The 56182-nt window shown below is 71.9% G+C and carries 53 protein-coding genes and 1 pseudogene (2 of these 54 cut by a window edge); 38 read left to right on the plus strand and 16 right to left on the minus strand.

The features are described from left to right. Window positions 1–262, minus strand: partial view of an SDR family oxidoreductase gene (locus AB0I06_RS03565; protein WP_363117079.1) — the start only. It extends 1328 nt beyond the left edge of the window; the window shows 262 of its 1590 coding nt (coding positions 1–262); the start codon lies at window positions 260–262; its stop codon lies off the left edge, out of view. Window positions 263–375: 113 nt separating this feature from the next. Further along, window positions 376–2487, minus strand: a pseudogene (locus AB0I06_RS03570) (MMPL family transporter). A 109-nt stretch (window positions 2488–2596) separates the two neighbouring features. Here AB0I06_RS03570 and AB0I06_RS03575 point away from each other — a divergent pair. After that, the gene (locus AB0I06_RS03575) at window positions 2597–3085 is read left to right on the plus strand and encodes a MarR family winged helix-turn-helix transcriptional regulator (protein ID WP_363117080.1); all 489 of its coding nucleotides are present in this window, start codon (window positions 2597–2599) and stop codon (window positions 3083–3085) included. A 9-nt stretch (window positions 3086–3094) separates the two neighbouring features. On the opposite strand, the gene AB0I06_RS03580 is transcribed toward AB0I06_RS03575, so the two are convergent. Then, a complete protein-coding gene (locus AB0I06_RS03580; RefSeq protein WP_363117081.1) occupies window positions 3095–3925 on the minus strand; it encodes an oxidoreductase in 831 nt (276 codons plus the stop codon). A gap of 83 nt (window positions 3926–4008) precedes the next feature. Here AB0I06_RS03580 and AB0I06_RS03585 point away from each other — a divergent pair, with 83 nt between their 5' ends. From AB0I06_RS03585 to AB0I06_RS03620, 8 genes are all read left to right on the plus strand, one after another. Further along, window positions 4009–4920 (plus strand): LysR family transcriptional regulator, encoded by a 912-nt coding sequence (locus AB0I06_RS03585; RefSeq protein WP_363117082.1) that lies wholly within the window; start codon window positions 4009–4011, stop codon window positions 4918–4920. After that, window positions 4917–5075: a hypothetical protein gene (locus AB0I06_RS03590; RefSeq protein WP_363117083.1), complete on the plus strand. Its 159-nt coding sequence runs from the start codon at window positions 4917–4919 to the stop codon at window positions 5073–5075. The genes AB0I06_RS03585 and AB0I06_RS03590 overlap by 4 nt, the downstream gene beginning before the upstream one ends. 147 nt (window positions 5076–5222) lie before the next feature. Beyond that, window positions 5223–5975, plus strand: coding sequence for a GntR family transcriptional regulator (locus tag AB0I06_RS03595; RefSeq protein WP_363117084.1), 753 nt, complete (start codon window positions 5223–5225; stop codon window positions 5973–5975). A 341-nt stretch (window positions 5976–6316) separates the two neighbouring features. After that, window positions 6317–6511 carry an SPOR domain-containing protein gene (locus tag AB0I06_RS03600; RefSeq protein WP_363117085.1) on the plus strand — a complete coding sequence of 65 codons (195 nt, stop codon included), beginning with the start codon at window positions 6317–6319 and terminating at the stop codon, window positions 6509–6511. Window positions 6512–6574: 63 nt separating this feature from the next. Then, complete coding sequence (locus AB0I06_RS03605; protein ID WP_363117086.1) at window positions 6575–7030, plus strand: (deoxy)nucleoside triphosphate pyrophosphohydrolase; 456 nt, start codon at window positions 6575–6577, stop codon at window positions 7028–7030. A gap of 135 nt (window positions 7031–7165) precedes the next feature. After that, window positions 7166–7597 (plus strand): ATP-binding protein, encoded by a 432-nt coding sequence (locus AB0I06_RS03610; protein ID WP_363117087.1) that lies wholly within the window; start codon window positions 7166–7168, stop codon window positions 7595–7597. A 252-nt stretch (window positions 7598–7849) separates the two neighbouring features. Continuing rightward, window positions 7850–10486 (plus strand): SpoIIE family protein phosphatase, encoded by a 2637-nt coding sequence (locus tag AB0I06_RS03615; RefSeq protein WP_363117088.1) that lies wholly within the window; start codon window positions 7850–7852, stop codon window positions 10484–10486. Window positions 10487–10503: 17 nt separating this feature from the next. Beyond that, window positions 10504–11640, plus strand: a complete 1137-nt coding sequence (locus tag AB0I06_RS03620; protein ID WP_363117089.1) for a hypothetical protein — start codon at window positions 10504–10506, stop codon at window positions 11638–11640. A 19-nt stretch (window positions 11641–11659) separates the two neighbouring features. Here the strand turns inward: AB0I06_RS03620 and AB0I06_RS03625 are convergent, their stop codons facing one another. From AB0I06_RS03625 to AB0I06_RS03640, 4 genes are read right to left on the minus strand one after another with little or no spacing between them, the layout of a single operon-like run. Further along, window positions 11660–12436 carry a succinate dehydrogenase/fumarate reductase iron-sulfur subunit gene (locus AB0I06_RS03625; RefSeq protein ID WP_363117090.1) on the minus strand — a complete coding sequence of 259 codons (777 nt, stop codon included), beginning with the start codon at window positions 12434–12436 and terminating at the stop codon, window positions 11660–11662. After that, on the minus strand, window positions 12433–14373 hold the full coding sequence (locus AB0I06_RS03630) for a fumarate reductase/succinate dehydrogenase flavoprotein subunit (RefSeq protein WP_363117091.1): 1941 nt from the start codon (window positions 14371–14373) through the stop codon (window positions 12433–12435). Before AB0I06_RS03630 ends, AB0I06_RS03625 begins: the two co-directional genes overlap by 4 nt. Further along, on the minus strand, window positions 14373–15209 hold the full coding sequence (locus AB0I06_RS03635) for a hypothetical protein (protein WP_363117092.1): 837 nt from the start codon (window positions 15207–15209) through the stop codon (window positions 14373–14375). The genes AB0I06_RS03630 and AB0I06_RS03635 overlap by 1 nt, the downstream gene beginning before the upstream one ends. Before the next feature lie 58 nt (window positions 15210–15267). Further along, window positions 15268–15558, minus strand: coding sequence for a hypothetical protein (locus AB0I06_RS03640; protein ID WP_363117093.1), 291 nt, complete (start codon window positions 15556–15558; stop codon window positions 15268–15270). A 289-nt stretch (window positions 15559–15847) separates the two neighbouring features. Here AB0I06_RS03640 and AB0I06_RS03645 point away from each other — a divergent pair, with 289 nt between their 5' ends. The 8 genes from AB0I06_RS03645 (at window position 15848) to AB0I06_RS03680 (ending at window position 27454) form a co-directional block, all read left to right on the plus strand. Further along, entirely contained in the window at window positions 15848–18025 is a 2178-nt protein-coding gene (locus AB0I06_RS03645) for an ABC transporter family substrate-binding protein (protein WP_363117094.1), read from the plus strand. Between the two features lie 113 nt (window positions 18026–18138). After that, window positions 18139–18819 (plus strand): hypothetical protein, encoded by a 681-nt coding sequence (locus tag AB0I06_RS03650; RefSeq protein ID WP_363117095.1) that lies wholly within the window; start codon window positions 18139–18141, stop codon window positions 18817–18819. A 238-nt stretch (window positions 18820–19057) separates the two neighbouring features. Then, window positions 19058–20965, plus strand: coding sequence for a translational GTPase TypA (gene typA / locus AB0I06_RS03655; protein WP_363117096.1), 1908 nt, complete (start codon window positions 19058–19060; stop codon window positions 20963–20965). Between the two features lie 605 nt (window positions 20966–21570). Further along, a complete protein-coding gene (locus AB0I06_RS03660) occupies window positions 21571–23211 on the plus strand; it encodes an ABC transporter substrate-binding protein (RefSeq protein ID WP_363117097.1) in 1641 nt (546 codons plus the stop codon). Window positions 23212–23355: 144 nt separating this feature from the next. Further along, on the plus strand, window positions 23356–24282 hold the full coding sequence (locus AB0I06_RS03665) for an ABC transporter permease (RefSeq protein ID WP_363117098.1): 927 nt from the start codon (window positions 23356–23358) through the stop codon (window positions 24280–24282). After that, window positions 24275–25243: an ABC transporter permease gene (locus AB0I06_RS03670; RefSeq protein WP_363117099.1), complete on the plus strand. Its 969-nt coding sequence runs from the start codon at window positions 24275–24277 to the stop codon at window positions 25241–25243. The genes AB0I06_RS03665 and AB0I06_RS03670 overlap by 8 nt, the downstream gene beginning before the upstream one ends. An 11-nt stretch (window positions 25244–25254) precedes the next feature. Next, complete coding sequence (locus AB0I06_RS03675; RefSeq protein ID WP_363117100.1) at window positions 25255–26313, plus strand: ABC transporter ATP-binding protein; 1059 nt, start codon at window positions 25255–25257, stop codon at window positions 26311–26313. Next, complete coding sequence (locus tag AB0I06_RS03680; protein WP_363117101.1) at window positions 26306–27454, plus strand: dipeptide ABC transporter ATP-binding protein; 1149 nt, start codon at window positions 26306–26308, stop codon at window positions 27452–27454. Before AB0I06_RS03675 ends, AB0I06_RS03680 begins: the two co-directional genes overlap by 8 nt. Window positions 27455–27673: 219 nt before the next feature. Here AB0I06_RS03680 and AB0I06_RS03685 read toward each other — a convergent pair whose 3' ends face one another. Beyond that, window positions 27674–29797, minus strand: coding sequence for a prolyl oligopeptidase family serine peptidase (locus AB0I06_RS03685; protein WP_363117102.1), 2124 nt, complete (start codon window positions 29795–29797; stop codon window positions 27674–27676). A gap of 177 nt (window positions 29798–29974) precedes the next feature. On the opposite strand from AB0I06_RS03685, the gene AB0I06_RS03690 reads away from it, so the two are divergent. The 8 genes from AB0I06_RS03690 to AB0I06_RS03725 all read left to right on the plus strand — a co-directional run bounded on the left by AB0I06_RS03690 (window position 29975) and on the right by AB0I06_RS03725 (window position 37686). Next, entirely contained in the window at window positions 29975–30169 is a 195-nt protein-coding gene (locus tag AB0I06_RS03690) for a hypothetical protein (RefSeq protein WP_031103282.1), read from the plus strand. 28 nt (window positions 30170–30197) lie between these two features. Beyond that, window positions 30198–31058: an N-acetyl-1-D-myo-inositol-2-amino-2-deoxy-alpha-D-glucopyranoside deacetylase gene (mshB, locus tag AB0I06_RS03695; protein ID WP_363117103.1), complete on the plus strand. Its 861-nt coding sequence runs from the start codon at window positions 30198–30200 to the stop codon at window positions 31056–31058. Next, window positions 31055–31465 carry a DUF6113 family protein gene (locus tag AB0I06_RS03700; RefSeq protein ID WP_363117104.1) on the plus strand — a complete coding sequence of 137 codons (411 nt, stop codon included), beginning with the start codon at window positions 31055–31057 and terminating at the stop codon, window positions 31463–31465. Before mshB ends, AB0I06_RS03700 begins: the two co-directional genes overlap by 4 nt. 156 nt (window positions 31466–31621) lie before the next feature. After that, entirely contained in the window at window positions 31622–34126 is a 2505-nt protein-coding gene (locus AB0I06_RS03705; protein ID WP_363117105.1) for a hypothetical protein, read from the plus strand. A gap of 143 nt (window positions 34127–34269) precedes the next feature. Beyond that, window positions 34270–35175 (plus strand): ABC transporter ATP-binding protein, encoded by a 906-nt coding sequence (locus AB0I06_RS03710; protein WP_363117106.1) that lies wholly within the window; start codon window positions 34270–34272, stop codon window positions 35173–35175. Further along, window positions 35172–35912, plus strand: a complete 741-nt coding sequence (locus AB0I06_RS03715; RefSeq protein WP_363117107.1) for an ABC transporter permease — start codon at window positions 35172–35174, stop codon at window positions 35910–35912. Before AB0I06_RS03710 ends, AB0I06_RS03715 begins: the two co-directional genes overlap by 4 nt. Next, complete coding sequence (locus AB0I06_RS03720) at window positions 35909–37075, plus strand: histidine kinase (protein WP_363117108.1); 1167 nt, start codon at window positions 35909–35911, stop codon at window positions 37073–37075. The genes AB0I06_RS03715 and AB0I06_RS03720 overlap by 4 nt, the downstream gene beginning before the upstream one ends. Continuing rightward, window positions 37072–37686, plus strand: coding sequence for a response regulator transcription factor (locus tag AB0I06_RS03725; RefSeq protein ID WP_363117109.1), 615 nt, complete (start codon window positions 37072–37074; stop codon window positions 37684–37686). The genes AB0I06_RS03720 and AB0I06_RS03725 overlap by 4 nt, the downstream gene beginning before the upstream one ends. Before the next feature lie 91 nt (window positions 37687–37777). On the opposite strand, the gene AB0I06_RS03730 is transcribed toward AB0I06_RS03725, so the two are convergent. Then, window positions 37778–38629 (minus strand): transglutaminase-like domain-containing protein, encoded by an 852-nt coding sequence (locus AB0I06_RS03730; protein WP_363117110.1) that lies wholly within the window; start codon window positions 38627–38629, stop codon window positions 37778–37780. Window positions 38630–38659: 30 nt separating this feature from the next. Further along, the gene (locus AB0I06_RS03735) at window positions 38660–39667 is read right to left on the minus strand and encodes a GNAT family N-acetyltransferase (RefSeq protein ID WP_363117111.1); all 1008 of its coding nucleotides are present in this window, start codon (window positions 39665–39667) and stop codon (window positions 38660–38662) included. Window positions 39668–39807: 140 nt separating this feature from the next. Between AB0I06_RS03735 and fdxA the strand changes: the two genes are divergently transcribed. Beyond that, entirely contained in the window at window positions 39808–40128 is a 321-nt protein-coding gene (gene fdxA, locus AB0I06_RS03740; RefSeq protein WP_003973842.1) for a ferredoxin, read from the plus strand. Window positions 40129–40248: 120 nt separating this feature from the next. Beyond that, window positions 40249–41340: a bifunctional succinyldiaminopimelate transaminase/glutamate-prephenate aminotransferase gene (locus AB0I06_RS03745; RefSeq protein ID WP_363117112.1), complete on the plus strand. Its 1092-nt coding sequence runs from the start codon at window positions 40249–40251 to the stop codon at window positions 41338–41340. A gap of 71 nt (window positions 41341–41411) precedes the next feature. Here the strand turns inward: AB0I06_RS03745 and AB0I06_RS03750 are convergent, their stop codons facing one another. Next, the gene (locus AB0I06_RS03750) at window positions 41412–41858 is read right to left on the minus strand and encodes an ATP-binding protein (protein ID WP_363117113.1); all 447 of its coding nucleotides are present in this window, start codon (window positions 41856–41858) and stop codon (window positions 41412–41414) included. Window positions 41859–42205: 347 nt separating this feature from the next. Next, window positions 42206–43186 (minus strand): heavy metal transporter, encoded by a 981-nt coding sequence (locus tag AB0I06_RS03755; RefSeq protein ID WP_363117114.1) that lies wholly within the window; start codon window positions 43184–43186, stop codon window positions 42206–42208. Window positions 43187–43272: 86 nt separating this feature from the next. Between AB0I06_RS03755 and dapE the strand changes: the two genes are divergently transcribed. After that, complete coding sequence (gene dapE / locus AB0I06_RS03760) at window positions 43273–44352, plus strand: succinyl-diaminopimelate desuccinylase (RefSeq protein ID WP_363117115.1); 1080 nt, start codon at window positions 43273–43275, stop codon at window positions 44350–44352. A 119-nt stretch (window positions 44353–44471) separates the two neighbouring features. Continuing rightward, complete coding sequence (locus AB0I06_RS03765) at window positions 44472–45230, plus strand: TIGR00730 family Rossman fold protein (protein ID WP_363117116.1); 759 nt, start codon at window positions 44472–44474, stop codon at window positions 45228–45230. A gap of 94 nt (window positions 45231–45324) precedes the next feature. On the opposite strand, the gene folP is transcribed toward AB0I06_RS03765, so the two are convergent. Beyond that, window positions 45325–46185: a dihydropteroate synthase gene (gene folP / locus AB0I06_RS03770; protein ID WP_363117117.1), complete on the minus strand. Its 861-nt coding sequence runs from the start codon at window positions 46183–46185 to the stop codon at window positions 45325–45327. 144 nt (window positions 46186–46329) lie between these two features. On the opposite strand from folP, the gene AB0I06_RS03775 reads away from it, so the two are divergent. Next, entirely contained in the window at window positions 46330–46719 is a 390-nt protein-coding gene (locus AB0I06_RS03775; RefSeq protein WP_363117118.1) for a DivIVA domain-containing protein, read from the plus strand. Continuing rightward, entirely contained in the window at window positions 46716–47303 is a 588-nt protein-coding gene (locus AB0I06_RS03780; RefSeq protein WP_363117119.1) for a DNA-3-methyladenine glycosylase I, read from the plus strand. The genes AB0I06_RS03775 and AB0I06_RS03780 overlap by 4 nt, the downstream gene beginning before the upstream one ends. A 64-nt stretch (window positions 47304–47367) precedes the next feature. Here the strand turns inward: AB0I06_RS03780 and AB0I06_RS03785 are convergent, their stop codons facing one another. Further along, the gene (locus AB0I06_RS03785; protein ID WP_363117120.1) at window positions 47368–48171 is read right to left on the minus strand and encodes an enoyl-CoA hydratase-related protein; all 804 of its coding nucleotides are present in this window, start codon (window positions 48169–48171) and stop codon (window positions 47368–47370) included. Between the two features lie 66 nt (window positions 48172–48237). On the opposite strand from AB0I06_RS03785, the gene AB0I06_RS03790 reads away from it, so the two are divergent. Together AB0I06_RS03790 and AB0I06_RS03795 are read left to right on the plus strand one after the other, a co-directional pair. Next, window positions 48238–48402 carry a hypothetical protein gene (locus AB0I06_RS03790; RefSeq protein ID WP_363117121.1) on the plus strand — a complete coding sequence of 55 codons (165 nt, stop codon included), beginning with the start codon at window positions 48238–48240 and terminating at the stop codon, window positions 48400–48402. Between the two features lie 155 nt (window positions 48403–48557). Then, entirely contained in the window at window positions 48558–48725 is a 168-nt protein-coding gene (locus tag AB0I06_RS03795; protein ID WP_003966491.1) for a DUF3117 domain-containing protein, read from the plus strand. A gap of 118 nt (window positions 48726–48843) precedes the next feature. On the opposite strand, the gene AB0I06_RS03800 is transcribed toward AB0I06_RS03795, so the two are convergent. Next, a complete protein-coding gene (locus AB0I06_RS03800) occupies window positions 48844–49542 on the minus strand; it encodes an O-methyltransferase (protein WP_269465895.1) in 699 nt (232 codons plus the stop codon). Between the two features lie 234 nt (window positions 49543–49776). Between AB0I06_RS03800 and sigE the strand changes: the two genes are divergently transcribed. From sigE to AB0I06_RS03825, 5 genes are all read left to right on the plus strand, one after another. Next, on the plus strand, window positions 49777–50478 hold the full coding sequence (gene sigE / locus AB0I06_RS03805) for an RNA polymerase sigma factor SigE (protein ID WP_363117675.1): 702 nt from the start codon (window positions 49777–49779) through the stop codon (window positions 50476–50478). Then, window positions 50475–51515 (plus strand): zf-HC2 domain-containing protein, encoded by a 1041-nt coding sequence (locus tag AB0I06_RS03810; RefSeq protein WP_363117122.1) that lies wholly within the window; start codon window positions 50475–50477, stop codon window positions 51513–51515. Before sigE ends, AB0I06_RS03810 begins: the two co-directional genes overlap by 4 nt. 130 nt (window positions 51516–51645) lie before the next feature. Then, the gene (locus AB0I06_RS03815; RefSeq protein ID WP_363117123.1) at window positions 51646–53598 is read left to right on the plus strand and encodes a trypsin-like peptidase domain-containing protein; all 1953 of its coding nucleotides are present in this window, start codon (window positions 51646–51648) and stop codon (window positions 53596–53598) included. Between the two features lie 215 nt (window positions 53599–53813). Continuing rightward, on the plus strand, window positions 53814–54263 hold the full coding sequence (locus AB0I06_RS03820) for a sec-independent translocase (RefSeq protein ID WP_363117124.1): 450 nt from the start codon (window positions 53814–53816) through the stop codon (window positions 54261–54263). Between the two features lie 226 nt (window positions 54264–54489). Beyond that, window positions 54490–55161, plus strand: a complete 672-nt coding sequence (locus AB0I06_RS03825; RefSeq protein ID WP_363117125.1) for a hypothetical protein — start codon at window positions 54490–54492, stop codon at window positions 55159–55161. Between the two features lie 112 nt (window positions 55162–55273). Here AB0I06_RS03825 and AB0I06_RS03830 read toward each other — a convergent pair whose 3' ends face one another. After that, window positions 55274–56182, minus strand: partial view of an Mrp/NBP35 family ATP-binding protein gene (locus AB0I06_RS03830; RefSeq protein ID WP_363117126.1) — the 3' portion only. Its footprint extends 225 nt past the window's final position; 909 of the gene's 1134 nt are visible here — the last part of the coding sequence; its start codon lies off the right edge, out of view; its stop codon occupies window positions 55274–55276.

Raw genomic sequence — 56182 nt, forward strand, 5'->3', positions numbered from 1 at the left:
GGGGGCCGGATCCGAGGGCGTGCACCAGGTAGTAGGCGACGTCGACACCGCGCATCGCGCGGCCGACCGACTCCGCGTCGGTGACGTCCCCCTGGACGGTTTCGGCGTGCGCTGCCCACGGGTGGTCGCGGAGTTTGCCGGGCGAGCGGGCGAGACAGCGGACGCGGTGGCCCTCTTGCAGCAGCTCCGGCACCAGGCGCCCGCCGATGTAGCCGGACGCCCCGGTGACCAGGCAGTGCAACCGCCGCCCGTCCGTCGTCATGGTCGTGCCTCCGTCTCCGGTGCCGTCGACGTGCCGCCGGATCACGGCCGCGACGCGAACACTTCCGGTCCGGCGCCCCCGGCGGATGCACGGCACGGGCGGCTGCGACGGGTTCAGCCGGAGAGCGTGCCGCCGTCGGTCCGTCGCGGGGTCCGGCGGGCCAGGGCGCTCGGCCACCACGCCCGCGGCCCGATGTCGATCATCAGCGCGGGGACCAGCAGCGAGCGCACCACGAGCGTGTCGAGCAGCACCCCGAAGGCGACGATGAACGCGATCTGCACAGGAACGCCAGGGGGATCACCATCAGCGCCGCGAACGTGGCCGCGAGCACCACACCGGCCGAGGTGATCACACCGCCGGTGGTGGTCAGCCCGCGCAGCACCCCCTGCCGGTGGCCGTGCGCGAGCGCCTCCTCCCGGACCCGGGACATCAGGAAGAGTGTTGTAGTCGACGCCCAGTGCCACCAGGAACACGAAGCCGTACAGCGGCACCGACGCGTCCGTGCCGCCGGACCCGAGCAGGTGCGGGAAGACCAGCGCCGACACGCCCAGCGTCGCCAGGAAGTTGAGCCCCACGGTCGCGACCAGCAGCACCGGCACCAGCAGGGAACGCAGCAGCAGCATCAGGATCAGCAGGATGACGGCGAGCACGATCGGCACGATGACCGTCCGGTCCCGGGCGGCGGTCCGCTGGGTGTCGTACTGCTGCGCGGTGTACCCGCCGACCAGCGCGTCGGCCCCGGGCACCGCGTGCACCCGCGCGCGCAGCCGCTCGACCGTCTCCTTGGCGGCGTCGCTGTCCGCGGCCGCCGTCAGGGTGGCGTCGATGCGCACCCGCCCGTCGACGACGAGCGGTGTGCCCGCCCCGGGCCGCCCGGAGGCGGAGACGGCCCCGGCGAAGGCCACGCCCTCGGTGGCGCGCGCGGCGGCCGTCACCTCTGCCGTCCGGCCGGCGTCGGCGATGATGACGGCGGGGTTGCCGGACCCGCCGGGGAAGTGGGCGCCGAGCGTCTGCTGCGCGGCCACCGAGGGCGCGTCGTTCACGAAGATCTCGTCGAGCGGCACGCCCTTGGAGGACAGCGAGGGCGAGAAGGCCGCGCAGAGGGCCAGGACGAGTGCCGTCACCGCCCAGGTCCGCCGCGGACGGCGGCTCACCGTGCCGGCGACCCGGCGCCACACGCCTGTTCCCTCCGCGGAGGTCTGCGGGGGCCTGGGCCGGGAGGGCCAGTAGGCGGTGCGGCCCAGCAGGGCCAGCGCGGCCGGCAGGAAGGTGAGCGTGGTGAGCACCGCGCAGCCGATGCCGATGGCGCCCACCGGCCCGAGGGCGCGGTTGTTGGTGAGGTCGCTCGCGAGCAGGGCCAGCAGGCCGAGCGCCACGGTGGCGGCGCTGGCGGTGATCGCCCCGGACGACCGGCGCACGGCGGCCACCGCGGCCCCGAACCGGTCCTCGCGCAGGGCCAGTTCCTCGCGGAAGCGCGCCGCGAGCAGCAGGGCGTAGTCGGTGGCGGCGCCGATCACCAGGATCGACAGGATGCCCTGCACCTGCCCGTCGACCCGGACCACGTCCCGCTCGGCCAGCGCGTAGACCAGGGCGCAGGCGAGGCCCAGCGCGAAGACCGACCCGAGGATGATCAGGAGCGGCAGCAGGACGCTGCGGTACACCAGCAGCAGGATCAGCAGGACCGCGCCGAGGGCCACGGCCAGCAGCAGTCCGTCGATGCCCGCGAACGCGTCCGACAGATCGGCCTGGCTCGCCGCCGGTCCGGCGATCCGCACCGTGGTGCCCGGCACGGCCCGGGCCGCGTCGCGCACCGCGTCGAGGGCGGTGGGCAGTTCGTCGCCCAGGCCGGGCTCCAGGGGGACGACGGCCTGTATCGCCTGCCGGTCGTCGGAGAGCAGGGCGGGCGAGGGGCGGCCGACGACACCGGGCTTCCCGGCGAGCGCGCCGACGGCCCGGGCGGCCTCGGCCCGCCGCTCCTCGGAGAACCGTTCCCCGTCCGCCGTCCACACCACGATGGCCGGCACCGTCTCGGCCCGGTCGAACGCCTCACGGGCATCGAGCACGCGGGTGGACTCGGCGCTGCGGGGCAGGAAGGCGGCCTGGTCGTTGGTGGCGACCTCGCCGAGTCTGCCCGCGTAGGGACCGAGTGTGCCGCCGACCCCCAGCCAGACGAGGAGCAGGGCGAGCGGAACGAGCCATCGGGCCCGACGCTGTGCGGTTCTCATGCGCATCCCAAGCCGTAGAAAGTGAGCCACGGAAGGAGTAACTCACTCATAAAGTATCTCAATGATTGAGAGATACTAGGCTGGGGGGATGAACGGCTCCGGTGCATCCATGGCATCTCTTCCGGCGGACGACCCCACCGGGTTGCAGACCTTCGCCGTTCTGTTGCGCCGGATGAACAGCGAGTTCAACCGCATCGCCCAGGAGTTCGCCCAGGAACAGGGCCTGCACCTCACGGACATGCAGGCCCTGATCGCGATCCTGGACGCCGGCTCCGACCCGGACGCGGGGGACGAGCCCATGACGCCCGGCCGCCTGCGCGGGCAGCTCAACCTCACGTCCGGGGCGGTGACGGCGTGCCTCGACCGGCTGGAGCGGGCCGGGCACATCCGCCGGGTCCGCGACGCCGGGGACCGGCGCGTGGTGCACCTGCACTACGCCGAAGCGGCCCGGGGTCTGGCCCGGGACTACTTCCGGCCCCTGGCCCGGAGCACCGAAGCGGCCAGGGGCCGCTTCAGCCCCGAGGAACTGGACGTGGTGGTCCGGTTCCTCGCCGAGATGAACGCCGAACTCGTCCTCCTGCGCCGGGGTTCCGGCTGACGCCTTCCCCTACCGGTCGAACCCGGTGTCCCGGCTGCGCTTCTCCCACGCCAGGACCTCGTCGCGGACCTGGTCGAGGTGTCCGAGCACCGCGCTGACGCCGTCGTCGCCGAGGGGCAGGCGCAAAGGAGTGGACTCGGCGTCCAGCGCGGCCAGGATGAGAGCGGCCGCCTTGGCCGGGTCGCCCGGCTGCGTGCCGTCGCCGCCCTCGACCGCGCCGCGGGTCCGGCTCACCTTCCCGTACACCCCGCTGTCCGCGCTCGCCCCGGCCCGCCCGGCCTCGAAAAGCCCGGTGCGGAAGGCCCCCGGCTCCACGATCAGCACCTTGACGCCGAACTCCGCGACCTCGTCCGCGAGTCCCTCGGACATGCCCTCCAGGGCGAACTTCGTCGCGCTGTACGCCGAGAACCCCGCGAAGGACAGCTGCCCGCCCATGCTGCTCATCTGCACGATCGCGCCCGAGCGCCGCTCGCGCATGTGCGGCAGCACGGCCCGGGTGAGGGCGGCCGGGCCGAAGACGTGCACGTCGAACAGCGCCCGCAGCTCGTCCTCGGTGGTCTCCTCGAACGCCCCGACATGGGTCCGGCCCGCGTTGTTCACCAGGACGTCGATCCGCCCGTGCCGCGCCACGACGTCCCGTACGGCGGCCTCGGCGGCGCCGGTGTCGGCGACGTCCAGGCGCAGCGCCTCCACCCGGTCGGGATGGGCGGCGACCAGGTCGTCCAGGGCCTGAGGGCGCCGGGCCGCGCCCACCACCACGTCGCCGGCCGCCAGGGCGGCCTCGGCGATCGCCCGCCCGAACCCGCTGCTCGCGCCGGTGATCAGCCACACCTTGTTCATCACAACTCCCCGTCTCGTGTCGTTGACACCAACCACCCTTGTGTATACGGGTGTTGTACGTCCAAGACTTTCGGTGATAGCCGATGGGCATGACCATGGACGTACACCTGCGGGACCTGCGCTACTTCGTCGCGGTGGCCGAGGAACTGCACTTCACCCGCGCCGCCGAGCGCCTCTACGTGTCCCAGCCCGCGCTCAGCAAACAGATCCGGGCACTGGAGCGGCAGCTGGGCACCGAGCTGTTCCTGCGCGACCGGCACGGCGTAACCCTCACCGACACCGGTACGGCGCTGCTGCCGCACGCGCGCGGGCTGCTGGAGGCGTGGGAGGAGGCCGGGGCCGCGGTCGACGCCGTCCGGTCGGCGCGGCGCGCCGCGCTGGTCGTCGGCATGAGCACCAGCCCCGTCCGCGGCGGCCTGCTGCCCGCGATCCGCTCCCGCTTCACGGCGGCGCACCCGGAGGCCTCCCTGCGCCTGCGGCAGGTGAACTGGGAGGACCCGAGCGCGGGCCTGGCCGACGGCACCACCGACGTCGCGTTCGTCTGGCTGCCGCTGCCGGGCCAGGACCGCTACGACTGGACGGTCGTCGCCGAGGAACCGCTCATGGTCGCCCTCCCGGAGACGCACCCCCTCGCCGGGCGCGCCGCGGTCGACTTCGCCGACCTGCTCGACGAGCCGTTCCTCGCGTTGCCCGAGAGCACGGGCCCGCTGCGCGACTTCTGGCTCGCCCTCGACGCCCGCGGCGGCCGCCCGCCCCGCATCGGCGCCGAGATCGCGAGCACGGAGGAGACCTACGAGGCCCTCACCGCCGGCCTCGGCGTCTGCCTCGTGGCCGCGGGCAACGTCCCCCTGCTCACCCTCGGCGGAGTGACGACCCGCCCGGTCCACGGCGTCACCCCCGGCCGCTACGCCCTGGCCTGGCGCCGCGACGAGGCAGGACGGCCCCTGGTACGGGCGTACGCGGAGGCCTGCCGGCGGGTGACGGGCGGGGAGTGACCCCGGCGGCCGACGCGCACTTCACGCTCTACGACAAGGCGCTTGGGTCCGTGGACGGCCCGGTGACCGTCACGGCGCGCAAGGCCCTCGCGCCGGCGACGACTCCGCCGACCGCCGGGGAGGAGGGGACGCGCCACTCCGCAGCGCAGGTGTAGGGGCCGCCATAGCGGGGAGAAAGTGCCTGCGTAAAGCCCTCAGGGCCGCCATGTCATCACATCGAGTGATTCTCTGGCCTTTGCTTGCACCGCACAACCCAGGGTTGCCACGCTGTTGCTGTCTGTACAACCTGATGGGAGCGGCCAGTGACATTCGGTGAGCAGCCGGCGTATCTGCGCGTCGCGGGTGATCTCCGCCAGAAGATCGTCGACGGTCAGCTGCCACCGCACACCCGCCTCCCCTCCCAGGCCAGAATCCGCCAGGAGTACGGGGTCTCGGACACCGTCGCGCTGGAGGCCCGCAAGGTGCTCATGGCGGAAGGCCTCGTCGAGGGCCGCTCCGGCTCGGGGACGTATGTGCGCGAGCGGCCCGTGCCCCGGCGCATCTCCCGCTCCGGCTTCCGCCCGACCGGCGGGGCGACCGCGTTCCGCCAGGAGCAGGCCGACGGTGACGGCCGCGGCACCTGGGAGTCGAGCAGCGAGCAGTCCGAGGCGAGTGTCGCCGTCGCCGAGCGGCTGGGGATCGAGCCGGGCGAGCGGGTCATGTGCACCAGGTACCTCTACCGAGAGGGCGGCGAGGCGATGATGCTCTCCACGTCCTGGGAGCCCCTCGCCGTGACGGGGCGTACGCCCGTGATGCTGCCGGAGGAGGGGCCGGTCGGCGGCATGGGCGTCGTCGAGCGGATGCGCGCCATCGACGTGATCGTGGACAACGTCACGGAGGAGGTCGGCGCCCGGCCCGGCCTCGCCGAGGAGCTGCTCGTCCTGGGCGGCGTCCCGGGGCACGTGGTGCTGGTCATCCAGCGCACGTTCTACGCCTCCGGGCGCCCGGTGGAGACGGCCGACGTGGTCATCCCGGCCGATCGGTACCGGGTCGCCTACCACCTTCCGGTCAAGTAGCGAACACTCACATCCGCCCCGGCGCGCGCTCCCCGCATGCCCCGCTCACACGACGGCCGCGTGCGCGGACGCGGGCCCGGCCGGTGCGGGCCCCGCGGCCGGCTGTCGTTCACCCAGGTCGAGGCTGGTGTATGCGGTATGCCTCCCACGGGTTGCGCCGTAGTGCGCGGACGGCGCGTTCATCTGCGTGCGCCCCCTGTGTCCTGGCTTGTTGCGTACCTCTTTGTGAAAAGCCGTATTCGCTCCGTGAAGGTTAGGCGTAGGCTCGGGCATATGCGCATTGCGGTTTCCTTAGCGGGTGGGGCACGGCACAGGCCGCGGGTGGGAAGTGGAGGGGCGCGATGAACGACAGCACGGTCACTCTTCCCTGGCTCGTGATACGAGAGGACGACAACGGCAACCGCTACCGCGTGGGCCGGTACGCGACCCGGGCGGAGGCCCAGAAGATCGCGGACAGCCTCGACGGCCGCGGCCACAAGCAGCTGTACTGGGTCGAGCGGCTCGGCCAGAACGGCTCCGCCGTGGTGCACGACTGACTGCCGCGAGGCCGCCCCGGGAGGGGCGGCGGCGATCGGCGGGACTCCCGTAGGCTCCCCCGCATGAGTGAGCGGATCGTCGTAGGTGCCGCGCTGGTCGAGGACGGGCGGCTGCTGGCCGCCCGGCGCAGCGCCCCCGCCGAGCTGGCCGGGCGCTGGGAACTGCCCGGCGGCAAGGTCGAGCCCGGCGAGACGGCCGACGCGGCGCTCGCGCGGGAGCTGCGCGAGGAACTCGGCGTCGACGCCGAGGTGGGCGGGCGCGTCCCGGGCCAGTGGCCGCTGCGGCCCCCTTACGTCCTTCAGGTGTGGACCGCCCGGCTGCGGCCCGGCTCCGCCGCCCCCGAGCCCCTGGAGGACCACGACGAGCTGCGCTGGCTCGCCCCCGACGAGATCTGGGACGTGACCTGGCTGGAACAGGACGTCCCGGCCGTACGGCAGGCTCTCGCACATCTCGCCGTCGCCGGCCGCCTGGCGTCCGGCCACCCCGGCACCGGACCGGTGCGAGAACCCGGCGCCTGACGCAGGACGGGGGCGTGCGGCTTCGCCCCAGCGCTCCACGGGCGCCCCTGCGCCTTTCGTGTCACAGTGCGCCGTCTCGCGCGGTACTCCGCCCTGGATATCGGGTATGTGCCCATTAACCCCATGAAACCGGACATGGGTGAGGCTTCTGCCCGGGAAGTGATCGGCGTGATCGACCCCGAAGGCGGCTGCGCCGAGTGGACCTTTCCCGCCGAGCCGGGCGCCGTGCGCACCGCCCGTCAGGCCGTACGCGGCCAACTCCGTGACTGGAACCTCGACAGCCTCGCCGATCTCGCGGCCCTGCTGGTCAGCGAGCTGGTCACCAACGCCCTGCGGCACGCCACGGGCCCCATCGGAGTACGCCTGGTGCGCCCCTCCGGCCTCGGCGCCGTCCTCCTGGTCGAGGTCTCCGACCCGCTGCCGGACCCGCCCCGCGAGCGCGCCGCACGGCTGGAGGACGAGAGTGGCCGCGGACTGCACCTGGTGGCCTCGTCCTCCCGCCGCTGGGGTACCCGGCCGGGCACCACGGGCAAGACGGTCTGGTTCGAACTCGCGCTGCCGGAGTGAAAATCCGGTGTACGTACGTCCTCCCCCTGTAGAGCGATTGGTTCAGGCCAGTGGCGGTTGCCGGCGGACGGGGTTCGACGACGTGTCCCCTGGTTAGAAGACTGGAAGTGTTGTCACGGTCCGGACCGAAAACCATCGGGACCGTGCTGTGATCGTGAACACCGTGTTGTGCGGCACCGTAGTGCTGGATACTGCGGGCAGCCGCCCCCGGTGACCGGTGCCGGGCGCGGTGAGCTGGAGGGGACGGTTCGCGTGAGCGAGATACCAGCGAGGGCCTCGGAGTCCGGGGACCCGTCGGAGGGCGCGAGGGCGCGGGCTGCCGACAGCCCGGTCCCCGCGGTGGACGGTGCGCCCGCCGCCGAGATGGGGCGCTCCGCGGACGCGATCTGGCAGAGCAGTCCTCCCGGATCCATCTACGACTACATCAAGGTCGCGTCCTTCTCCATCGGCCCCGACGGGCTGGTCGAGCAGTGGAGCCTGCGCGCCGAGCACCTCTTCGGCATCCCCGGCGACCGCGCCGTCGGCATGGACCCCATCGAGGCGTTCATCGACCCGCGCCACCGCGAGCGCGGCATGCGCAAGATGGCCGAGATCCTCGACGGCCGCGAGTGGACCGGCGTGGTGCCCTTCCGGATGCCGAAGGGCGTCGAGGGGGAGTGCGGCCACGAGGGCCTCGCCGAGGTGTACGTCATGCCGACGCGTACCGAGGAGGGCGAGAAGGCGGCCGTCTGCATCGTCGTCGACGTGCGCACCCTGCGCAGCATCGAGACGGACCTGGCCGCCTCGCAGGCCATTTTCGGTCAATCCCCGTTCGGCTTCCTGCTGATCGACCCCGACCTGCGGGTCCGCCGCGCCAACCAGCGCTTCGCGTCCATCTTCGGCGGCACGCCCGACGACCACCGCGGCAAGGGCGTCCACGACTACCTCCCGCGCGGCGAGGCCGAGCGGGTCGCCGCGACCCTGCGCCGCGTGCTGGAGAGCGGCAACTCCATCACGGACATGCACGTCACGGGCTTCGTGCCGGGCTCCGACGAACGCCGGCACTGGTCGGTCAACCTCTACCGCGTGCACAGCGGTTCGGGACGCCCCATCGGCATCGCCTGGCTCGGCACCGACATCACCGCCCGGCGCGCCGCCGCCCGCGAGGCCGCCGCCGCCCGGCGCAACCTCGCCCTGCTGAACGAGGCGGGCGCCCGCATCGGCAACTCCCTCGACCTGGAGACCACCGCCCGCCAGCTCCTCGACGTGGTCGTCCCCGGCTTCTGCGACCTGGCCACCGTCGACCTCTACCAGGGACTGCTGGCCGGCGACGAGACCCCGCCGGGGCTCGCCGACGGCAGCGCCGAACTGCGCCGTGTGGCCTTCGCCAGCGCCGTGTCCGACGAGCCCTTCGCGGGCGCCGGTGTGCCCGTCTCGGTCGGCGCCGTCCACCACTACCCGTTCAACTCGCCCTGCGCGGACGCCCTGCGCACGGCCCGCCCGCAGATCGTCCCGGGCGAGGACGGCGGGCTCGTGCAGGGCACGCTCGCCGTGCCGATGGTCGCCCACGACACCGTCGTCGGGCTCGTGCAGTTCGCGCGCACCAAGGGCAGCGAGCCGTTCGGCGACCGCGACCGTGACCTGGCCGTCGAACTCGCCGCCCGGGCCGCGGTCTGCATCGACAACGCGCGCCTGTACCGGCGCGAGCACGAACGCGCGTTGATACTGCAACGGTCCCTGCTCCCGCCCGGCGACCCCGAGGCATCCGGCCTGGACATCGCCTGCCGCTACCTGCCCGGCAGCGTCAACACCGGCCGGCCCAGCGAGGTCGGCGGGGACTGGTTCGACGTCATCGAACTCCCCGGCCATCGCACCGCGCTGGTCGTCGGCGACGTCATGGGCCGCGGCCTGCGCGCCGCCGTCGCCATGGGCGAACTGCGCACGGCGGTCCGCACCCTGGCCCAGCTCGACCTGGAACCGGCCGAGGTGCTCTCCCAGCTGGACGAGATCGCCCGCAACCTCGGAGCCCCCGGCGGCGTGCAGCAGGCGACCCGGGCGGCCCGCCGCCCCCGCGAGGCGGACCTGTCGGAGGTGTACCTCGCCACCTGCGTCTACGCCGTCTACGACTCCGTCACCCGGCGCTGCACCTTCGCCAACGCGGGCCATCTGCCGCCCGTCCTGGTCGAGCCGGGCGAGCCGGCGCTGATGCTCGACGTGCCGCCCGGCATGCCGCTCGGCGTCGGCGGGGAACCCTTCGAGGAGGTCGAGGTCGAACTGCCCGAAGGCGCCCTGCTCGCGCTCTACACGGACGGCCTGGTCGAAAGCCGTGACCACCCCCTGGACGAGGGCCTCCAGGCCTTCGTCAGCGCTCTCGCCGACCCCACCCAGCCGCTGGAGGACGTCTGCGACCACGTCCTCAACACCCTCGACACCCATCACGGCGAGGACGACATCGCGCTGCTGATGGCACGTGTACAGGGACTGCCCACGGACTCCGTCGGCGACTGGACCCTGCCGCGCGAGCCGCGCAGCGTGGGCCGGGCCCGTGAGTACGCGCGCGCCCAGCTGCTCGCCTGGGACATGGAACCCCTGGTCGACACCACGGAGCTCCTCGTCAGCGAACTGGTCACCAACGCCCTGCGCTACGGCGAGGGCGAGATCCGCCTGCGCCTCCTGCTCGACCGCACCCTCGTGTGCGAGGTCTGGGACTCCGGCCTGGTCCAGCCCCGCCGCCGCCGAGCACGCGACACCGACGAGGGCGGCCGCGGCCTCCAGCTCGTCGGCCTGCTCAGCGCCGCGTGGGGCTCCCGCCGCACGCCCCGGGGCAAGACGGTGTGGTTCGAACTGCCCCTGCCCGGAGGCGACACGAGCCTGACGGATCCGGCGGAGGCGCTGCTGAGCCTCTTCTGACCCGCAACCGAACACGCATGCTGATCGTCCTCTCCGGCAACGTCAACGCGCCACCGGGGGGAGACGGCATGGCCCGCGCGGAAGCCGCCGACAGCGAGAACGCCGCAGCGCCCGAGGCGGACCCCGCGCCCGGTCATGACCGCCGCACGAGGCGCCGGCGCCTGCTCCGACGCACGGCCATCGCCCTGACCGTGCTCCTCCTGCTCCCCGTCCTCTGCGCGCTGACGGCCCTGCGCATCACCTACATGGGCGACCCGGCCGACGGCACCCGCACCCGCGGCCGCGACGCCCTCTGGCTCGGCCACGCCTGGATCGACGGCCGCAAGAAGGACGCCGACGTCACCGCGCTGGCCCGGCGCCTCGACGGCACCGGCATCCGCGACCTGTACGTCCACTCGGGACCGCTGGAACACGACGGCACCCTCCCCGAGTCGGCGTACCCGAGGGCGCGCTGGTTCATCGACGCCGTGCACGACAAGCTCCCCGGCGTCCGCGTCCAGGCGTTCCTGGGCGACGTGCTGGCCACCGAGAGCGAGGAGGGCATGCGCCTGGAGGAGCCGGGGACGCGCGCCGCCGTCCTGCGCTCCGCCCGCCAGATCCTGGACACCGGTTACGAGGGCGTCCACCTCGACCTGGAGCCGCTGCACTCCGGCGACCGGAACTACCTCGCCCTCCTCGACGCCCTGCGCGCCGAGACCCGCTCCCGGGGCGCCCGGCTGTCGGTCGCCTCACACCAGATCGACCCGCTCCCGGCCTTCCACACCCTGTGGGGCGGCGTCACCGGCCACCCCAAGTGGTGGTCGCAGGAGTTCTTCGGCCAGGTCGCCCGCCGCGTCGACCAGATCGCCATGATGTCGTACGACACGATGCAGCCCCTCGAGAGCACCTACGGCGGCTATGTCGCGCAGCAGACCTCCCTCGCGCTGGAGGTCACCCCGCCCTCCACCGACCTGCTGATGGGCCTGCCCTTCTTCCACGAGAACCGCTTCGGGCACTGGGACCACGCCGAGACCGTCCCCGCCGCCGTACGCGGTGTCCGCCTGGGCCTGTCCCGCACGGACGCCGACCGGGCCCGGTTCGGCGTCGCGCTGTACATCGACTTCGCCGCCACCGAGGCCGACTGGCGTGCCTACAAGGAGGACTGGGTGCGATGACCGGGTCCGAGCCGCCCCGTCAGCCTGCCGAGGAGCGCCTCCTGATCTTCGAACCGAGCCACACCAGCGGGTCGTACTTGCGGTCGGCAGCCCGTTCCTTCAGGGGGATCAGGGCATTGTCGGTGATCTTGATGCCCTCGGGGCAGACCTCCGTGCAGCACTTGGTGATGTTGCAGTAGCCGAGGCCGTGGTCGTCCTGGGCGGTGGTCTTGCGGTCCAGGCCCGCCTCCGCCGCCGCGTCCAGCGGATGCATGTCCAGCTCCGCCACCCGCATCAGGAAGCGGGGCCCGGCGAACGCCTGCTTGTTCTCCTCGTGGTCCCGCACCACATGGCAGGTGTCCTGGCACAGGAAGCACTCGATGCACTTGCGGAACTCCTGCGGCCGGTCCACGTCCTCCTGCATCATGCGGTACTCGCCGGGCCCCACACCGGCCGGCGGCACGAAGGCGGGGACCTCCCTGGCCTTCTGGTAGTTGAAGCCGACGTCCGTGACCAGGTCGCGGATCACCGGGAAGGCGCGCAGGGGCGTGACCGTGATCGTCTCCGCCCGGTCGAAGACCGACATGCGCGTCATGCACATCAGCCGCGGGCGGCCGTTGATCTCCGCCGAGCAGGAACCGCACTTGCCGGCCTTGCAGTTCCAGCGCACGGCGAGATCGGGCGCCTGGGTGGCCTGGAGGCGGTGGACGATGTCGAGCACCACCTCGCCGTCGTTGACCTCGACCTCGAAGTCCTCAAGGCCGCCGCCGCTCACGTCCCCGCGCCACACCCTGAAGTGGGCCGTATAGCCGCTCATTCGTGGAGCTCCTCTTCGGCGAGGTACTTGACCAGCTCCTCCTTGTCGAACAGGGCGAGCAGGTCGGCACGGACGGGTTCGGTGGTCTCACGGGTGAGGGTGATCTGGCCGCGGACCGGGTCCGTCGCCGCCAGGCCGCCCGTCGGGTCGGTGAGCGCGCACAGCAGGTTGATCCGGCGCCACGCGCGGTCCATGCCCGGGTGGTCCTCCCGGGTGTGCCCGCCGCGCGACTCGGTGCGCTCCAGCGCGGCCCGCGCCACGCACTCGCTGACCAGCAGCATGTTCCTCAGGTCCAGGGCGAGGTGCCAGCCCGGGTTGAACTGCCGGTGCCCCTCGACCCCGGCCCGGCGCGCCCGGACCCGCAACTGGGCCAGTTTCTCCAGGGCCTGCTTCATCTCCGTCTCACGGCGGATGATGCCGACCAGGTCGTTCATGGTCTGCTGGAGTTCCTGGTGCAGGGCGTACGGGTTCTCCGGCGGGCCGCCCGCCGGTTCCTCGGTCTCCGCCTCGGCCGAGAAGGGCCGCAGGGCCTCGGCCGCCGCCGCGTCGACCTGGGCGTCGTCCACCGCGGGCCGCGTCCCGCCCAGCTCCGCCACGTACTCGGCCGCGTGCCGGCCCGCCCGGCGGCCGAACACCAGCAGGTCGGACAGGGAGTTGCCGCCCAGCCGGTTCGAGCCGTGCATGCCGCCGGCGACCTCACCGGCCGCGTACAGCCCGGGCACCCCGCGCGCCGCCGCCGTGTCGGACTCGACCGCGACCCCGCCCATCACGTAGTGGCAGGTCGGCCCGACCTCCATCGGCTCGGCCGTGATGTCGACGTCCGCCAGCTCCTTGAACTGGTGGTACATCGACGGCAGCCGCCGCTTGATCACCTCGGCGGGCATGCGCGTCGACACGTCGAGGAACACGCCCCCGTGCGGGGAGCCGCGCCCCTCCTTCACCTCGGCGTTGATCGCCCGGGCGACCTCGTCGCGGGGGAGCAGCTCGGGGGGACGCCGGTTGTGGTCCGGGTCGTCGTACCAGCGGTCGGCCTCCTCCTCCGTCTCGGCGTACTTGTCCTTGAAGACGTCGGGGACGTAGTCGAACATGAACCGCTTGCCGTCGGAGTTGCGCAGCACCCCGCCGTCGCCGCGCACCGACTCGGTGACGAGGATGCCCTTGACCGACGGCGGCCAGACCATGCCGGTCGGGTGGAACTGCACGAACTCCATGTTCAGCAGGGGAGCGCCCGCGAGGAGGGCCAGCGCGTGGCCGTCGCCGGTGTACTCCCACGAGTTCGACGTCACCTTGAAGGACTTGCCGATACCGCCCGTCGCGATCACCACGGCCGGTGCCTCCAGCACGAAGAAGCGGCCCGACTCGCGCTCGTAGGCGAAGACGCCCGAGACGCGGCCGTCCTCCTTCAGGACACGCGTGACCGTGCACTCCTGGAAGACCTTCAGCCGGGACTCGTAGTCGCCGGTCTCCTTGAAGTCCTCCTGCTGGAGGGCGACGATCTTCTGCTGGAGGGTGCGGATCAGCTCCAGACCCGTGCGGTCGCCGACGTGGGCGAGGCGCGGGTACTCGTGGCCGCCGAAGTTGCGCTGCGAGATCCGGCCGTCCTTCGTCCGGTCGAACAGCGCGCCCCACGTCTCCAGCTCCCAGACCCGGTCCGGGGCCTCCTGGGCGTGCAGCTCGGCCATGCGCCACTGGTTGAGGAACTTGCCGCCCCGCATGGTGTCGCGGAAGTGGACCTGCCAGCTGTCGTTGGGGTTGGCGTTGCCCATGCTGGCCGCGATGCCGCCCTCGGCCATCACCGTGTGGGCCTTGCCGAACAGCGACTTGCAGATCACGGCCGTGCGGGCGCCGCGCTCGCGTGCCTCGATGGCCGCGCGCAGGCCCGCGCCGCCCGCGCCCACCACGACGACGTCCCACTCCTGCCGGTCGACCACGGACATCAGAACAACCTCGGATCGTCGAAGGCACCGGACGCGACCAGATAGACGTAGAAGTCGGCGAGCGCCACGCTCACCAGCGACGCCCAGGCGAGCTGCATGTGCCGGGCGTTGAGCTTCCCCACCCACTGCCACATCCGGTAGCGCACGGGGTGCCGGGAGAAGTGCTTGAGCTTGCCGCCGACGATGTGCCGGCAGGAGTGGCAGGAGAGGGTGTACGCCCAGATCAGCACGATGTTGACCAGGAACACCAGCGTGCCGAGACCCATGTGGCCCCAGGCGTAGGTCTCGTCGCGGAAGGCGAGCACGGTGTCGTAGGTCAGGATTCCGGCGACCACGATCGCGGCGTAGAAGAAGTACCGGTGGATGTTCTGAAGGACCAGCGGGAAGCGGGTCTCACCGGTGTACTTCTTGTGCGGCTCGGCCACCGCGCAGGCCGGCGGCGAGGCCCAGAAGCCCCGGTAGTAGGCCTTGCGGTAGTAGTAGCAGGTCAGGCGGAAGCCGAGCGGGAAGACCAGGATGATGATCGCCGGCGAGATGCCCCACCAGCTGCCGAAGATCTCCCAGTTCGGACCTGACCGCATCGGCTCGCACCGCTCCGCCAGGCAGGGGGAGTAGAAGGGCGAGACGTACGGTGCCGCGTAGTAGTCGGTGTCGGCGAAGGCCCGCCACGTCGAGTAGACGATGAAGGCGAGCAGGCCCGCGGCCGTGCCGGCCGGGGCCAGCCACCAGCGGTCGGTGCGCAGGTGCGGGGCGGTGATCGCGGCCCGCGCAGCGCCCCGCACACCGCCGCTTCGGGGCTGGGGTTCGGTGGCAGGGGGTTCCGTACCAGTGGCCACGTGACGACTCCGGTCGGTTTCGGGTTGAGGTGCCGGTCGCGCTCGACTCCTCCCCGGGTCAGGGAGCGCGCCGGTCCCGGGCGCCCAGACCCTCGTCGTCCGAGTCGACCCACAGCGACGGGTCGTACGGCGCGTCCGAGATGGTGACCAGCTCGGGGCGGTTCGGCGCGGTCGGTGACGCGGCGGCGTCGCGCAGCAGGGCGACGCTCTCGCGCAGGTGGCTGGCGTCGGCCCGGACGCGGCGCATCTCCAGGCCGCCGGTACCGAGCTGCTTCTCCAGGCGTCCCAGCGACCGGAACACTTCGTCGAGACTGCGCTGGACTGACATCAGTTCGTCGTGAACGGACATGACTTGCCCTCACTTCCGCGGGTCCTTCGGTGGCCCAAGGCGGCAACGTCCATGCGCCTGCGAGTGTTGCGCGTCACACCTTGTGCTGTGAAGGGATGTGCATCGATTGGCCGAGGCGCGTGGGTGCACTGTGCGGTGCGTTGCGCCGCACGGGTGGCTTCCCGTCCGTGACCGCCGTGTCGCCCTGTGTTGCCGAACCCTTTCCTCTTCAGTGGCCGCATACATCAGATGAACTCCAAATACCGCCAAAAGTGATCATAACGCCCGCGGCTTCCCGGAGGTACCACAGATGTCCCAGCACGGCGTCGGCCCGCGTGCGGTCACGCGCTCGGTCGCCTTCCTCACCGCGGGTGTGCTCGCGGTGCCCGCGCTCGCCGGATGCGGCTCCGACGACCCGTCCGGCAAGCCGCTCGCCGGGCAGGACATCCAGCCCGCCCCCCGCGACCGGATCTCCGACGGCGGCACCCTGCGCTGGGCCGTCGACTCCGTTCCGGACACCCTGAACACCTTCCAGTCGGACGCCGACGCCACCACCAGCCGCGTCGCCCAGGCCGTTCTGCCGTCGATGTTCCGCATGGACGCCTCCGGCCGCCCGGAGCGCAACGCCGACTACCTGGAGTCCGCCGAGATCGTCGACACCGAGCCCAAACAGGTCGTCCTGTACAAGCTCAACCAGCAGGCCGTCTGGAGCGACGGCCGGGAGATCGGCGCCGCCGACTTCGCCGCCCAGTGGCGCGCCCTGTCCGGCAAAGACACCGCGTACTGGACCGCCCGCAACGCCGGCTACGACCGCATCCAGAAGATCGAGCGCGGCGACAACGCCCTGGAGGTCCGGGTCACCTTCAGCCGGCCCTACGCGGACTGGCGCTCGCTGTTCTCGCCGCTGTACCCGAAGGACGTCATGGGCACCCCGGACTCCTTCAACGACGGGGCCCGCAAAAAGCTCCAGGTCACCGCCGGCCCCTTCACGGTGAAGGAGGTCGACCGCAAGGACGAGCGGATCACCCTCGCCCGCAACGCGCGCTGGTGGGGCGAGCCGGCCAAGCTCTCCGAGATCGAGCTGCGCACCGTCCCGCGCGACAAGCGGGCCGCCGAGCTGGCCGCCGGCACGCTGGACCTGGCCGAGATCGACCCCGTGGCCGCCCGCCGCATCACCGTCGCCGCCCGCCCGCACGGCTCCGCCAGTGCGCTGATGGGCCCGGGCGCCGACCGGTCCGCCGCGGACTCGCTGCGCTCCTGGGCCGTCGCCAACGGCTCCGACGAGGACGCCGCCGACGAGGAGACCCTCGCCCGCAAGAAGCTGCGCAAGGCGGCCGCCAAGGCAGCCCGGCGACAGCAGGCCCTCAGCGGCTTCGAGGTGCGCAAGTCCCTGGAGCCCGCCTACACCCAGCTCGCCCTGAACGGCGCCGAGGGCCCGCTCACCGACGAACGCGTCCGCCGGGCCGTCGCCCGCGCCCTGGACCGCGAGGAACTGGCCGAGGCCGTCCTCAAGCCCCTCGGCCTGCCGGCCGTGCCGGTCGGCAGCCACCTCGCCCTGTCCGGCCAGGCCGCCTACGCCGACAACAGCGGCGCCCTCGGAGGCCAGGACACCAAGGAGGCCCAGGCGCTGCTCGCGGACGCCGGGTGGGTGCGCGGCGGCCCGGTCGAGGAACAGAAGAAGAAGGAGAAGGCGGCCGGCTCCGAGGGCGACAAGGCCGACGCCGGCTCCCGTGAGGCGTCGGACGGCGACGGCACCGGGGCCGAGGACAACAAGGCACACCGGGGACCGGACCCGGCCGAACACCTAGCCCACGACGGCAAGCAGTACAAGCCGCACCAGGGCGGTGCCCCCGGCGCCTACGCCCCCCGGGGCACCGCCGCCCCGGCGAACCAGGAGACCGCCCCGCTCGCCAAGAACGGCAAGCCCCTCACGCTGCGCTTCGTGCTCCCCTCCGGGCCCGGCTCGCAGAGCTTGCGCACGGTCGCGGACCGCATCTCCCGCATGCTGGAGCGCGTCGGCATCGGCACGGAGATCTCCAAGGTCTCCGACGAGTCCTACTTCAAGGACCACATCGCCTCCGGCCAGTACGACCTCGCCCTGTACTCCTGGCCCGCCACGGCCTTCCCCGCCACCGACGCCCGCCCCGTCTACGCCAAGCCCGTCCCGGCCGCCGACGGCTCGCTCAACGTCGAGCAGAACTACACCCGCGTCGGCACCGACCAGGTCGACCAGCTCTTCGACGAGGCGGTGTCGACCCTCGACGAGGAGGAGTCCCGCTCGCTGATCCGCAAGGCCGACTCCCGCATCTGGGCGGCGGCAGGCTCGATCCCGCTCTTCCAGCGCCCCCAGCTCCTGGCGGCCCGCAAGAACCTGGTCAACACCGGCGCCTTCGGTTTCGCCACCCCGGTCTACGAGGACATGGGCTTCCTGAAGAAGGGCGCGAAGCCGGCCTCGGGCCCCTCCGCGAAGGGCTCGAGCGCCCCGTAGCTCTGAGAACGCTCAAACGGCTTGCCGTCCTTTGCCCGGCGTCCGCACCATGAGACCAGCAGCGATCATGGTGCGGACGCCGGGCGTCCGTGCACGGGGGGCGGGGCAGGCGGATGCGCGGCATGGTGGGGCGGGCCTGCGGGGCCGGGCTGGTCGTCGGGGTGCTGATGACGGGGTCGACGGCTTGTTCGGGGGACTCGGGCCAGGACGAGGCCGGCCGGGCACGCGGAACGGCCGGGCCGGTGGCGACGGCCTGCGCGAACGGCACCTTCACCTGGTCCCACCTCACCGAGCGGGACCGTCTGACGGGCGTCTCCGACCCGGAGCGGCTCGGTGAGGGCGGCGGGGCGCTACAGGGCCCGCTGCGGCGGGTGCACACCCCCAGCCCCTCGGTACGCGCCCAGGGAGGACCCGCCCCGTCGGCCGCCGAGACCCTCTTCTCGCTCGGCAAGAAGACCGGTGTGATCGACTCCGACGCGCGCACCCTGGCGGAGGCGGGCGGTGAGACCTGGCCCTTCACCGACGTCCGGCAACCGGCCCCGAAGCTCGACAACGACCGCGTCAAGCCCGACGCGGGGGGCGAGTTGGTCCAGTACGCCGGGGTGCGTGAGGTGTCGGCCGACTTCCGCTACCGCTGTCCGGACGGCAGGACCGTCTCCGGTCACGCCCGCAACTGGACGGTCGACCTCGCGGGCCTGATCGACTGCGACGAGCGCCCCGGCTCCGCCCTGGGCAGGGAAGCCGCCCGGCGCTCCTGCGAACCGGCGGCAGCCTCCGGCCCGTCCGGCGCTTGAGGGCGGGGCCGTCCAGGCTTTGAGCGGGGGTCGGGGGGCGACAGCCCCCAGGAGGGCCCGGAGGCCGGGTCCGGGCGTCTCGAAACTGGGCCTGACCTGCACCGAAGCATCCCGGCTAACCCCTACGGCCGCAGCCCCGTACCATGGGGAGTGGCCGTGGCATGTTGAGCCCGGCAGGGCCCGCGCACCGCAGACGTCCGCGCAGGGCATTCCTCACACTCCGGGAGAACGCCGCAATATGGCCACGCGCCACGACATCCGCAACGTCGCTATCGTCGCCCACGTCGACCACGGCAAGACCACCATCGTCGACGGCATGCTGAAGCAGGCGGGCGCCTTCGCCGCCCACCAGCTCGAAGGCGTCGACGACCGCATGATGGACTCGAACGACCTGGAGCGTGAGAAGGGCATCACGATCCTCGCCAAGAACACGGCGGTGAAGTATCACCCCAAGGACGGCGGGGAGCCCATCACCATCAACATCATCGACACCCCCGGCCACGCCGACTTCGGTGGCGAGGTCGAGCGCGGTCTGTCGATGGTGGACGGCGTCGTGCTGCTCGTGGACGCCTCCGAGGGCCCGCTCCCGCAGACCCGCTTCGTGCTGCGCAAGGCGCTCCAGCAGCGGCTGCCCGTCATCCTCTGCATCAACAAGACGGACCGCCCGGACTCCCGGATCGACGAGGTCGTCAACGAGACGTACGACCTCTTCCTCGACCTGGACGCCGACGAGGAGCAGATCGAGTTCCCGATCGTCTACGCCTGCGGCCGCGACGGCATCGCCTCGCTGACCAAGCCGGACGACGGCACGGTCCCGGCCGACTCCACCAGCCTGGAGCCGTTCTTCTCCACGATCCTGGAGCACATCCCGGCCCCGACCTACGACGAGGCCGCCCCGCTCCAGGCCCACGTCACCAACCTGGACGCCGACAACTTCCTCGGCCGTATCGCGCTGCTCCGCGTCGAGCAGGGCGAGCTGCGCAAGGGCCAGACGGTCGCGTGGATGAAGCGCGACGGTTCCGTCAGCAACGTCCGCATCTCCGAGCTGATGATGACCGAGGCGCTCACCCGCAAGCCCGCGGAGGTGGCCGGCCCCGGTGACATCTGCGCGGTCGCCGGTATCCCGGACATCATGATCGGCGAGACGCTGGCCGACCCGGAGAACCCGGTCGCGCTGCCGCTGATCACCGTCGACGAGCCGGCGATCTCCATGGTCATCGGCACCAACACCTCCCCGCTGGTCGGCCGTGGCGCCACCGGCAAGGGCGCCGACAACAAGGCGGCCGTCAAGGACCGCAAGGTCACCGCCCGCCAGGTCAAGGACCGCCTCGACCGCGAGCTGATCGGTAACGTCAGCCTCCGCGTGCTCGACACCGAGCGGCCGGACGCCTGGGAGGTGCAGGGCCGTGGTGAGCTGGCGCTGGCCATCCTGGTCGAGCAGATGCGCCGCGAGGGCTTCGAGCTGACCATCGGCAAGCCGCAGGTCGTCACCAAGGAGGTCGACGGCAAGACGTACGAGCCGGTCGAGCGCATGACGATCGACGTGCCCGAGGAGCACATGGGCGCGGTCACGCAGCTCATGGGCGTCCGCAAGGGCCGCATGGACAACATGTCGAACCACGGCTCCGGCTGGGTCCGCATGGAGTTCGTGGTGCCGTCCCGCGGTCTCATCGGCTTCCGGACCGAGTTCCTGACCCAGACCCGCGGCACCGGCATCGGCCACTCCATCCACGAGGGCTTCGAGCCCTGGTTCGGCACGCTCCAGACCCGTAACAACGGCTCCCTGGTCGCCGACCGCGCCGGTGCGGTCACCGCGTTCGCGATGACCAACCTCCAGGAGCGCGGCGTGCTCTTCGTGGACCCCGGCACCGAGGTGTACGAGGGCATGATCGTCGGCGAGAACTCGCGCTCCGACGACATGGACGTGAACATCACCAAGGAGAAGAAGCTCACGAACATGCGGTCCGCCTCGGCCGACTCGTTCGAGGCGATCGTCCCGCCGCGCAAGCTGTCGCTGGAGCAGTCCCTGGAGTTCTGCCGTGACGACGAGTGCGTGGAGGTCACCCCGGAGGCCGTGCGCATCCGCAAGGTGAACCTGGACGCCCGCGAGCGTGCCCGCGCCGCGAGCCGCGCCAAGCACGGCTGACGCCCTTTCCGACGGCACCGGGCACCCCGCATGGGCGGGGTGCCCGGTGCCGTTGTGTAAAGAAGGGGGAACGCGAAGGAAAGGGGTAGGGAAAACCCTCGATTTGCCGGTGACGGCCGTCAGGGGCGGTTTTCTCCCACTACCCTGCTCCGGAAGCGCCACGCCGCCCCGACCCAGGGGAACGCGCAACGGCCTTGCCGCACAAGCTTCTTGAGCGCGCGACAGACTCCGGTGGCACCCTGCACGGGACCCACGGTACGTCGCAAGCGGTTTATCTCGCTCTCGCGTCCGGAATGCGGACAGCCGACACCGATAGATGTGTAACAAGTCCGTTTCGCAGGGATCTTTCACCAAACCCTTTGTCCGGATTTTGGAAGATGTAGGCGAGAGCTGTGATCGAACCGAGACCTCGAGAGTGTGGTTCGGTCTTGGTGTTTGGCAGATAGTTAGGCGCGTAGAGCTCGGATGTACGGGTCAGTAGCCGGTAGCGGCGCGACTCACGAGCGCGGGGGCACTCGACGAATTCCGGCACCGGCGACGGGCGGGGGCCGTGATGTGTCGTGTGCTCCCTTCGCGGTGAACCAATGACTTCATAGGAGGAACCCATGCGCGGTGCCAAGAGCGCCAAGTGGGTCGCGGGGGCGATAGTCGTCGCCCTGGCCGCCACCGCCTGCGGCGGCGGCGACGACAGTGCCGGCGACGACATGAACAAGGGGAAGGCCGACCCGAACGGCATCGTCACTGCGCAGCTGAGCGAGCCCCAGAACCCGCTCCAGCCGGCCAACGCCAAGGAGAGCCAGGGCAGCCGCGTGCTGCGCACGGTCTTCGCCGGCCTGGTCGACTACGAGCCCGGCACCGGCAAGCTCGAGTACATCAACGCCGAGTCGGTCACGCCGAACAAGGACTCGTCGGAGTGGACCGTCAAGCTCAAGCCGGGCTGGAAGTTCCACGACGGCACCCCGGTCACGGCGAAGTCCTACGTGGACTCCTGGAACTGGTCCGCCAACATCAAGAACAACCAGACCAACTCCAGCTGGTTCTCCGACATCGTCGGCTTCGCGGACGTGCACCCGGAGAAGGGTGACCCGAAGACCGACAAGATGTCGGGTCTGAAGGTCGTCGACGAGAACACCTTCACGATCAAGCTGTCGCAGCCGGTCTCGTACTTCGCGTACAAGCTGGGCTACGACGTGTGGGCGCCGCTTCCCGAGGCCTTCTTCAAGGACCCGAAGGGCTTCGGCGAGAAGCCGGTCGGCAACGGCCCGTACAAGTTCGTGTCCTGGGAGCACAACAAGCTCATCAAGGTCCGCAAGTTCGCGGGCTACAAGGGCCCGAACGTCGCCAAGAACGGCGGCATCGACTTCAAGAACTACACGACCGCCGACGCCGCGTACTCGGACCTGCGCTCGGACAACGTGGACTGGATCGAGCAGGTCCCGACCACCGCGCTGACGAACTACAAGTCGGACCTCGGCGACCGCGCGATCGACCAGCCGTACTCGGCCATCCAGACGATCGTCCCGGCCTTCTACGGTAAGCAGTTCAAGGACATCGACCCCAAGGTCATCCAGGGTCTGTCCATGGCGATCGACCGCGAGACGATCACCAAGACCGTCCTCCAGGGCACCCGCACCCCGGCCGACTCCTTCGTCGCTCCGGGCGTGCTCGGCTACAAGAAGGGCGTGCTCGGCGACATCGTCAAGTTCGACCCGGCCCAGGCCAAGAAGCTCATCCAGGAGGGTGGCGGCGTCCCGGGCAACAAGATCTCGATCCAGTACAACGCCGACCAGGACCACAAGCCCTGGGTCGACGCGGTCTGCAACTCGATCCGCAAGTCCACCGGCGTCGAGTGCACCGGCGCTCCGAAGCCGACCTTCCAGGCCGACCTGGACGCCCGCGACAAGCACCAGGTCAAGTCCTTCTACCGCAGTGGCTGGGTGCTGGACTACCCGGTCAACTCGAACTTCATGCGTGACCTGTACGGCACCACGGCGGCCGGCAACGTCAGCGGCTACTCCAACAAGGAGTTCGACAAGCTGAGCTCCGAGGCCGACAAGGCGAGCTCCATCGACGAGACCGTGAAGAAGTACCAGGAGGCGGAGCAGCTCCTGGTCAAGGACATGCCGGGCATCCCGCTCTGGTTCTACAAGGTCAACAGCGGTCAGTCCAAGCACATCCTGGGCAAGATCCCTTACGGCCAGGACGGTGACCCGATCTTCGACGAGATCCAGGTCAAGCAGAAGTAACCAGACAACCGCAGGCCGGTGCCGCCCCTCCCGCACAAGGGGAGCGGCGGCGCCGGTCCGTAGGCACAGGCCTCCACCTCACCCCCGACCTGCGGTAGATGAGTGCGCAGGCCTCGCCGACCCCTCACGGCATGGAGGCGCAAGATGGGGCGCTACGCCGCCAGGCGACTGCTCCAGATGATCCCGATCTTCATCGGGACAACTCTGTTGATCTTCCTGATGGTCCACATTCTTCCGGGCGACCCGGTCCGGGCCATCTACGGGGACAAGGCTCCCGATCCCGCACAGATCGCGCAGATCAAGCGCGAGTACGGCTTCGACAAGCCCGTCCTCGAGCAGTACTTCCACTACATGCTGAATCTCCTCAAGGGAGACTTCGGCAACAACCTCGCGGGCCGCCCGGTCGTCGACCTCATGGCCGAGGCCTTCCCGGTCACCCTGCGGCTGACGCTGCTGGCCATCACCATCGAGATCATCATCGGTGTCGGCCTGGGCGCGTGGGCCGGTCTGCGGGCCGGCAAGGCCGCCGACACCGGCGTGCTGGTCTTCACCCTGACGGTGATCTCCATTCCCGTGTTCGTGCTGGGCTTCATCGCCCGGTTCATCTTCGCCGACGAACTCGGCTGGCTGCCGCCCAACGTCCAGGACTCCACGGACTACGCACAGTTGTTCCTGCCGGCGTTCGTCCTGGCCATGCTGTCGATGGCCTACGTGGCCCGGCTGACCCGGACGACCTTCGCCGAGAACCTGCGGGCCGACTACATGCGGACCGCGCTCGCCAAGGGCCTGCCCCGGCGCCGCATCATCGGTGTCCACCTGCTGCGCAACTCGCTGATCCCGGTGGTCACCTTCGTCGGCACCGACGTCGGCGGCTTCATCGGCGGCGCGGTCATCACCGAGGGCATCTTCAACATCCAGGGTGTCGGCAACCTCCTGTACAGGGCGATCCAGACGAGCGAGGGCTCGACGGTCACGGGTGTGGTGACGGTCCTCGTCCTCGTCATCCTCCTGATCAACCTGCTCATCGACCTGCTGTACGCGGTCCTGGACCCGAGGATCCGGTATGCCTGACGTGACCAAGGCCCAGACCGCAGACGCCGCGGCCGTGGACGCCATCGCCCCGCCGGCCGTCGACGCACCCGGCAAGGAGAGCACGCAGAAGAGCGAGAAGCCCCGCTCCCTGTGGGGCGACGCCTGGTACGACCTGCGGCACCGGCCCATGTTCTGGATCTCCTCCGTGCTGCTGGTCCTGCTGCTCGTGATCGCCGCGTTCCCCGGCATGTTCACCAGCGTCGACCCCCGCGACGGCGACCTGGTCCACCACTACCTGGGCAAGCCGGAACTGGGGCACTTCTTCCAGGCCGACTGGTTCGGCTACGACCAGCAGGGCCGCTCGATCTACTCGCGTGTCATCCACGGCACCCGTGCCTCGATCCTCGTCGGCGTCTGCGTCACCGCGGCCGTCACGCTGCTCGGCGGCCTGCTCGGCATGCTGGCCGGCTACTTCGGCGGCTGGGTCGACTCGGTGATCTCCCGGATCGTCGACATCTTCTTCGGCCTGCCGTTCCTGCTCGGCACGATGGTCGTCCTGAACGCCTTCACCGAGCGCAAGGTCTACGTGGTCATCCTGGCCCTGGCCTTCCTGGGCTGGACCTCGATCGCCCGCGTCATGCGCAGCTCGGTGATCACGGCCAAGCAGGCGGACTACGTGACGGCGGCCCGGGCGCTGGGCGCCGGCACCACGCGGATCCTGTTCCGCCACGTGATGCCGAACGCCGTCGCGCCCACCATCGTCGTGGCCACGATCGCCCTCGGCGGTTACATCTCGGCCGAGGCGACGCTGTCGTTCCTCGGTCTCGGCCTCAGCGACCCGACGATCTCGTGGGGCATCGACATCTCCGAGGGCAGCAAGGTGATCCGGGACAACCCGCACACGCTGCTGTTCCCCGCGGGCATGCTCAGCCTCACGGTCTTCGCGTTCATCATGCTCGGCGACGCGGTCCGCGACGCCCTTGACCCGAAGCTGCGCTGAGGAGGGCGTACGTGACCACCATCGACAAAACCCGGAACGTCCCCGAGCCGCGCGGCGCGGCCGAGGGTGACGTCCCCCTGCTCGAAGTGCGCGACCTGCACGTCGAGTTCCACACCCGTGACGGCGTGGCCAAGGCCGTCAACGGCGTCAACTACACCGTGAACTCCGGCGAGACCCTCGCCGTGCTCGGTGAGTCCGGCTCCGGCAAGTCCGTGACCGCCCAGGCGATCATGGGCATCCTCGACATGCCGCCCGGGCGGATCCCGCAGGGTCAGATCCTGTACCGGGGCGAGGACATGCTCACCATGTCGGGCGACGCCCGGCGCAAGATCCGGGGCCGGAAGATCGCCATGATCTTCCAGGACGCGCTGTCCGCGCTGAACCCCGTGCTGTCCGTCGGCTACCAGCTCGGCGAGATGTTCCGCGTCCACCAGGGCCTGAGCAAGAAGGACGCCAAGGCCAGGGCCATCGAGCTGATGGACCGCGTGAAGATCCCGGCCGCCAAGGAGCGCGTCGGCGACTACCCGCACCAGTTCTCCGGCGGTATGCGCCAGCGCATCATGATCGCGATGGCGCTCGCCCTGGAGCCCGACCTGATCATCGCCGACGAGCCGACCACGGCCCTCGACGTGACGGTCCAGGCCCAGGTCATGGACCTGCTCGCGGAACTCCAGCGCGAGTACAACATGGGCCTGATCCTGATCACCCACGACCTCGGCGTGGTCGCCGACGTCGCGGACAAGATCGCCGTGATGTACGCGGGCCGGATCGTCGAGACCGCGCCCGTGCACGAGCTGTACAAGCGGCCCGCGCACCCCTACACCAAGGGCCTGCTCGAGTCGATCCCGCGCCTGGACCAGAAGGGCCAGGACCTGTACGCGATCAAGGGCCTGCCGCCCAACCTGACGCGTATCCCGTCCGGCTGCGCCTTCAACCCGCGCTGCCCCATGGCGCAGGACATCTGCCGTACGGACGTCCCGCCGCTGCACCCGGTCACCGAGCGGGACGGCGGCGAGCTGGTCGGCCGCGGCAGCGCGTGCCACTTCTGGAAGGAGACGATCCATGGCTGAGCTGGGCAAGAAGGACGAGTCCATGGACGCCACCCCCAACGTCACCGAGGTGGAGACGGTCGACGCCGCCACCGACGAGGAGGCCGTGGCCGCCATCGAGGCGCCGGTCGAGCGCGGTGAGCCGATCCTTCAGGTGCGCAACCTGGTCAAGCACTTCCCGCTGACCCAGGGCATCCTGTTCAAGCGTCAGATCGGCGCGGTCAAGGCCGTGGACGGGGTCTCCTTCGACCTCTACCAGGGCGAGACGCTCGGCATCGTGGGCGAGTCCGGCTGTGGCAAGTCCACGGTCGCCAAGCTGCTGATGATGCTGGAGAAGGCGACCGCGGGCGAGATCTTCTACAAGGGCCAGGACATCACCAAGCTGTCCGGGCGCGCGCTGAAGGCGGTCCGCCGGAACATCCAGATGGTGTTCCAGGACCCGTACACCTCGCTCAACCCCCGTATGACGGTGGGCGACATCATCGGGGAGACCTTCGAGATCCACCCCGAGGTGGCGCCGAAGGGCGACCGCCGCCGCAAGGTCCAGGACCTCCTGGACGTCGTCGGCCTCAACCCCGAGTACATCAACCGCTACCCGCACCAGTTCTCGGGCGGTCAGCGCCAGCGCATCGGCATCGCCCGCGGCCTGGCCCTGAACCCCGAGATCATCATCTGCGACGAGCCGGTCTCCGCGCTGGACGTGTCCGTCCAGGCGCAGGTCATCAACCTGATGGAGAAGCTCCAGAACGAGTTCAACCTCTCGTATCTCTTCATCGCGCACGACCTGTCGATCGTCCGGCACATCTCGGACCGCGTGGGCGTGATGTACCTCGGCAAGATGGCCGAGATCGGGTCGGACACGGAGATCTACGACCACCCGACGCACCCCTACACCCAGGCGCTGCTGTCGGCCGTCCCGGTCCCCGACCCGGAGTCACGCGAGGGCCGCGAGCGGATCATCCTCACCGGTGACGTCCCGTCCCCGGCCAACCCGCCCTCGGGCTGCCGCTTCCGCACCCGCTGCTGGAAGGCTCAGGACAAGTGCGCCCAGGAGGTCCCCCTCCTGGCCATCCCGGAGCGTTTCCAGGGCACGGACACCCCGGCGGCCCACGAGTCGGCGTGCCACTTCGCGGAGGAGAAGGACGTGGTCCACGCGGCCTGACCCGGCCTCCTCATTTCCCGGCACCCCCAGGGGTGCCGGGAAATGCCGCTGTCCGGCCCGGCCCCCGGCCGCCGCGGTCACCCCGCCAACTGCGTTAACACGCAGGCAACTTCGCTGACCCGGTTCCGATATACGGACGCGTCAGGCTGGTCAGCGTACGGCCGTGCGGGTGCCGTGAGCGGGCCGGGGCGCCGAGAGGCGTCCCGGCCCGTTGCCGTGTCAGGGGGCCGTGATGCCCAGGGAGCGCTTCAGGAAGTCGACCTGGAGCAGGAGCAGGTTCTCGGCGACCTGTTCCTGCGGGGTCATGTGGGTGACGCCGGACAACGGCAGCACCTCGTGGGGGCGGCCGGCGGCCAGCAGCGCCGAGGACAGGCGCAGGGCGTGGGCGACCACGACGTTGTCGTCGGCGAGGCCGTGCACGACCATCAGGGGCCGGTGCGGCTCGGCCGGCGAGGACAGGCCCTCCGCGGTGACCAGGGAGCTCTTGGCGTAGGCCGCCGGGTGCTCCGCCGGCGTGCCCAGGTAGCGCTCGGTGTAGTGGGTGTCGTACAGGGCCCAGTCCGTCACCGGCGCGCCCGCGATGCCCGCGTGGAAGACGTCCGGGCGGCGCAGGACCGCCAGGCCCGCGAGCCAGCCGCCGTAGGACCAGCCGCGGATCGCGACCCGGGTCAGGTCGAGGGGGTGGCGCTCGGCGAGGTCCTCCAGCGCCTCCACCTGGTCGTCGAGCGACAGCGTGAAGTCCTGGTGGATCGCCTTCTCCCAGGCGGGGGAGCGGCCCGGTGTGCCGCGGCCGTCCGCGACGATCACCGCGAAGCCCTGGTCCGCGAACCACTGCGACGTCAGGTGGGCGTTGTGCGCGGCGACCACCCGCTGCCCGTGCGGGCCCCCGTACGGGTCCATGAGCACCGGCAGGGGGGTGTCACCGTCGTAGTCCCGAGGCATAAGCACGGCGCACGGGACGCGGCGTGCGCCCCCCTCGGTGAGCATCACGCGGGGGGACAAACCGGGATCCTCGGCGTACGACGGGACAGTCGTGGTCGGTTTCCCGTCGCGCAGGACCTGCACCCGCGAACCTGGCCGGTTCAGCGTCGCCGAGACCAGGACCGTCACCGCCCCGGCCCGCACCGCCGCGTGCACCCCCGGCTCCTGCGACACCCGCTCCCAGCCCAGCTCGTTCACCCGGTACACGTGCACCTGGCCCGTCTCCGGCTCGCCGGCCTCCGCTCCCGCCGACGCGGAGACCAGCACGTCGTGCTCGGAGACGTCCAGCACGGCCCTGACGTGCAACTGCGCTCCGGTGAGCGGCCGTTCCCCGACCGCCAGCACCCGCGCACCCCCCTCGTCGGCGATCCGCACCAGCTGCCCGGACGGGCTCCAGCACGGCACTCCGGGGAAAAGTTCAAGCCATGTTCGATCTTCGTCGGCGTGCACCATCCGGGTCGCGCCCGTGTCCGGGTCCACGGCCAGGATCAGCTGGCCGCGCTGGTCGCGGGCCTGGACGAGCAGCAGCGGCGCGCCTGCCGCTGACCAGTGGACATGCGCCAGATACGGGTACCGTGCCCGGTCCCAGGCGACCTCCGTGCGCACCCCGTCCAGCCCGATCACGAACAGCCGCACCTCCGCGTTGGCGGTGCCCGCCGCCGGATACGGCACCCGCTGCGGCTCCCGTTCCGGATGGGCGGGGTCGGCGATCCACCACCGCCGCACCGGCGTGTCGTCCACGCGCGCCATGAGCAGCCGGTCCGACTCCGGAGCCCACCAGAAGCCCCGCGAACGCCCCATCTCCTCGGCCGCGATGAACTCCGCCAGACCGTACGAGACGTTCTCCGACTCCGGTTCGGCGAGCGCCCGGTCGCCCTCGCCCTCGGCTCCCACCACCCGCAGCGCACCCCGCGCGACATACGCGACGTGCCGCCCGTCGGGCGACGGACGCGGGTCGATGACCGGCCCGGGCGCGGTCAGCTCACGCGCCGTCCCGGCCCGCAGCTCGGCCGTGAAAAGCCGCCCTGACAAGGCGAAAGAGGCCAATTCGACGGCCGTGTCGGTGGCGTACCCGACGATGCCGGCCCCGCCCTCACGGCTGCGTTCGCGCCGGGCCCGCTCCTCGGGCGAGAGGTTCTCCGAGGCGCCGCCCAGCAGGGCGCGCGGGTCGGCGGCGACGCGCTCCCCGCCCTCCTCCAGGTCGAGGACCCAGAGCGAATTCGCCCGGTCCGTACCGGAAGCGGAGCGCAGGAACACGACACGCGAACCGTCGGGCGCCACGGTGAAGGAACGCGGCGCGCCGAGCGTGAAGCGCTGGGTACGGGCGTGCCGTCGGGGGAAGGAGTGAGGCTCGGTCGTCATGCCCTGACCATATTGGCCATGCGCCCCCTTGTGCGGCTGTGCGCCGAGCGATGCGCGCAGCCGGATAGTTATGATCAATGTCGCATAGTGGGTATGAACCTGCTGGCTGCTGTACGGATTTGATGCCCCCATAGTCCGACCCCCCGCGCCCTCGTGGATCTTTGGAGGTGAGCCGCCGTGGCACTCTCGATTTCGGCGGTGGTGCTGCTGGCGATCATCGTCTTCCTGCTCGTCAAGAAGTCGGGACTGAAGGCGGGGCATGCGATCGTCTGCATGCTGCTCGGCTTCTACCTCGCCTCCTCGACCGTCGCTCCCACGATCAACGAGCTGACGACGAACATCGCGGGCATGATCGGCAGCATCAAGTTCTGACCGCCCCGGGACCTCGTAGGGTGGTCCCATGACGGAACTGCCCGACCGTCGTCTACTGCTGGTGCACGCGCACCCGGACGACGAGTCGATCAACAACGGCGCCACCATGGCCAGGTACGCGGCCGAGGGTGCCCACGTCACCCTGGTCACGTGCACCCTCGGTGAGCGCGGCGAGGTCATCCCGCCCGAGCTCGCGCACCTGACGGGCGCCGCCCTGGGCCGGCACCGCCGCAGCGAGCTCGCCGCCGCCATGGCCGAGCTCGGCGTCCGGGACGTCCGCCTGCTCGGCGGCGCCGGGCGCTACAGCGACTCCGGGATGATGGGCCTGCCCGACAACGACGACCCGGCCTGCTTCTGGCGGGCCGACGTCGACGAGGCCGCCGCGCACCTCGTCGAGGTGATCCGCGAGGTACGCCCCCAGGTCCTCGTCACCTACGACGACAACGGCGGCTACGGCCACCCCGACCACATCCAGGCCCACCGCGTCGCGATGCGCGCCGCCGAACTGTCCGCCGAGGCCGGCCTGCCGATCGCCAAGGTCTACTGGAACCGGGTCCCCCGGCCGGTTGTGGAGGAGTCCTTCGCCCGCCTCCGGGAGGACCTGCCCGACACGCCGTTCACCAAGACGGCCGATGTCGACGACGTGCCAGGTGTCGTGGCCGAGGAGCGGATCACCACCGTCGTCGACGGCACCGCCCACGCCGCCGCCAAGGCCGCCGCGATGCGCGCCCACGCCACCCAGATCACCGTCGCCGAGCCGTACTTCGTGCTGTCCAACGACCTCGCCCAGCCGATCCTCACGACCGAGTACTACGAGCTGGTACGGGGTGAGAAGGGCCCGGGTGAGCGGGAGACGGACCTCTTCGCCGGTGTCGAGGGGGCCTCATGAGCGACCGGACGCCGATGCTCGCCCAGCCGCTGCGACCGCCCACCGCCGGACGGGCCGGGGCCTTGCTCGGGTTCTTCGTGCTCGGGGCCCTGGTGAGCGCGGCCGGGGCGCTGGTGCAGCCGGGGTGGTTCCCGGGTGGGCTGCTGCTCGCCCTCGCCGCCGAGGCCGGAGCCGTCCTGGGTGCCGCGCGCGTCCTGCGGAGCAGGTCAGGGGGCGTCGCGGTGGCGGCCGGCTGGATGGTGGCCGTCATCCTGCTCACCGCCAGCCGCCCCGAGGGCGACTTCCTCTTCGCCGCGGGGAGCGGCTCCTATCTCTTCCTGCTCGGGGGCATCGCCGTGGCTGTGATCTGCGCCACGCTTCGCCCGGGGCGGCAACCGGACGGTGACCACGTCCGACTTGGCGAGTGACGTACCACTTCGCCGGGACATGCCCGTGGGGGTCCGGTGTGAGTTTCCCCGGCGGTCCCGGGATACGGGTGAGAAGTGGCCAGTATGGTGGTGCGCGCCGCCGAGCTGCCCGCGTGAGGTCGTGTCGGGCGGCGGAGCCAACCGGGAGAACCTGCCTTGAGTCGTGAAACTGACACTCCGTCCTCCGGGCCCAACGGGCGCGGCGGAGCCGCCTACCCGTCGGGTACGCCGCCGTACGGGACCCCGACGGTCTCCGACGCCGGTGCGGACGCGGGCCGTTCCGCCACGCGGCCGGAGGAACGCAAGACCGAGACCACGCTGACGACCCGGATCCGGATCAACATCCCCGGATCGCGGCCGATTCCGCCGGTCGTCGTGCGCAAACCCGTCGCGGAGGCGGAGGGCCCGGCCGACACCGACACGCGCGGTGAGGCCTCGGCGGGTCCGGACACCGCCCCGTCCCCGGCCCCGGCCGAGCCTCCCGCCGAGCCCGCGCAGCCGGGCGACGACAAACCGGCCAGCGACTGGTTCGCGCCCCGCAAGTCCGGCGGCGGCAAGGGCGGTCCGGGCGCCGGTTCCACCAACGGGGCCGGACTGCCGGGCGGTTCCGCACCGGCGCCGGGCACCGGCTCCGGTGCCGGTGCGCCGGGTGGGGCCCGGCCCGGTGCCGGGCGGCCCGGAGGCGTGGTCGGCTCCATGAGCGCGCCGGGCGGCTCCCGGTCCGGCGGTACGAACGGTGCCGGACTCCCGGCCGGCGCGACCGGCGGCCCCGTCGCGCCCGGGCACGGCGGCGGCACCGGCTCCTTCGACGTGACCGAGGCCCTGGCGGCGGGCCCGCGCGGCAACGGCTCGCGTCCCGCCCCGGGCGGCGGCGAACCGCGCCGCGACGACCTGCCGTACTTCTCCGAGAACGGGCAGGGCGGCTACGACGGTCAGCACGGCGGCCCCGGCGCCGCCAACGGCTTCGGTGAGGCGCCCGGATCCCGGGGCCCGGCAGGCCCGACCGGCGGACCGGTCACCGGCGACGGCCCGATGGTGCCCCCGGCCGGCGGCCAGGGCGGCTTCGACGCACCCGGTGGCGGGAGCGGCCCCGACGCCTTCCACGCCCCGGGCGGCCCCGGCACCCCCGGCCCCTTCGGCACCGAGCCGGGCGGCCGGGGCGTCGGCCAGGGCGCCTACGCTCCCGGCACCCCCGGCGGTTTCGGAGACCCGGGTCGGCCCGGTGCGCCCGAGTCCTTCGACGAGCCGGGCCGCTCCGGTGGCCCCGGCGGTTTCGGTGAGCCGGGCCGGCCCGGTGCTCCCGGGGCCTTCAACGACTCCGGCAGGCCGGGAGGCCCCGGCGCGCCCGCCGGGCCCGGAGCCATAGGCGGCGGCCCCGGTGGCCCGGGCGCGCCCGGAGCTCCTGGCGGCCCCGCGGGTCCGGCCGCCCGGGGCGGTGCCCCCGGCGCCCAGGTGCCCGGCGGCGGCATGAGCGACGACACCGCCATCCTCACCCCGCAGAAGCCGGCCCCCGACCCGTCGGACGGCCCGGGCTACGGCCCCCGGCACGACAACGTCTCCGGGCACACCGTCACCAGCGGCATGCCCGTCGTGACGCCCGGTGCGGCCTCTCCGTTCGGCCCCGGCACACCCGCCGACGGCCCGGTGCCCCACGCCGCCCCGAAGCTGCCCGAGCCGGTCTCCCCGCCCCCGGCGAGCTCCTCGAAGGCGCCGAAGAAGAAGGGCCGCAACAAGCTCGTGCTGCTCGCGGTCGGCGTGGTCGTGGCCGCCGGTGGCGTCTACGGCGCCGGGCTGCTGATGAACCGCACCGACGTGCCCAAGGGCACCACCGTGCTCGGCGTCGACATCGGCGGCACCACCCGCGACGGCGCGGTCAGGAAGCTCGACGAGGCCTTCGACGGCAACGCGGGCAAGCCGCTGAAGCTGTCGGTGGGCGGCAGGACCGTCGCCCTCGACCCGGACAAGGCGGGCCTGCAGTTCGACATGGACGCCACGGCCGACGCGGCGGCCAAGAGCGACTACAACCCGGTCTCCGTGATCGGCTCGCTCTTCGGCGACCACCGGGTCGTCACGCCGGTCATGCCCGTCGACGAGGAGAAGCTGCACGTCTCGCTGGAGGAGGCGGCGGGCGGCTCCGGCGCGTCGACCGACGGCACGATCGAGTTCAAGGGCGGCAAGGCCGTCCCCGTGTACGGCAAGGTGGGCAAGGGCGTCGACCTCGCCAAGGCGACGACGACGGTGGAGGAGGCGTACCGCACCCAGGTGGAGACCGGCACCGCCGGCACGGTGAACCTGCCGACCACCACCCGGCAGCCGACCGTCTCGAACGCCGAAGTGGACCGGGTCCTGAAGGACTTCGCGGAGCCCGCGATGTCGGCCAAGGCCATCGTGCAGACCGACGCGGCGCACAGCATCCCGTTCGGCGCGCTGTCGCTGCCGAAGATCCTCAGCTTCAAGGCCGTCGACGGCAAGCTCGTGGACACGTACAACCTCAAGGCGCTCAAGGAGGCGTACGGCGCGACCTTCGACGGCGTGCAGATCGAGGGCGCGAGCGGCAAGCGCGACGTCACGCCGCAGGACGTCGTCACCGCGCTGCGCAAGGCCCTGCGCGGCAAGACGCCCGCGGAGCGCGTCGGAGTCATCGACACCAAGCCGAACTGACCTCCGCCCGTCGCCGCACGAGAGCCCCCGCCCGGTTGAGGACGGGGGCTCTCGCCGTCACCCCGCCGGCATGACACCTGTCATGCGGCACTCCGGACACCCGGCACTGCCCCCGCCCGCGCCCGCGAAGCCACGATGTCCGCATGACAACGACAGCCGTCGCGTTCGACCGGGTGAGCAAGGCCTACGGCAGCGTCCGGGCCGTGGACGCACTGACCCTGGACCTCGGCCCGGGCCGGACCGTCGCCCTGCTCGGCCCCAACGGCGCCGGGAAGTCCACCACCCTCGACCTTCTCCTCGGCCTCAAGAAGCCCGACAGCGGCACGGTCCGGCTCTTCGGCACCGGCCCCCGGGAGGCCATCGTCGCCGGACGCGTGGGCGCCATGCTCCAGAGCGGCGGCCTCATGGACGAGGTCACGGTCGCCGAACTCGTGCGGCTCGCCTGCGACCTGCACCCGAAGGCGTACCGGCCCTCCGAGGTCCTGTCCCGCGCGGGCATCACGCAGATAGCCGACCGCAAGGTCAACAAGCTCTCCGGCGGCCAGGCCCAGCGCGTCCGCTTCGCCCTGGCCACCGCCGGGGACAGCGACCTCATCGTCCTGGACGAGCCCACCACCGGCATGGACGTCACCACCCGCCAGGCGTTCTGGGCCACCATGCGCGAACAGGCCGACCAGGGCCGGACCGTCCTGTTCGCCACCCACTACCTCGAAGAGGCCGACGCCGTCGCCGACCGGGTCCTGGTGCTGCACCGGGGCCGGCTCCTCGCCGACGGCACCGCCGCCGAGATCAAGGCCAAGGCGGGCGCCCGCCGCGTCTCCTTCGACCTGGAAGGCACCCTCGACGCATCCGCCCTGCGCGCCCTGCCCTTCCTGACCGGCATCGACATCTCGGGCCGGACCGTGCGCATCCAGTCCTCCGACGCCGACGCCACCGTCCACGCCCTTTACGGCCTCGGCGTCTACCCCCGCAACCTCGAAGTCGCCGGGCTCGGCCTGGAGCAGGCCTTCGTCGCCATCACCACCGCCGAGGAGGCGAAGTCGAAGTGAACAGCCTGATCAAGCTGGAACTCCTGCGCGCCCTGCGCAACCGCAAGTTCCTGTTCTTCTCCGTGATCTACCCGTCGGTGCTGTTCCTGATCATCGCGGGCAACGCCGACAGCACCACGAAAGTCCCCGGCAGCGCCCTGACCCTCCCGACCTACATGATGGTCTCGATGGCCTCCTTCGGCGCCCTCACCGCCGTCCTCATGGGCAACAGCGAACGCATCGCCAAGGAACGCGAGGGCGGCTGGGTACGGCAGTTGCGTCTGACGACGTTGCCGGGACGCGGCTACGTCCTCGCCAAGACCGCGAGCGCCGCGGTCGTCAGCCTGCCGTCCATCGTCATCGTCTTCGCCGTCGCCGCGGCCGTGAAGGACGTACGCCTGGACGCCTGGCAGTGGCTCGCCCTCACCGGCGCGATCTGGGCCGGCAGCCTCGTCTTCGCCGCGCTCGGCGTGGCCCTCGGCTATCTGGCCAGCGGGGACGCGGTCCGCCCGATCACCATGATCACTTACTTCGGCCTGTCCATGCTCGGCGGCCTGTGGATGCCCACGACGACGTTCCCGGACTGGCTCCAGGCCATCGCCAAGTGGCTTCCCACACACGCGTACGCTGCCCTCGGACAGGCCATCGAGCAGAGCCGCGCCCCGCACGTCCAGGACCTCGCCGTCCTCGTGGTGTCCTTCGTCCTGTTCGCGGGCGGCGCGGCCTGGCTGTACCGGAAGGACACCCTGAAGGCGTGAACGACGTCGGCGTCGGGATCGGGCAGCGCCCGGTCAACCGCAGGCAGAAGGTGGTCAAGTCCCTGTGGACCGGCATCTGGCTGGTCTACCTGAGCGCACCCGTCACCGACCTGCTGCACGGCGGCCACAGCACGGGCGTGCGGATCCTCGGCTGGCTGGGCCTGGCCGCCTTCGTCACCTGGTACATGCTGCTGGTCTTCCGCACCGGGCGCGGCGAACGCAACGGCCTGGTGCTCGGCTCGCTCGGGGTCCTCGCGGCCCAGTCCGCCCTCCTCGCCCTCACCCTGGGCCGCGAGTGGCTGGTGCTGTTCGTGTACGTGTCGATCGCCTCCGGCGCCGCCCTGCCGCCGCGCATGGCCCGCTGGACGATCCCGGGCACCTGCGCGCTGCTGACCGCGGTGTCCTTCGCCGTGCCGGACGGCCACTCCTACCTGGGCGGACTGCTCATCCCGGCTCTGCTCGGCGGCTTCGCCATGACCGGCGTGCGCGAACTCGTCCGCACGACCATCGCCCTGCGCGAGGCGCGCGCCACCGTCGCCCAGCTCGCCGCCAACGAGGAGCGTCTGCGTCTGGCCAGGGATTTGCACGACCTGCTCGGCCACTCGCTCTCCCTCATCACGCTCAAGAGCGAGCTGGCCGGGCGGATGCTGCCCGGGCAGCCCGAGAAGGCGGCCCAGCAGGTCGCCGACATCGAGCAGGTCAGCCGCCAGGCCCTCGTCGACGTCCGCGAGGCCGTCACCGGCTACCGCCGCGCCCGGCTGGGGGCCGAACTCGCCGGTGCCCGGGTCGCCCTGACCGCCGCCGACGTCGTCGCCGAACTGCCCGCCGAGCCGGGCCTGTCCGGCCTGCCCGAGGAGAGCGAGACCGCCCTGGCGTGGGCGCTGCGCGAGGCGGTCACCAACGTCGTACGGCACAGCGGCGCCCGCCGCTGCACGGTCGAACTGCTGCACCGCCAGACCCTCGACGGCCCGGTGCTGGAGCTCACCGTCGAGGACGACGGCTCGGGCGGCGGGGGCACCGGCCACGGCAACGGCCTCACCGGCCTCACCGAACGCCTCGCCAAGGCCGGCGGCACTCTGGAGGCGGGCCCGCTCAAGCACGGCTTCCGCCTGGTCGCCCGGGTGCCGACGGCCCGGCCGGCGGACATAGGATCCCCGGCATGAGCCGCACGATCAAGGTCCTGCTCGCCGAGGACCAGTCGATGGTCCGCGAGGCCCTGGCCGCCCTGCTCGGCCTGGAGGAGGACATCGAGGTCGTCGCCCAGGTGGCCCGCGGCGACGAGGTCCTTCAGGCGGCCCGCGAGCACGCCGTGGACGTGGCCCTCCTGGACATCGAGATGCCCGGTGCGACGGGCATAGAGGCCGCGGCCCGCCTGCACGCCGAACTCCCCGCGGTGAAGCTGGTCATCCTCACGACCTTCGGCCGCCCCGGCTACCTGCGCAGCGCCATGGAGTCCGGCGCCGACGCCTTCCTGGTGAAGGACGCGCCGGCCGCCCAACTGGCCGAGGCCGTCCGCAAGGTCCTGACCGGCGAACGTGTCATCGACCCCACGCTCGCGGCGGCGGCCCTGGCGGAGGGCGCCAACCCGCTGACGGACCGCGAACGAGAGGTCCTCCGGGCGGCCGCCGACGGCTCCACCAACGCCGAACTGGCAGCGGCCCTGCACCTGTCCCAGGGCACGGTCCGCAACTACCTCTCCACGGCGATCCAGAAGCTGGCGGTACGCAACCGAGCGGAGGCGGTCCGGGTGGCCCGCGAAAAGGGCTGGTTGTGAAACGCGCCTTCTCGGGGGCGCGGGGAACCGCGCGACAAGCCACAACGCACCCGCACGCGCCCGACCACACCAAGCCCCGAGGCGAGACGGCTCAGTTCAACATCGCCCTGGCCGCGAAAGCCTCCCCCCGCACCCGCTTCGCGGCCCCCTCGTCCACCGCGGAGACGACCTCCGCATAGGCCTCCAACTCCACGGCCCCGGCCACGAACTCCCCCCGCTGCACCAGCAACTGCGCCCGCTCGTACCGCAACCGAGCCGGACGCGACGGCAGCAGCAACGACAACTCCACCGCCCACAACGCCACCTCCGACCGCTCGGGACGGGCCGCGGCCCACGCCCGGACGTTGTTCAGGATCCGCAGCACCACCTCCAGCGGATCCGCCGGCCGCAGCATCGCCGCGTCCAGCCGCGCCCCCGTCGCCCCGGCCACCAGCAGCTCCGCGTCGGGCCCGCTCAGCACCCGGCCCCCGTCGAACGGGTCCGCGAGCACCTGCTCCTCGCCGGTGCCGAACCCGACCACGAAATGCCCCGGCAGGGCCACCCCGTGGACCGGGGCGCCCGCCCGCCGCGCCACCTCCATCCACACCACGGACAGCAGGATCGGCAGCCCCCTGCGCCGCCGAAGCACCTCGTGCAGCAGCGAGGACTCCAGACGCCGGTAGTCGGCGGGGGTGCCGTGGAACCCCGCCCGCTCGCCCAGCAGCTCCCGCAGGGCGGCGGCCCAGGCCCGCGGGCCGCCGGGCTTGTACGGCAGCAGCCCGGCCAGCCGGTCCAGTTCGACCTGCGCGGCGTCCAGGCCCGGCTCGTCCAGCTCCCGGTCCGCCACGGCGCCCACCAGCAGGCACAGCGCCGACAGGTCGGGCCGCTCGGAACGGGCCTCTTCGGCGAACCGGCGCCGCAGCTCGGCGGAACGCTCGGGGGAAGGGGGAAACGGGGGACGCATGGCTGGCTCGTGCCCTCTCGCGACGATCGGTTACCGTCCGGTGCCGCCGGCGTCCGGCGCCCGGTAGTGGTGGTAGGCGTGGTGCGCGGCGAAGCCCATCCCGGCGTACAGCGCCCGCGCTCCCGCGTTCTCCGCCTCGACCTGGAGCCACGCGGCCGAGGCGCCCTCGTCGAGCGCGCGGCGGGCCAGCGCGGCCATCACGGCCGTGGCCAGACCCTGCCGCCGCAGCGCCGGATCGACCTCGACGGCGGCGAACCCGGCCCACCGCCCGTCGACGACACACCGCCCGATGGCGGCCGGCCCCGCCGGCCCGGGCACGCTCGCGAACCACACCGACGGCCCGCCGGCGAGTACCCGCAGCGCCACCTCGCTCACGCCCTTGCGCTGATACCGGCCCAGCCACCCCTCGTCGGCCTCCCGGGACAGCACGACGGGCGCCGGGTCACCCCGGTCGGCGACCGGCGCCAGCGGCCCGGTCCACAGCTCGGCGGTCACCTCCCGCCGCCAGCCGCGCTCCTCCAGCTCGGCGCAGAGCAGTTCCTGCGTGCCCTCGGCGCCGGTCGCGGTCTGGACGTAGGCGGGCAGCCCGCGCTCCGCGTACCACCGCCGCACGGCGTCGAGGGCCTCGTCGAGCGGCAGGCCCGGCGTGCCCAGCGGGAGCACCGAATTGGCCCGCCGGGTGAACCCGGACGCGGCCCGCAGCTCCCAGTCACCCAGCCGGTCGCTCTCCACCGGCCGCCACGCCCGCGCGGTGACCCGGGCCAGCTCCCCGTAGGAGGCGGCCGGACCGCGGCGACGCGCCGGTGCGGAGGGTACGACCTTGCCCGCGACCAGCGCCGATTCCGCGATGCGGACGCTCTCGCCACTCTTGCGTGTGATCAGCAGCACACCGTTGTCCCATGATGTGAGAACACCGACCGTGTCGGTGAACTTCTCACCCGGAGCTCCATGTTCGATCAAGCTCCGTACGGAGACCCGTTTGCCCACGTCAGCAGCGGTGATACGGACCTCGAGTCGCCCGGCGGCAGAGATTTCCACAGGTCAGTTCACCCCTCCTGTTCGGATCATGCCCAGGAACGGAGATACTAGGGGCGGGCATCGACGACGCCGCGCTCCCGCGCGCCAGGCGGCGGAGCCTGAGGAGGCCCGCCAGCGCCCTATCGAGGAGGAACGACAGCGTGACCTACGTCATCGCGCAGCCTTGTGTCGACGTCAAGGACAAGGCGTGCATCGAGGAGTGCCCGGTCGACTGCATCTACGAGGGCCAGCGGTCCTTGTACATCCACCCGGACGAATGCGTCGACTGTGGTGCCTGTGAGCCGGTCTGCCCGGTCGAGGCGATCTTCTACGAGGACGACACTCCCGAGGAGTGGAAGGACTACTACAAGGCGAACGTCGAGTTCTTCGACGAGCTCGGTTCGCCCGGCGGCGCCAGCAAGCTGGGCCTGATCGAGCGCGACCACCCCTTCGTCGCCGCGCTGCCGCCGCAGAACCAGTAAGAGCGGTCCGCACCAGCGCCGCCTCGGTCCCGTACGGCCCGATCAGCCCGCTGATCGCCGTACGGGGCCGAGGCGTTTGCCGTGACCGGCTCGTACGTGCCAGAAAGTGAGCCCGAACCCGTGTCCGCAGTCTCCGACCGCCTTCCCACGTTCCCCTGGGACAAGCTGACGCCGTACAAGACCACGGCCGCCGCCCACCCGGACGGCATCGTGGACCTGTCCGTCGGCACCCCGGTCGACCCGGTCCCCGAGCTGATCCAGAAGGCTCTGGTCGCGGCGGCGGACTCGCCGGGCTATCCGACCGTCTGGGGCACGCCCGAGCTGCGCGACGCGATCACCGGCTGGGCCGAGCGCCGCCTCGGCGCCCGGGGCGTCACCCACCGCCATGTGCTGCCGATCGTCGGCTCCAAGGAACTCGTCGCCTGGCTCCCCACCCAGCTGGGCCTCGGCCCCGGCGACCGGGTGGCCTACCCGCGCCTGGCCTACCCGACGTACGAGGTCGGCGCCCGGCTGGCGCGCGCCGCGTACGAGGCCTACGACGACCCCACCGAGCTGGACCCCGAGGGTCTGAAGCTCCTGTGGCTGAACTCCCCGTCGAACCCCACGGGCAAGGTCCTGCCCAAGGAGGAGCTGACCCGGATCGTGGCCTGGGCCCGCTCGCACGGCATCCTGCTCTTCTCCGACGAGTGCTACCTGGAGCTGGGCTGGGAGGCCGACCCGGTCTCGGTGCTGCACCCGGACGTCAACGGCGGCTCGTACGACGGCATCGTCTCCGTGCACTCCCTGTCCAAGCGCTCGAACCTCGCCGGCTACCGCGCCGCGTTCCTGGCCGGCGACCCGGCGGTCCTCGCCCCGCTGCTGGAGATCCGGAAGCACGGCGGCATGATGACCTCGGCTCCGACGCAGGCGGCGGTGATCGCGGCCCTGGGCGACGACGACCACGTGCGCGTCCAGCGTGAGCGCTACGCGACCCGCCGCGAGCTGCTGCGCGAGGCCCTGGTCACCCACGGCTTCCGCATCGAGCACAGCGAGGCCAGCCTCTACCTGTGGGCCACGCGCGGCGAATCCTGCTGGGACACCGTCGACCACCTCGCCAAGCGCGGCATCCTCGTGGCCCCCGGCGACTTCTACGGCCCGGCGGGCGCCGAGTTCGTGCGGGTGGCGCTGACGGCCACGGACGAGAGGGTGGCCGCGGCCGTTCAGCGGCTGTGACCGCGCCACCGAGCACACCGAAGGGGTCCGGGAAGCTTCCCGGACCCCTTCGGCGTCGGTGCGTCGGTGCGTCAGCCGACCGGCAGGCTCTTCACCGGCAGGGAGTCGGCGGACGGCACGCCGCCCTTGGTGAGGGAGTCCGTCGGCAGACCGCCCTTGGCCGAACCGGCCGTCTCGCCGACGAGCTGCCCGGCGGAGCCGGCCGCGTCACCGGCCGCCTTCTGCGCCACGGGGGTGGTCTCCTTGACCGCCTTGCCACCGGTCTTGCCCGCGGCCGGCACCGCCTTCTTGACGGTCTTGCCGCCGGTCTCACCCGCGGACTCGGTGACCTGCTGCGCCGCGCCGTCGACGGTCTTGCCGACGTTCGCCCCGTCCACGGCGGTCAGACCACCGAGGCTCGGGGTGGCGGGCAGCTCGGGGGCCGCGCTGGCCGAGCCGGCCGCACCGACCCCGGCAGCCGCTCCCGCAGCGACGATCAGCGCGGCACGGGCGATCCGGCGGGTCAGGGGGAGGGACATGGTGCTCCTTCGACGGAGAGAACAATGCTTCGTGAATCGTCCGACCGGGTCCGGCAGTTGATCGACCGGCTGTGGATCATCCCCGGCTCGGACGCAGTGACTACCGCTCGAAGCCCGCGAAGGTTGCGGCGCCGCAACGTAAAGAGTTGGTAATGCGTCGCATTATCGGCTGCGGATAAAAACGGGCAAAAAGGCGGTTGCCCGCAACCCCGCCGAATCCTTCCAGCCCTGTGTTCCCAAGGGTTTTTCCGGTTTCCGGGGTGAGGGGGCGAAAACCTGAGCACAGGCGCGCCGCCGACCCGTGCGGGTGACCCCTGCGGGTGAGCCCCCGTACCCCTGCGCGATCTCTAGCCCATCGTGACGATACGGACCGCGTCCGCGTCCCGTTCCGCGCCCGCGGTGCCCTTCGCGGGGAGGTCCCGCCACTGGCTGGCGGTGTTTCCGGCGACCCACTCGCGCCCCGCGTAGACGACCCGGGCGATGTGCAGCTCGGAGGCGTTGGCCACGGCCCAGTGCGCCAGCTGCCAGCCCCGCTGCCGCGGGCTCCGCCCGGCCGTGGAGCCGGGGTCGGCGGTCACCGGCAGGGTCACGGTCCGCCCGCCGGACGCGCCCGTGCCGCTCGGTGACGGCGCCGGCGTGGCCGTCGAGGAGGCGCCGACCTCGGCACCGGCCGGCTCCAGCACATCCCGCCCGAAGTCCCGCACGAGCGCGGCACGCACGCCGTCGGGACCCGAGGCCCGGGTCGCTGCCGGGCGGCCCTCGCAGGTCAGCGTGGCCGCGGACTGGCCGGTGAGGGCCGCGGCGAGCAGCGCGGCGTCCGGCTCGTGTTTGGCGTAGGCCTGCGGGAAGCCGCTGCGCTGGACGCGCTGCGCGGCGACGGTGAGCGGCAGCCGGGTGTAGCCGGGCACCTTGACCAGGTGGTCGTAGAACTCACCGGCCGAGTACGTCGGGTCCATGATCTCCTTCGGCGTTCCCCAGCCCTGCGAGGGCCGCTGCTGGAACAGGCCGAGGGAGTCCCGGTCGCCGTGCCTGATGTTGCGCAGGGCCGACTCCTGGAGGGCCGTCGCCAGGGCGATGGTCACGGCCCGCTCGGGCAGCCCGCGCGCGGTCCCCACGGCGGTGATCGTCGCCGCGTTCACCGCCTGCTCGGGCGTGAACTCGTACGACGCCCCGTCCCCGTTGCCGGAGACGACCTTGCAGCCCGGGCCGCCCGACCCCCCGGTGATGTACTGCACGACGAGGTAACCGGCGACCGCGAGCAGGGCCACGAAGGCGGCTCCGCATCGGAAGAGGCGGCCACGGCGCTTGGGAGAGGACGGCTCTGGCACGCCGTACAAGGTACTGGAGAGTACGGAGTCACAGGAGCCGGGTGGGAACAGTGGGGCCGTGCTCCGGGCGCGTTAGGGTCGACGGTATGGCCGACACCTCGCTTGACCTCACGCTGGACGCCGCGGAGCTCACCGCCCGGCTCGTCGACTTCCGTTCCGAGAGCGGCACCGAGAAGCCCCTCGCCGACGCGATCGAGACCGCGCTGCGCGCCCTGCCCCATCTGACGGTCGACCGGTACGGCAACAACGTCGTGGCCCGCACGAACCTCGGCCGTTCGGAGCGGGTCGTCCTGGCCGGCCACATCGACACCGTCCCGATCGCGGACAACGTCCCGTCGCGGCTCGACGAGGACGGCGTCCTGTGGGGCTGCGGCACCTGTGACATGAAGTCCGGCGTCGCCGTGCAGCTGCGCATCGCGGCCACGGTCCCGGCCCCCAACCGCGACCTCACCTTCGTGTTCTACGACAACGAGGAGGTCGCCGCCGAGCTGAACGGCCTCAAGCACGTCTCCGAGACGCACCCCGAGTGGCTCGAGGGCGACTTCGCGGTCCTGCTGGAACCGTCGGACGGCCAGGTCGAGGGCGGCTGCCAGGGCACGCTGCGGGTGCTGCTGAAGACCACGGGCGAGCGGGCCCACTCGGCGCGCGGCTGGATGGGCTCCAACGCGATCCACGCCGCCGCCCCGATCCTGGCCCGCCTGGCCTCCTACGAACCGCGGTGGCCCGTGATCGACGGCCTGGAGTACCGCGAGGGCCTCAACGCGGTCGGCATCGGCGGGGGAGTGGCCGGCAACGTGATCCCCGACGAGTGCGTCGTCACCGTCAACTTCCGCTACGCGCCCGACCGCACCCCCGAGGAGGCCGTCGCCCACGTCCGGGAGGTCTTCGCGGACTGCGGGGTCGAGGAGTTCGAGGTCGTCGACCACAGCGGCGCGGCGATGCCCGGCCTGTCCCACCCGGCGGCCAAGGCGTTCATCGAGGCGGTGGGCGGCACCCCGATGCCGAAGTACGGCTGGACCGACGTCTCCCGCTTCTCGGCGCTCGGCGTCCCGGCGGTCAACTACGGCCCGGGCAACCCCCACTTGGCGCACAAGCGGGACGAGCGGGTGGAGATCGCCAAGATCCTCGCGGGCGAGGAGCGCCTGCGGAACTGGCTGACCGCCTGAGCCTGCCGGGACGACCTCGTGTTTACGGCGCTCCATCGCGGACATGCTCACGTCCCTCGTTCGTAACCCGCGTAGATCTACGCTGAGGTGGAAAGACAGGCACGACGGAGGGAGCGCACATGGCGACCGGCAACCCCGAGGGGAAGAAGCAGCCGCCGGAGGAAAAGCGCCTGGGCCCGCTCCTCCAGCGGCGGGATCAGGTGCAGGCCAGCACCACCGATCAGCGGCTGCTGGACGAGCGAGCCCCCTCCGACTGGGTCCACACCGACCCCTGGCGCGTGCTGCGCATCCAGTCGGAGTTCATCGAGGGCTTCGGCGCGCTGGCCGAACTGCCCCCCGCGATCAGCGTGTTCGGATCGGCCCGGACGCCTGCCGACTCACCCGAGTACGAGGCGGGGGTCCGGCTGGGGCGGGGCCTGGTGGACGCCGGTTTCGCGGTCATCACGGGCGGCGGACCGGGCGCGATGGAGGCGGCCAACAAGGGCGCCCTGGAGGCGAAGGGCATCTCGGTCGGCCTCGGCATCGAGCTGCCGTTCGAGCAGGGGCTGAACCCGTACGTCGACATCGGCCTGAACTTCCGCTACTTCTTCGTGCGGAAGATGATGTTCGTGAAGTACGCCCAGGGCTTCGTCGTCCTGCCGGGCGGTCTCGGCACCCTCGACGAGCTCTTCGAGGCCCTCACGCTCGTCCAGACGCAGAAGGTGACCCGCTTCCCGATCGTCCTGTTCGGCAGTGACTACTGGGGCGGCCTGGTCGACTGGCTCCGTGACACGGTGATCGCCCAGGGCAAGGCGGCGGAGAAGGACCTGCTGCTGTTCCACGTGACGGACGACGTGGACGAGGCGGTGGCCCTGGTGTCGAAGGAGGCGGGCCGCTGAAGGGCTTTTCGAGCCCAGCTTCCGGTCCGACCGCTTCGGCTGGCGGGAGGGCGCAGGCCGGGGGGCCAGGGGGCGGAGCCCCCTGGTGTCCGGGCTAAGCCAACCCGCGCCGGGCGACAGCAGGACGCCGATGACCCGCGATCGCCGCGACCATCTCCAGCACCTGCCGGGTCTCGGCGACCTCGTGCACCCGGTACACCTGCGCCCCCAGCCACGCGGACACCGCCGTGGTGGCCAGTGTGCCCACCACCCGCTCCTTGACGGGCCGGTCCAGCGTCTCCCCGACGAAGTCCTTGTTGGACAGCGACACCAGCACCGGCCACCCCGTGGCGACCATCTCGTCCAGCCGCCGCGTCGCCTCCAGGCTGTGCCGCGTGTTCTTGCCGAAGTCGTGCCCCGGGTCGATCATGATCGACTCGCGTGGCACACCCAGCGCCAGCGCCCGTTCGGCCAGCCCGACCGTCACGTCCAGGATGTCCGCCATGACGTCGTCGTACGTGATCCGGTGCGGCCGCGTCCGCGGCTCCGCCCCGCCGGCGTGCGTGCACACCAGCCCCACCCGGTAGCGCGCGGCGACCTCCGCCAGACCCGGATCGACACCGCCCCACGCGTCGTTCAGCAGATCCGCCCCGGCCTCGCACACGGCCTCGCCGACCTCGGCCCGCCAGGTGTCCACACTGATGATCACGTCCGGGAAGCGCCGCCGCACCTCCGCGACGAACCCGACCGTCCGCCGGGCCTCCTCCTCGGCGGTGACCTCCTCGCCCGGCCCGGCCTTGACCCCGCCGATGTCGATGATCGCGGCGCCCTCGGCCACGGCCCGCTCCACGCGCGCGAGCGCCGGCTCGTCGCGGAAGGTGGCGCCCTGGTCGTAGAAGGAGTCCGGGGTGCGGTTCACGATCGCCATGATCACCGGCTCGTGCGTCCCGAATTCCCGCTTGCCCAGCCTGAGCATCCCCTGTGACCTTTCGTAGGACGTCCCGTCTTCCGCCGCCTGCGACCCTAACGGTCCCCCTCGCATGGCACGATCGGAGCCTGACAGCATCCGACTCGGAGGACCTCCGACGAGTCCGATCCATCCGACCGTGGGGGCCCCGCGATGGTTATGTTCCTGTTCCTGGTCGTCGCGCTCGCCGTCGTGGTCGGCGCGGTGACGCTCGCCGTGGTGGGCGGCGGCGACAACGGCCCGCTGCCCGAGGCCGCCCCCGAGCGGCTGCGCGACCCGCTGCCCCCGGACCGTCCGGTCGGCCGCGCAGACGTGGAGAACCTGCGGTTCCCGCTCGCCGCCCGCGGCTACCGCATGGCCGACGTGGACGACGCCCTGAGCCGCCTGGGCGCCGAGCTCGCCGAGCGGGACGCCCGCATCGCCGACCTGGAGTCCGCCCTGGCCGGTGCCCGCACGGCCTCCGCCCACGGGCCGGCGCACCCGCCCGCGGAGAACCGCGTGCCCATGGACAAGCCCGCCCCCCGGCCGGAGGAGCGGCCGTGAGCGACGGCGCCGCCCTGGCCGGTCCGGACGGCGCGCCGCGCTGCCCCTGGGCCCTGTCCGCCCCCGAGTACGTGGCCTACCACGACGAGGAGTGGGGCCGCCCGGTCCACGGCGACGACGCGCTCTTCGAACGGCTCAGCCTGGAGGCCTTCCAGTCCGGCCTGTCCTGGATCACCATCCTGCGCCGCCGCCCCGGGTTCCGCGCCGCCTTCGCCGACTTCAAGATCGCCTCGGTGGCCGCTTTCACCGACGAGGACCGCGAGCGTCTGCTGGCCGACGCCGGCATCATCCGCAACCGCGCAAAGATCGACGCGACCCTCGCCAACGCGCGTGCGCTGACCGAGTGGGCCCCGGGCGAACTGGACGAGCTGATCTGGTCCCACGCCCCCGACCCGGCCGCCCGCCCGGCCCCGAAGACGCTCTTCGACGTCCCGCCCGTCACCCCCGAGTCGACGGCCCTGGCCAAGGCGCTGAAGAAGCGAGGCCTGCGGTTCGTCGGCCCGACGACGGCGTACGCGCTGATGCAGGCGTGCGGCCTGGTGGACGACCACCTGGAATCGTGCGTGGCCAGAAGCGCCCGGTAAGGGCGCGGGGAACCACGCGATCAGCCACAGGGGACCCGCAGCCCCACGGCGCGACGCCCCGGCCTCACCGGCCCAGGTACTTCGGCTTCTCCTTGTTGACGAAGGCCTGCACCGCGATCGCGTGATCCTCGGAGGACCCGGCCCGCGCCTGCAGTTCGTCCTCCTTCTCCAGCGTCTCCTCCAGCGAGTGCGTCAGCCCGTACGCCACCGACTCCTTCAGCGCCGCCAGCGCCACCGTCGGCCCCTCGGCCAGCGCCCGCGCCACCTTCTCGGCCTCCGCCCGCAGCTCGCCCGCGGGCACCAGCCGGTTGGCGATGCCCAGCTCGTACGCCTCCTGCGCGCTGATGCTGCGCGGGAAGAGCAGCAGGTCAGTGGCGCGCCCGGGTCCGACGACCCTCGGCAGGGTCCAGGAGACCCCCGAGTCCGCCGCCAGCGCGACCCCGGCGAAGGAGGTGTTGAAGGCCGCCGTGTCCGCGACGATCCGGTAGTCGGCGGCGAGCGCGAAACCGAAGCCCGCCCCGGCCGCGACCCCGTTCACGGCGGCGACCACCGGCTTGGCCGCCCCGGCCAGCGCCCGCACGATCGGGTTGTAGTGCTCCCGCACCGTGCCCATGGTCTGCCCCGATCCGGCCTCCCGGTCGGCGGCCAGCAGCCCGATGTGCTCCTTGAGGTCCTGCCCGACGCAGAACGCCCGCTCGCCGGCCGCGGTCAGCAGCACCGCCCGTACGGCGCCGTCGTCCGCCGCGGACCGGACCGCCTCCCGCAGAGCGACTTTGGTCCGCACGTTCAGCGCGTTCATCGCCTCCGGGCGGTTCAGCGTGATCGTCGCCAGTCCGTCGCTCACCTCGTAGAGCACGGTGTCGGTCATGGCGTATCCCCTCCGAGTCGCGGATGGGGACGTACCGGCCGGTACGCCCCGCGTCTGCAGGACAGCATGACGGAGATCGCCGACGGCGCACCGGACCGGACGTGTGACCTGCGTCAAAGAATTCTCGCCCGGATCGGTTCGGCGGATGTGTGCGCGGTGGCGGAGTATCGCAGTCTCATCGCCGAATTGAGTGGTTTTGCTCGCGTGCGTTGCCCAAGCGATGCCGACTGATGTTGGTCATCGGGTCCTGCGATGCGGGATAATGGCCTGGAAGCAATGTGTTCGATGCCGGTGACGCGTGTCCTGCCACATGGACCGCGCACGTGTGCCCTTCTTCAGGGCCGTCGGCTTTGACGATGAGCTGGGTTTCAGGAAGGGGAACGAGCATGGCGGCCATGAAGCCGCGAACGGGTGATGGCCCGCTCGAGGTGACCAAGGAGGGGCGGGGCATCGTCATGCGCGTTCCGCTCGAAGGCGGCGGTCGACTCGTCGTCGAGCTGACCCCTGACGAGGCCGACGCGCTCGGCGACGCCCTCAAGAAGGTCGTCGGCTGACGCGCAAGCGACCATACCCTTTCAGTCGCCCCGGCATCATCCGTGATGCCGGGGCGGCTGTTTTCTCACCGGTGAGACTCGCCTGCCCAGCTCCGCGCCGCGCTAACGTGCGACCCGGCTACCGCTTCACCGCGCACAGCAGCCCGTCGCCCACCGGCAGCAGCGACGGCACCAGCTCCTGGCTCTCGCGCACCGCGCGCAGCAGCTCGCGCAGCCGCAGCACCTCCGTGGGCTGCGGACCGGAGTCCACCGTCCGGCCGTTCGCGAAGGCGCCCTCGAAGACGACCAGCCCGCCGGTGCGCAGCAGACGCAACGATTCAGCGAGGTAGTCCATCACCTCGAGGCGATCGCCGTCGCAGAAGACCAGGTCGTAACCGGCGTCCGCGAGGCGGGGCAGCACGTCCAAGGCGCGGCCCGGGATGAACCGGGCCCGGTTGCTGGCGAAGCCGCAGGCGCGGAAGGCCTGGCGGGCGAACTGCTGGTGTTCCGGCTCCGGGTCCACGGTCGTCAGGACGCCGTCGGGCCGCATACCGTGCAGCAGGTGGATCCCGGAGACACCGCACCCGGTCCCGATCTCCGCGACGGCCTTCGCGTCGACGGACGCGGCCAGCAACCGCAGCGCGGCGCCCGTGCCGGGCGTCACCGAGCGCAGCCCTGCCTCACGGGCCCGGTCCCGGGCCCAGTGCAGCGCTTCGTCCTCGGCGACATAGGCGTCGGCGAACGCCCAGCTCGTCTGCCGGTTGCCGGTAATGACCCTCTCCTGTCCCCGTGAATGCCTGGGCGTGACTGTATCCGTTGGGCACGGGAACCCGCAGATGGGACCGGTCGTTTGAAGAGAAGGGCAAGTGACGCGGGTCAGGACGGGGGGTGGGCGGTGGATCAGGACACCGAGCAAGTGCCGACGCAGCAGTACGAGGCGTATCAGCCCAGATCAATTTCTCGTAAAACCGCTTATCCGGTCCTAACGGGCGAGGTGGCTATGGTAGGGGCTCCACTGGACACCACCAGAGCTGACAGGGGAGGTGCGGCTGCGCCTGTGGTCCGCGCAGGAGTGCTCCGGCGCTTCCTCGGATCGGCGGGCAGGCCGACATCTGTGAACGACACCGCTGCTGACCACAGTCACGCCGCTGACCACGCCCAGACCGCGACCTTCACCACCGACGCGGACGGGCAGGCGTGGACTCCGCCCACGTGGGAGGAGATCGTCAGCACGCACAGCGGCCGGGTCTACCGGCTCGCCTACCGTCTGACCGGCAACCAGCACGACGCGGAGGACCTCACGCAGGAGGTCTTCGTCCGCGTCTTCCGCTCCCTGTCGACGTACACGCCGGGCACCTTCGAGGGCTGGCTGCACCGCATCACCACGAACCTCTTCCTGGACATGGTCCGCCGCAAGCAGCGCATCCGCTTCGACGCGCTCGGCGAGGACGCGGCCGAGCGGCTGCCCAGCAAGGAGCCCACCCCGCAGCAGATCTTCAACGACGCGCACTTCGACGCCGACGTCCAGCAGGCCTTGGACACCCTCGCCCCGGAGTTCCGCGCCGCGGTCGTCCTGTGCGACATCGAAGGACTGTCGTACGAGGAGATCGCCGCGACCCTCGGCGTCAAGCTCGGCACGGTCCGCTCGCGCATCCACCGCGGCCGCTCCCAGCTGCGCAAGGCCCTCGCGCACCGCTCGCCGGAGGCACGTGCCGAGCGCCGCTCCTTCGTGCCCCGTGTTCCCGCACTGGGAGGAGGGGGCGCGAGCGCGTGAGCGGATCACGGCCTGAAGCTTCCGAGGATCACCTCGCAGAGCAGCATCTGGGAGACCGACTCTCCGCCCTGGTGGACGGAGAGCTCGGTCATGACGCGCGTGAGCGCGTCCTGGCGCACGTGGCCACCTGCCCGAAGTGCAAGGCGGAGGTGGACGCCCAGCGCCGGCTGAAGAACGTCTTCGCGGAGGCGGCCCCGCCGCCCCCCTCCGAGAGCTTCCTGGCCCGCTTGCAGGGACTACCCGCGGGCTGCGGCCCGGACGGTGATGTCACACCGCCGGGCGGGGGAGGGCTGCCCGGGGGACTGTCCGGGCGGTTCGGATCCTCCGGGGCCTTCGGAGTGAAGCGCGGCGAGCGGTTCGACTTCGGGTACGCCCCGTCCCGGCCGCACCTGCCCGCGCTGACCTCCCCCTCGGGCGGCCGCGGCCTGCCCGCCGACCGCGGCGCACTGCCGTCCGGCCACCGGGGCCTGCCCGGCGGGAAGGGCTTCGGCATCCACGACGTCGGCCGGCCCGACAGCGACCGGTCCTCCTCGCGGCTGCGGTTCGCCTTCGTGGCCGCCGGTGCCGTCTCCCTCGCCGCGATCGCCCTGGGCGGGGTCAACACCGTCACCCCGGTCGACGCGGAGGCCCGCGGCGGCCAGGGCACGGGGAGCAACGTGACACCGATGCGCACGCAGGGCACCGGCGCCGCCACGCCGCCCGAGTCCCAGCGCCGCCGGACGGCGCCGCTGCTCGGGCAGGCGCACGGCCAGAGCGCGCTCGGCCACACCCCGGTCGCCCCGACCGAGGTGTCCGCGCCGCTGCTGCCCGGGGTGCCGACCGCCGCCCGGCAGCACGCGCTGCACGCGCTGACCGCCCCGGTGATGGCCGGTGCCGCCGTCATGTCCCCCCTGATACGTCCGCTCGAAGCGGCCACGCCGGCCGCCCTGACCTCGCTGTCCTCGGTCCCCGAGATCACGGCGCCGCTGTGGACCGTGCCCCTCGCGGACCCGACCTCGTCCCCCTCTTCCCCCGCCTCCTCGCGTACGGCTCACTGACCGGCTCTGCGCAGCGCCCCGCGAACCTGATTGAATCCGGGGGTTGTCGCCCGCGGCCGAGGTGTGGCCGGGCGCCGATTCGACGAAACGCGGCCACCGCGACGAGCCGTGCCGCGGCTGTGGGGAGAGCATGAACGAGGGGAAGCCCACGAAAGCGAAGTGGTGGAGCCGTCCACGGCCGCAGGACCTCACGGGAGAGCCGGAGGGCACGGACGGGGTGGCCGCGGACGACGGGGCCGTGAACGGGCCGCACGAGTCGGCCCGGGTCCCGGCCCCGGCGGACGAGCCGGGCATCGACGGGGACTTCGAGCTGGCCCGGCCCCTGGCCCGACCTGACGAGGCCGGGGGCGACTACGAGTTGCGGCGTCCCGAGGCAGCTGCCGAGGCCTCCGCCCCGGTCCCCGCCGCCCGAACCGACCAGGACGCCCCCGTCGGCCCTGCCGAGGACGCACGAGCCGGGCAGGACGTCCCCGACGCCCCTGCCGTACCGGCCGAGGGTGCCCGGGCCGGGCAGGACGTTCCCGTCGCGCACGCCGTGCCCGTCGAGGGCGCTCCCCGGCCACTGCACGATCCCGACCCGTACAGCACCCCGCCGTACGGCGAACCCGGTCCCTGGGCACCCGCGCCGCCCGTCCAGCACCCGGCGGCGACCCCGGCGCAGGGCGTACCGGCACCGGCCCCGCCGACCGTGCCGGGCACCCCCGCCGTCCCACCACCGCACGGAACGCCGGCACAGGGCATGCCGGGGCACGCCACACCCCCGCACGGCACACCGCCTGCGCCGGACTCCGGCAGCCCCACCCTGCCCGCCCCCGCCCCCGCAGGCCCGGCTCACACCGACGCCGCCGCGCCCGCACCGGCCCCGGCCGGTGACCCCTGGCAGCGTTACGACCCCTGGGCGGCCCCCGGGCTCGCCGCAGGGCACGGCCCCTTCCAGCAGAACGGCGCCGCCGTGCTCAGCACGGAGCAGCGGCGCAAGCGGGGCAGGAAGTCCCTGGTGCTCGGGGCCGTGCTGCTCGCGCTCGTGTCCGGGGGCATCGGCGGCGGCGTGGGGACGTATCTGGAGCGGAACGGCGGCGTCGGGACCATCACGCTGCCGCAGGCCGGGAAAGAGCCCTCCACGCGGGCCGCGGACAGTGTGGCCGGGATCGCCGGCCGGGCCCTGCCCAGCGTGGTCACCCTCCATGTCAGCGGCGCCGGCGAGCAGGGGACGGGCACCGGCTTCGTGCTCGACGCCCGCGGGCACATCCTCACCAACAACCACGTCGTGCAGCCCGCCGGATCAGGCGGCGAGATCACCGTCACCTTCAACGGCGGGGAGAGCGCCCAGGCCGAGGTCGTCGGCCGGGACAGCGGCTACGACCTCGCCGTCGTGAAGGTGAAGGGCGTCAGCGGACTCACCCCGCTGCCCCTCGGCAACTCGGACAACGTGCAGGTCGGCGACCCGGTCGTGGCCATCGGCGCCCCCTTCGACCTGGCCGGCACCGTCACCTCCGGCATCATCAGCGCCAAGCAGCGGCCCATCACGGCCGGTGGCGAGAAGGGCGACGGCAGCGACGTGTCGTACGTGGACGCGCTGCAGACCGACGCACCCATCAACCCCGGCAACTCCGGCGGGCCCCTGCTCGACGCCCGGGCCCGGGTCATCGGCATCAACTCGGCCATCCGCTCGGCGGGCAGCGGCTCCACCGAGGACAGCGGCCGGTCCGGCTCGATAGGCCTCGGCTTCGCCATACCGATCAACCAGGGCAAGCGCGTCGCCGAGGAGCTGATCAACACCGGGAAGGCGACCCATCCGGTCATCGGCATCACCCTCGACATGGACTACTCGGGCGACGGCGCCCGCGTCGCCTCCGAGGGCAGCGAGGGGGGATCGCCGGTCACCCCGGGCGGCCCGGGCGCCAAGGCCGGGATCAAGGCGGGCGACGTCATCACGGAGGTCGGCGGTCAGCGGGTGCATTCCGGTGAGGAACTGATCGTCAAGACCCGGGCGCACCGCCCCGGCGACCGTCTGGAGCTGACGGTGGAGCGCGGCGGCAAGGAACGGAAGGTCTCACTCGTCCTCGGATCGTCCGGTGGCTGAGGTGAGCCCCGGGGCCCGCGAAGTCGTCTCAACAGGCCGCATGAGGGACCGACAAGGCAAACAAACGGGAAAGCGCTCCCACCTCCCGCACACGGAGGCCCCGGGACGGTACCGGTCGGACAGGATCGCCGGGTACCGTGGATCCGGCCCGGACCACGGCAAGACCCGCACCGACCACGAGGGCCGAGGGCCGAGGACATCGCTAGGAGCTTCAGGTGTTCAATGACATAGGACCACTCGAGCTGGTGACGCTCATCGTCCTTGCCGTGCTCGTCTTCGGTCCGGACAAGCTCCCCAAGGTCATCCAGGACGTGACGCGCACGATCCGGAAGATCCGTGAGTTCTCGGAGAGCGCCAAGAACGACATCCGGGAGGAACTCGGCCCGGAGTTCAAGGACTTCGAGTTCGAGGACCTCAACCCCAAGACCTTCATCCGCAAGCAGCTGGACAACGAGGACCTGGGGCTCAAGGAGATCCGCAACGGCTTCGACCTGAAGAAGGAGATGGCCGAGGTCACCGACGCCGTCCACAGCCGTGACTCCGACACCTCCTCGGCGTCGTCGGCAGGCGCCGCCGGTTCGTCCGGTGGCCGCATCGACATGACGAAGAAGCCGGAGACGCCCGCTCCGGACGACCGGCCGCCCTTCGACGCGGACGCCACCTGAGCGACGAGCCAGGGGCGCACGCCCCCGGGCACGTGACGCGTTTCATACTCCGGTCGGGCTGTGTACGGCCCGATCCGGGCGCCCGTGCGGCCCACGCGCCGGGCGGTTTCCCTGCTGCTCGCAGCGGTGTGGCTATGCTGCCGAGTTGTTGTGCGGACCGTGACGAGTACGCCCGAAGGGGGGCGGGCCGTTCCGGTCCGACTAGAGCGAGGAGGCGTCCGGGCACATGGAGACGACGAGTCGGGCAGTCGCGCAGACGCCGGCCGCGGAAGGCGGGCAACAGCTCCCCTCCGCCCGGCGTACGGTCGACGGCTACCTGCGTGCGCCCTTCCCGTGGTACGGCCTCGACGAGGCCTTCACGGGACCGCGCTGGCTGATGCAGGTCGGGACGACGGCCGACGGGGCCGTGGAACACGGGTCGGTCGGGCACGGTGACGAGCCCACGCTGCGCAACGAGCTTGCCGCGGGCGGCGACCAGGAGGCCAAGGAGAAGTTCGCGGTCGTGGTGACCGTGGCGGGCCATCCCTCACGGCGCACGGCGGACGGAACGGGCCTGCTGGAGGCCACGTCCGTGTCCTCAGCGGCGTGGCTCGCCGGGGTGGGGCTGCTGTCCTTCACCTGGCCCGGGCAGATGGACCACGCGCTGCGGGACGACTGGCTGGAGCAGCAGACCGAGACGGCCTGGGTGCTGGCGGACGACCTGGACGGCGCCGACTGGTCGACGCTGTCGCTTCCCGTGGACGGGGTGCCGACGGCGTTCCACTACCGGGAGTCGGAGTTCGGCTGGGTGCTTGCCGGGTCCACCTCGGCCGGGGTCCATGTCGGGGCGTACGGCAGGGGCATGAGCGCGTACGGGCTCGGCTTCGCCGTGGTGAAGGACATCGCCGCGTACGCGTGAGTCCCCGGGGCGCCGCGAGTTTCGGCGCCCCTTCACCGTGGGGGTTCCGGGTGCGGGCGGCTGCGGGTCCTGCGTGGTTGCTCGCGCAGTTCCCCGCGCCCCCGAGGTCGGTTCAGAACTTGTTCCTCGGAGTGATACCGAGCGACAGGCCCGACAGGCCGCGCTGGCGGCCGCCCAGCTTGCCGGCGATCGCGCGCAGGGCCGAGCCCGCCGGGGAGTCCGGGTCCGACAGGACGACCGGCTTGCCGTCGTCGCCCCCCTCGCGCAGGCGGACGTCGATCGGGATGCTGCCGAGGACCGGGACGTTCGTGCCGGTCGTGCGGGTCAGGCCGTCGGCGACCGTCTGGCCGCCGCCCGTGCCGAAGACGTCGACCATCTCGTCGCAGTGCGGGCAGGGCAGGCCCGCCATGTTCTCGACGACACCGACGATCTTCTGGTGGGTCTGCACGGCGATGGAGCCGGCCCGCTCGGCGACCTCGGCGGCGGCCTGCTGCGGGGTCGTCACGACCAGGATCTCGGCGTTCGGGATCAGCTGCGCCACGGAGATCGCGATGTCGCCGGTGCCCGGCGGCAGGTCCAGGAGCAGCACGTCCAGGTCGCCCCAGTACACGTCGGCCAGGAACTGCTGGAGGGCGCGGTGGAGCATCGGGCCGCGCCAGACGACCGGGGCGTTGCCCGAGATGAACATGCCGATGGAGATGACCTTCACGCCGTTCGCCGACGGCGGCATGATCATGTTCTCGACCTGGGTGGGACGGCCGTCGGCGCCCAGCATGCGCGGCACGGAGTGGCCGTAGATGTCGGCGTCGACGACACCGACCTTCAGGCCGTCGGCCGCCATCGCCGCGGCCAGGTTGACCGTCACCGAGGACTTGCCGACGCCGCCCTTGCCGGAGGCGACCGCGTAGACGCGGGTCAGGCTGCCCGGCTTGGCGAAGGGCACCTCGCGCTCGGTCTGGCCGCCGCGCAGGGCGGACGCCAGCTCGCGGCGCTGCTCGTCGCTCATCACGTCGAGCGTGAC

Origin of the sequence: Streptomyces sp. NPDC050674 (assembly GCF_040654575.1) — a bacterium.
Classification (GTDB): Bacteria; Actinomycetota; Actinomycetes; order Streptomycetales; family Streptomycetaceae; genus Streptomyces.

Coding starts and splice junctions, on each gene's coding strand:
- AB0I06_RS03575 (WP_363117080.1), top strand. CDS start 2,597: ATGGCATCTCTTCCGGCGGACGACCCCACCGGGTTGCAGACCTTCGCC.
- AB0I06_RS03580 (WP_363117081.1), bottom strand. CDS start 3,925: ATGAACAAGGTGTGGCTGATCACCGGCGCGAGCAGCGGGTTCGGGCGG.
- AB0I06_RS03585 (WP_363117082.1), top strand. CDS start 4,009: ATGGGCATGACCATGGACGTACACCTGCGGGACCTGCGCTACTTCGTC.
- AB0I06_RS03600 (WP_363117085.1), top strand. CDS start 6,317: ATGAACGACAGCACGGTCACTCTTCCCTGGCTCGTGATACGAGAGGAC.
- AB0I06_RS03605 (WP_363117086.1), top strand. CDS start 6,575: ATGAGTGAGCGGATCGTCGTAGGTGCCGCGCTGGTCGAGGACGGGCGG.
- AB0I06_RS03610 (WP_363117087.1), top strand. CDS start 7,166: ATGGGTGAGGCTTCTGCCCGGGAAGTGATCGGCGTGATCGACCCCGAA.
- AB0I06_RS03620 (WP_363117089.1), top strand. CDS start 10,504: ATGCTGATCGTCCTCTCCGGCAACGTCAACGCGCCACCGGGGGGAGAC.
- AB0I06_RS03625 (WP_363117090.1), bottom strand. CDS start 12,436: ATGAGCGGCTATACGGCCCACTTCAGGGTGTGGCGCGGGGACGTGAGC.
- AB0I06_RS03630 (WP_363117091.1), bottom strand. CDS start 14,373: ATGTCCGTGGTCGACCGGCAGGAGTGGGACGTCGTCGTGGTGGGCGCG.
- AB0I06_RS03640 (WP_363117093.1), bottom strand. CDS start 15,558: ATGTCCGTTCACGACGAACTGATGTCAGTCCAGCGCAGTCTCGACGAA.
- AB0I06_RS03645 (WP_363117094.1), top strand. CDS start 15,848: ATGTCCCAGCACGGCGTCGGCCCGCGTGCGGTCACGCGCTCGGTCGCC.
- AB0I06_RS03650 (WP_363117095.1), top strand. CDS start 18,139: ATGCGCGGCATGGTGGGGCGGGCCTGCGGGGCCGGGCTGGTCGTCGGG.
- typA (WP_363117096.1), top strand. CDS start 19,058: ATGGCCACGCGCCACGACATCCGCAACGTCGCTATCGTCGCCCACGTC.
- AB0I06_RS03660 (WP_363117097.1), top strand. CDS start 21,571: ATGCGCGGTGCCAAGAGCGCCAAGTGGGTCGCGGGGGCGATAGTCGTC.
- AB0I06_RS03665 (WP_363117098.1), top strand. CDS start 23,356: ATGGGGCGCTACGCCGCCAGGCGACTGCTCCAGATGATCCCGATCTTC.
- AB0I06_RS03670 (WP_363117099.1), top strand. CDS start 24,275: ATGCCTGACGTGACCAAGGCCCAGACCGCAGACGCCGCGGCCGTGGAC.
- AB0I06_RS03680 (WP_363117101.1), top strand. CDS start 26,306: ATGGCTGAGCTGGGCAAGAAGGACGAGTCCATGGACGCCACCCCCAAC.
- AB0I06_RS03685 (WP_363117102.1), bottom strand. CDS start 29,797: ATGACGACCGAGCCTCACTCCTTCCCCCGACGGCACGCCCGTACCCAG.
- mshB (WP_363117103.1), top strand. CDS start 30,198: ATGACGGAACTGCCCGACCGTCGTCTACTGCTGGTGCACGCGCACCCG.
- AB0I06_RS03700 (WP_363117104.1), top strand. CDS start 31,055: ATGAGCGACCGGACGCCGATGCTCGCCCAGCCGCTGCGACCGCCCACC.
- AB0I06_RS03710 (WP_363117106.1), top strand. CDS start 34,270: ATGACAACGACAGCCGTCGCGTTCGACCGGGTGAGCAAGGCCTACGGC.
- AB0I06_RS03725 (WP_363117109.1), top strand. CDS start 37,072: ATGAGCCGCACGATCAAGGTCCTGCTCGCCGAGGACCAGTCGATGGTC.
- AB0I06_RS03730 (WP_363117110.1), bottom strand. CDS start 38,629: ATGCGTCCCCCGTTTCCCCCTTCCCCCGAGCGTTCCGCCGAGCTGCGG.
- AB0I06_RS03750 (WP_363117113.1), bottom strand. CDS start 41,858: ATGTCCCTCCCCCTGACCCGCCGGATCGCCCGTGCCGCGCTGATCGTC.
- dapE (WP_363117115.1), top strand. CDS start 43,273: ATGGCCGACACCTCGCTTGACCTCACGCTGGACGCCGCGGAGCTCACC.
- AB0I06_RS03765 (WP_363117116.1), top strand. CDS start 44,472: ATGGCGACCGGCAACCCCGAGGGGAAGAAGCAGCCGCCGGAGGAAAAG.
- folP (WP_363117117.1), bottom strand. CDS start 46,185: ATGCTCAGGCTGGGCAAGCGGGAATTCGGGACGCACGAGCCGGTGATC.
- AB0I06_RS03775 (WP_363117118.1), top strand. CDS start 46,330: ATGGTTATGTTCCTGTTCCTGGTCGTCGCGCTCGCCGTCGTGGTCGGC.
- AB0I06_RS03785 (WP_363117120.1), bottom strand. CDS start 48,171: ATGACCGACACCGTGCTCTACGAGGTGAGCGACGGACTGGCGACGATC.
- AB0I06_RS03790 (WP_363117121.1), top strand. CDS start 48,238: ATGACGGAGATCGCCGACGGCGCACCGGACCGGACGTGTGACCTGCGT.
- AB0I06_RS03795 (WP_003966491.1), top strand. CDS start 48,558: ATGGCGGCCATGAAGCCGCGAACGGGTGATGGCCCGCTCGAGGTGACC.
- AB0I06_RS03815 (WP_363117123.1), top strand. CDS start 51,646: ATGAACGAGGGGAAGCCCACGAAAGCGAAGTGGTGGAGCCGTCCACGG.
- AB0I06_RS03825 (WP_363117125.1), top strand. CDS start 54,490: ATGGAGACGACGAGTCGGGCAGTCGCGCAGACGCCGGCCGCGGAAGGC.